This is a genomic window from Corallococcus sp. Z5C101001 (assembly GCF_007352635.1).
GTDB lineage: Bacteria > Myxococcota > Myxococcia > Myxococcales > Myxococcaceae > Corallococcus > Corallococcus silvisoli.
Map to the genome: position 1 here is coordinate 513,715 of NZ_VKLU01000001.1, position 53,119 is coordinate 566,833.

Here is a 53,119-nt window from a genome sequence, read left to right on the forward strand (position 1 = left end):
GGGCGATCGCCTGGCGGGACGAGCACCTGGGGAGCTCCGGGGACTTGTCTCCCGACGAGGCCCAGGCCCTGCGGGAGCGCTTCTACCTGTTGGGCGTGAAGCAGCGGAAGCGTCTGGTCAAAGCCACACAGCGGTGAATGCCGGCCCCCCGGGGGCCGTCCGGATGCGGTAGATGGACCCTGCGGGCACCTCGGGTGCCCGCTCCGGAGGCGCACGCCATGTTGCTGGAATCCCTGCTCTTCACGCTGCTCGCCGTGCCGCAGGCCCCCACCACCGCCGCCCCCACGCCGAAGCCCGCGGCCACCGCCGCCGCGCCGAAGCCCTCGGCCCCCTCGGATGCTGGCGTGGCCGCCGCGCCCGCCGCCGCGAAGCCGCCCGACACGGGCACGGCCTCCAGCGCCACGAAGCCCGCGCCGAAGATGACGCCCGAGGTGAAGGCGCTCGTGGACCGGATGCAGGCGTTCTACGAGAAGACGGGCGACTTCAAGGCGGGCTTCAAGCAGGACTACAAGTACAAGACCTTCCGCCGCACGCAGTCGTCGTCGGGCACGGTGACGTACAAGAAGCCGGGCCTGATGCGCTGGGAGTACACGAACCCGTCCACGCGCACGTTCGTGCTCGCGGGCAACAAGGTGTACGCGTACGACCCGGACGCGCAGACGCTCACGGTGGCCGCCGTGGACACCAGCCAGCTGTCCGCGTCGGTGACGTTCCTCTTCGGCCAGGGCAAGCTCGCGGACGAGTTCGCCATCTCCAAGGGGGACTGCAAGGACTGCAAGGGCACGCTGCTGGTGCTCGACCCCTTGAAGAACGAGCCGCGCTTCCGTCAGGTGCGCCTGGAGGTGGACCCGGCGACGGCGCAGGTGCTCAAGAGCACCGTGGTGGATCCCGACGGCAGCGAGAACACCATCGCCTTCCTGGACCTGAAGACGAACGTGGGCATCGCGGCGGACAGCTTCAAGCTGAACCCACCCGAGGGCACCCGCGTGGACGACTTCACCAAGAAGGCGCAGTAGGAGCCGCCACCTCCCATGCGTGGCGTGCTGCTGGCGGGATGCGTGCTCATGGGCGCCGGGTGTCACTCCTCCGCGCCCGCGGGCCCTTCACGTCCCACGAGCCTCGTGGGACAGACACTGCCGCTCCTGTCGTCGCCCGCGCTGCGGCTGACGGTGGCGGGGAGGCTCGGGGGCCGGGTCGTGCCGGTGGTGCTGGATGTCACTCGGCCGCTGTCCCTCGTCTCCACTCCATGCTTCGACGGCGCACCGCCCGCGCCCGCCGGCACGGCGCGAGTACCCGAGCCCTCCGGAGGCCACCGCTCCTGGCCCGAGGTCCCCGCCCCGTTGTTGACGGTGGGCCCTGTCGCGCCGCCGCTGCGCACGCTGTTGCTGTCGGGCGAGCAGGGCTGCTCGGTGACGCTGGGGCAGGACGTGCTGGCCCCATACGCCCTCACGGTGGATCCGCTGCGCCGCGAAGTGACGTTCACCGCCTCGCGTCCCCGTGAGGCCTACGACGCGGAGCTGCGCGCGACGGACGCGGTGCGCGAGTCCCATGTGGTGGAGCTCAGCCGGGAGCCGCAGGGGGACTGGCCGCTGCTGGCCGTGCAGGTGTCACAGGGCGAGGCGAGCCTCACGGGGCCCTTCGTGCTGGGCACGCGCGAGCCCTTCTCCCGGCTGGCGGTGGAGCCCGCGCTGGGGCAGGGACTGCAGCCGTTGGAGACCGCCGCGGGCCTGCCGCCGCGAACCTTCGCCGTGGACGCGGTGGAGGTGGCGGACGGCCTGGGCGTGCGGCCGCTGGTGATGGAGGCGGCGGGACGCTGGCCGTCACAGAGCAGCCTGGGCCGGCTGGGCCCGGACGTGTGGGGCCGCTTCACCGCCACCGTGGACGCGCAGGGCGGGGCGTTGGTGCTGCGCAGGCCTCACGTGCGCATGCCCGAGGGCGGCGGACGGCAGGAGTGCGCGGGCGAGGGCGGAGCCTTCAGCGAAGAGGCCTGTTACGGCGTCTTCGTGCGCGCGGAGCCCGATGGCGCGGTGGCCCTCTCCGGCGCGGTGTACCGGGACCTGCCGGAAGGCGTGCGCCTGTACGTGGAGCCTCGGGGCGCGGAGGGCCAGCGCCTGGAGACGGGCTGTCAGGTGGGCCTGAGCTTCCCCACCGCCACGCGCGGCGCCAACACGCAGCATCGGTTGCCGTGGGGGTCGTTGGCGAAGAGCCTGCCCGCCTGCCACGCCGCGCTCCAGGGCGCCCGGAGCTACGCGGTGTCGCTGGTGGAGGAGGGGCGCCAGCCCGAGTGCCCCACCACCTGCGCCTTCGTCACGGAGACCGCGTCGCGGCGCACCGTGTGCGAGTGCCAGCCGACGCCGCTGGGCGAGGGCGTGGCGGTCCCGACCCAGGGGACAGGCCCGCGGCCTCCGCCAGTGGAAGAGCGCGAGCTGGAGCCCGAGGATCCGAAGTAGCGCTGTCCACCTCCTCCGCTGGGCAGGGGCGCTTCACGGTCCGGGCCGGACCCAAGCCTGTCGCTGCTGGGACAAGGGGCGCTCCACGGTCCGTGGCGCGGAAGCGCGGCATCGCCCCGCCGTGACGAACTGGTGGCTCTGGCGCGACTGCGGGCGCTCCACGGTCCGTGGCGCGGAAGCGCGGCGTCGCCCCGCAATGACTCGGGCCCGCGGTCGCCCTCGTCGAGGAGGGCGGGCCGGGGCCCGTGAGGCTGAAGCGCGCTGTCGCCGGGAGGGCTACTCCGGCCGCGGCTCCGGCGGACGCACCAGCGCCTTCATCGGCACGGGCGCGGGCGGGGCCTCGCGCGGAGTGTGCGCCCGCTGCTTCGGATCCGGACGCTCCACCACGCGGGCGATGAGGTCGTAGTCGTGCGCCTCCGTCACCTCCACGGTGACGAACTCGCCCGGGTATGCCAGGCCGTCGTTGATGTAGACCAGCCCGTCGATCTCCGGCGCCTGGCCCTCGTGGCGGCCCACCAGCAGGTGCTCGGACTCCTCGCTGGGGCCCTCCACCAGGACGGTGAGCTTCTGGCCCACGAGCTTCTTGTTCTGCTCGCGGTTGATGCGCTTCTGGATGGCCATCACCTCGCGCCAGCGGCGCTCGATGGTCTTCGCCGGGACCTTGTTCGGCAGGTCGAACGCGGAGGTGCCTTCCTCGTCGGAGTACTGGAAGACGCCCAGGCGCTGGAAGCGCTGCTCCTTCACGAACTCCTTCAGCAGCTCGAAGTCCTCCTCCGTCTCCCCCGGCAGGCCGACGATGAGCGAGGTGCGCATCACCAGGTTCGGCACGCGCTCACGCAGCTTGGTGAGCAGCTCCTTGAGGAACTTGGAGTTGCGGCCGCGCTTCATGGACAGGAGCAGCTTGTCGCTGGCGTGCTGCACCGGCATGTCCAGGTAGTTGGCGATCTTCGGCTCGGACGCGATGACGTCGATGAGCTCGTCCGGGAACACGCGCGGGTAGGCGTAGTGCAGGCGGATCCACTTCACGTCCACCTTCACCAGCTCCTTGAGCAGCTCGTGGAGCTTGGGCTTGCCGGGCAGGTCATGCCCGTACGCCGTCAGGTCCTGCGCGACGAGGTTCAGCTCCTGCACGCCGCTGTCCGCCAGCTTGCGCGCCTCCGCCATGATGTCTTCCACCGTGCGCGAGCGCTGGCCGCCGCGCAGCGTGGGGATGATGCAGAACGCACAGGCGTTGTCGCAGCCCTCGGAGATCTTGAGGTACGCCGTGTACTTCGGCATCGAGTTGATGCGCGGCGTCTCCGCGTTGTGGATGTAGTCCGGATCCGGGATGACCTGACGAGGCGAGGCCTCCGCGGCCAGCAGGTCGCCAATCTGGGCGTACGCGCTGGTGCCCAGGAAGTGGTCCACCTCCGGCATCTCCTGCGCCAGGTCGTGGCCGTAGCGCTGGGACAGGCAGCCGGTGACGACGAGCGTCTTGCACGCGCCCGTCTTCTTCAGCTCCGCCATCTCCAGGATGGAGTCCACCGACTCCTGCTTCGCCGGGCCGATGAAGGCACACGTGTTGACGACGATGACCTGGGCTTCGGTGGGGTCCTGCACGAGCGAGTAGCCGCGGGTGCGAAGCGTGCCCAGCATCACCTCGGAGTCCACCCGGTTCTTCGGGCAGCCGAGGGTCATCATGTACAGGCTCTTGGTGTCTTCCACTCGCGTCTACCGCTTTCCCAGTTGCGTCCGCTCGAAGTGGTCCGCACTCCAAACGAAGTTGATGATGGCGCCGTTCGAGTAACCGATGTCCAGCGCCCCCTGTTCATCCAGTTCAACGGACGTGGCGCGCCCCAGCGCACAGGTGGCGGCCGGCCAATCAAGCACCCGCTGTGCCGTCTTGCCCGACACCACGTAGAGCCCCATCCGGAGCTCGTCGTCGGAGTCGCATTGACCCTCGACGGCATAGGGATTCTTCCCGGTGAGCACGGTCACGACCGGTCGCCCGTCCGGCAGGCTCAACGTCTCCGGCAGGTTCACGCCCATCTTCGACGCGTCCACGGCGTTGGGCGCCACCAGCGCGCGCAGCGAGGCGGGCGTGAGCGGCGCGTCGCCCTGGGCCCACTCGGGGTAGCTCAGCACGCCCCACCCGAGCCAGCCCGTGGGCGCGGCCTCCAGGGTGGTGACGTTCGCGGGGGGCTTGAGCTTGAGGTTCTTGCGCGCCTCGTCCGGCAGGCGCAGCGCCTCTCCCTCCGGGGGCGTGCCGCCCTTGCAGTTGGACACCGGCACCGCCTTGGCGCCCACCTGGTCCTGGTCCTCGTAGGTGATGCACAGGTCCATGACGAGCGGATCCACCGCGGGGAAGCGCGGCAGGGCGCGCACCGGGATCAGCGCCACCACCGACAGCGTGTCGCCCTGGCGGTGCACCGCGGCGTTCACCAGCGACTGCGCGAACTGGGGCGTGCCGCTGTCGGCCCCGGAGGTGCGCTGGCCGTCGAAGGCGAAGCGGTAGGTGTAGCCAGGGGAGGTGGGACCCGCATCCGGGAAGTGGAGGGTGAGGGTGATGAGGTCGCCCGCCAGCAGCTGGTTGTCCGTGGCCTCCACGCCCACGAAGAGCGTGTCCTTGCGCCAGCCCACCCGGGCGGAGAAGTTCGCGGTGGCGCCCTCGACGGACAGCGGCTTGATGATCAGCGGCGAACCGAAGTCCTTGAGCCCCTTCTCCGGTTGCGGTGCCTTCTTGAGCACGGGCACCGGCTTGCTGGGCCTGGGCGCCGGGTCCTGCGCGAGCGCGGGAGGGGCGAACAGCAGACAGAGGGGCAGGAGGGCCAGACGGGCAGCGTGCATGGCGGAGGGTGTCTCTAGTCGCGGAAGTTGGTGAACTGCATGTCCAGGCTCAGCCGGTCCTGCTCCTTGCGGAACAGCGCCATGGCGGCCTGCAGGTCGTCGCGGTTCTTGCCCGTGACTCGGAGCTGATCCGCCTGGATGGAGCCCTGCACCTTGAGCTTGGACTCCTTGAGGATCTTGATGAGCTCCTTCGACTTCTCCACCGGGATGCCCTGCTGGAGCTTGATGGGCTGCTTCACGTTGTGGAGGCCCGTCTTCTCGATGTCGCCGAACTCCAGGGTGCGCAGGCTGATGTTGCGCTTGGCCAGCCTCGCCAGGAGCACCTCCTTGGCGGCCTGGACCTTGTCCTCGCTGTTGGCCTTCACGGTCAGCGAGGTGTGGTCCGGGGCGATGACGATGTCGGCGTTGACGCCCTGGAAGTCATACCGCGTGCTGAGCTCCTTCTTGGTCTGATTGACCGCGTTGTCGAGCTCAGCCAGATCGATTTTGGAGACGACGTCGAAGGAGGGCATGGGGGGGACCTTTTCGCGCCCTTACCATACCTACACCCGGACGACCAAGGGCACCACCAGGGGCCGCCGGGAGGTGTGTTGTTTGAAGGCCCGCTTCACCGCCCGGACCAGCTCCTCGCGCGCCAGGGCGTCGTCCCCGCGCAGCTGGGGGTTGAGCTCCTCGAAGAAGGCCCGCGCATCCTGGGCCACCCGGGACAGCACGCCCTGCTCGTCCGGGTTCAGCCCCTGCCCGGACAGCTGGGGCCCCGCCACCAGGGCCTGGGTGTCCCGCCGCAGCACCACCGCCGCGGCCACCACGCCCGTCTCCGCCAGGCGGTTGCGCTCCGCCAGCGTCTCCGGCGTCACCACCCCATCCCCGGAGCGCTCACGCAGGATGCGTCCGGAGGTCACGCTGCCGGTGAAGCGACCCTGACCGTCCTCGAAGGCCACCACGTCGCCGTCGTGCGCCAGGAGCAGCCCTTCCGGGGCCATGCCCGCCTCGCGCGCGGTGGTCAGGTGTCGGTGCAGGTGCCGGACTTCCCCATGCACGGGCATGAAGTTCTTGGGGCGCACGATGTCCAGAACGCGGCGTTGCTGGGGCCGGCTGGCGTGTCCGGAGACGTGCACGCCGGGCTCCACCTGGGCGTAGACGATGCGCGCGCCGCGCCAGTGGAGCTGATCCAGGAGCGCGCCGACGGAGCGCTCGTTGCCGGGGATGGGACGGGCGCTGACGATGACCGTGTCGCCGGGCTCCAGGCGCACGGGCCCGTCACCCTGGGCCAGCTGGGTGAGGCCCGCGCGGGGTTCGCCCTGGGCGCCCGTGGTGAGCACCGCCACGCGGTGGGGCGCGAGCTTCGGCACGGAGTCCAGGTGCACGAAGAGCGAGTCGGGCACGTCCAGGTAGCCCATCTCCCGCGCCAGCTCCACGTTGCGCACCATGCTGCGGCCCTGGAGCGCGACCAGCCGGCCGGTGCGCTCGCACAGGTCCAGCAGGTGCCGCACGCGGTGGAGGTTGGAGGAGAACTGCGCCACCACGATGCGGCCCTTCGTCTCGTGGAACAGGCGCTCGAAGGTGGTCTGCACCACGCGCTCGCTGCCGGTCTCCTCCGTGTGCTCGGAGTTGGTGGAGTCCGACAGCAGGCACAGCACGCCCTCGTCGCCCGCCTCGCCCCAGCGCTCCAGGTCCGTCTTCAGGCCGTCGATGGGGTCGGGGTCCAGCTTGAAGTCGCCGGTGTGGATGATGGTGCCTTCGGGGGTGCGGACGATGAAGCCCACCGCGTCCGGCACGGTGTGCGTCACGCGCGTGGCCTCCACCTGGAAGGCGCTGCCCACGGGGAAGGGCGTGCGCGGCTCGATTTCGCGCAGGTCCGCCTCCACGCCCAGCTCCTCCAGGCGCTGGCGCGCGAGGGCCAGCGTGAAGCGCGTGCCGTAGATGGGAACCGACACGTCGCCGAGCAGGTAGGGGAGCGCACCGATGTGGTCCTCGTGCCCGTGAGTCAGCAGCACGCCCTTGAGCTGCGCGGCGTTGCGTTTCAGGTGCGTGAAGTCCGGGACGATGATGTCCACGCCGGGCATTCCCGACGAGGGGAACATCAGGCCGGCGTCGATGAGCAGCATCTCCCCTCGACAGGCGAGCACCATGGCGTTGAGGCCGATTTCGCCGAGGCCGCCCAGAGGTATGACGTGGAGCATGTGGCCTGGAGTCTAAGGGCCCTGCCCGTCCCGTGCGTGGGAATCCGCACCCCGGCGCTTCGAACTCCAGCGCCCGCCTGCTTGACGGATTCAAACTAAAGGCTTAGTTGTATTTGAACTAAGGCCTTAGTTCGAAGCCGTGGAGGTCCGCCCCGTGTCCAGGTCGCCGTCCGCAGAGGAGTCCAAGCCGCTCACGCCGGTGGAGCTGGAGCTGATGCAGTGGGTGTGGAGGTTGGGGGAGGTGAGCGTGGCGGACGTGCTCGCGGCGCTGCCGCCGGAGCGCAAGCTGGCCTACACGTCGGTGTCCACGGTGCTGCGCATCCTGGAGCAGAAGGGCGTGGTGCACAGCCGCAAGGAGGGGCGGGGGCACCTGTATTCGGCGCGGCTGTCGCGCGAGGCGTACGAGGCCCAGAGCGTGCGCCACCTGGTGGCGACGGTGTTCGACGGGACGCCTTCGTCGCTCGTGGCGAGGCTGGTGGAGGCGGTGCCGCTGTCCGCGGAGGAGGTGGAGCAGATCCGCAAGCTGCTGGGCCGCAAGGGGGGCCGGGGATGAGCGCCCTGTTCCAGGACGTGCTGGCCGCGTACGTCATCTCGGCGGTGTTGGTGGCGGTGGGCTTCGGGCTGCTGCGTGCCGCGCTGGCACTGGGAGTGGAGCGGAGCCTGAGCGCCCGGCAGACGCTTCGCGTGGGCCGGGTGACGCTGGGGCTGGCGGTGGTGCTGCCGTGGGCCGGGCTCGTGGCGCGGGAGTTCCTTCCGGCGGGGCCCCTCTTCACCTTCGAGCGCTCGCTGGTGCGCTACGCCGCGCCGCTGGCGCCCGCCGTGGCTCGGCCGCTGGGGGGCCCCGTGCAGGGGGCTTCTTCGGTGGAGGGGGGGCTGCGCACGGGGATGCCCTGGGTGACGGTGGGGCTGGGCGTGGGGGCGCTGGCGTTCCTGGCGTGGGAGCTGCGCCGGTACGCGAGGCTGCGGCGGAAGTTGGAGGCGCTGCCGGTGCTTCGTCGCGTGGGCCGCGTCCGCGTGGTGTTGGGGGACGTGGCGGGCGGCGCGTTCTCGGTCTGGTTCCCCGGGGGCGGCGCGTGGGCGGTGGTGCCCTCCGACGTGCTGGAGGACGCGGAGGCGCTGCGGCTGACGGTGCGGCATGAGCTGCAACACCACCGGCAGCGCGACACGGTGCTCGCGTACGCGCGGCTCGGCTTCGATAGCGCGTTCTTCTGGCATCCCTTCGCGCGGTCGTTCTCGCGGTGGCTGGCGGAGTACCAGGAGCTCGCCTGTGACGAGGCGCTCGTCATGTCGAAACACGTGCCCACGGAGGCGTACGCGCGCTGCCTGCTCCAGGCCTCGCTGCGGATCCCCGCGGCCTTCTCTCTTCCCGCCGGAGTCACCGGCATGTCCCACCCCACAGTCAGGAGGATCCGCATGTTGTTCGAACCCCGCCCTCGCAGTTCCGTGCGCACGCTGGGCCTGTCTCTCTCGTTGGCGTTGGTGCTCGCGCCCCTGGCGCTGTGGGCGCAGGGCGCGGTGCGTGGGCGCGCGGTGTCGCTCGCGGAGGCCCGTGCGCTCGCGGAGGCAGGGCCGCGAGAGGGGGACCTGCCCGTGGTGGTGGATGCCGCGGTGGTGGAGCAGCTCAACCGGTTCATCACGACGCCGAAGGGGCGCGACTTCATGCGCAAGGCGCTGGCGAACCTCGCGGCGCACCGCGAGGCGATGGTGGGCACGCTGCGCTCGCGCTCGCTTCCGGAGGGGCTGCTCGCCGTGGCGATGGTGGAGTCCGCGGTGAGCAACCTGCCGGAGACGTCGCGCGAGCCCTCGATGGCCCCGGGGCCCCGGGGCGCGGGCGTGTGGATGTTCATTCCGGAGACGGCGCGACGCTTCGGGCTGAAGGTGGAGGCGGGGCGCGACGAGCGGCTGGACGTGGCGCGTGAGACGGAGGCCGCCGCGGCGCTCTTCCAGGCGTTGTACTCGCGCTATGGCGATTGGCGGCTCGCGCTCGCGGCGTACAACCAGGGGGAGGCCGTGGTGGACCGCGCCGTCACGGAGACCGGCGTGCGTGACGTGAGCGAGCTGACGCGCACCGGCAAGCTGAACAGCTACACCGCCACCGTGCAGGCGGGGGTGTTGTTGCTGCGCAATCCGCATCTGCTCGACTGAGCGTCGCTCGCGCGGGGAGGGTGCGCTCCTCCCTCGCACCGCGGTCTGTTGGATCTGCTTCAGGCGCCCTGGGGAATGTCGCCGGGGCGCCGGGGTTCGGATGTACGCCACCCTGCTTTCGCGCGAGGATGGCGGCGGTCAGCACAAGGGTGGGGAAACGCCATGAAGATCGTCGCGCTCGTTCGTCCGGCGGGAGAAGTGCCGGAAGCAGCCCAGGTGCTCGCGGCCGCGGCCGGCATGGCTCCAGCGGAGGCCCGCATGCGGCTGGCACCGGAGCCTCCCGCCCTGCTCGCGCGGCTGGCTCCCGAGGCGGCGGATGTCCTGGTCCAGACGCTCCGGGACGCGGGGCTCGCGGCGCTCGCCATCGACGAGGCGGGCGTCGTGGAGCGCGTGACGGCTCGGACCGCGACGTTCGGCCCCACGGAGGGGACGTTCACCCCTCGCGCGGGCGCTCCGCTCACCCTGGCCTGGGAGGATGTGACGGTCATCCTCCGGGGCGCGTCGTCCCTGCGCACGCAGAGCGAGCACACGGAGAAGTCGACCCAGGTGGCGCTGGGCACGGCCCTCATCACCGGCGGCCTGAAGATGACGAAGACCACGGAGAAGAGCGTGCGCGGCTCCCAGGAGGAGACGTCGCAGGTGCTCTTCCTCTTCGACCGCGAGGGCCGGGGCGCGGTGCTGCCAGAGGTGGGGCTCGACTTCTCCTGCCTGGGCCCCGCGATGCAGCCTTCGCGCACGGCGAACATGGTCGCCCTGTCGCGCCTGGTGCGCGAGCGCGCGCCCTCCGCCTTCTACGACGAACGGCTGCTGCGGCTGGGACGCCGGCCGCTGCCCTTCGTGCTGGGCGGGGCGGTGCAGGTGGTCAGCGGCACCACGTCCCATTCCCGCATCAACACCGCGCAGGGCCTGGATGTGCTCGCGGAGGCCATGCGTCTGGGCGTGGTGCAGGGCTTGCTGCCCTGACGCCTCAGACGAGCGGCGTGGAGCCGTCCGGCGGCGGCCGTGAAATCCAGGCGGCGATGAACACGTCCAGCTCCCCGCGCATCACGTCCTTCACTCGCGGGGTGCCGGCGCCGGTGCGCGGATCCTCCACGCGGGCGCCCCGGCCCAGGAAGTAGCGGCGGGCCTCGTCGGTGCTGGCGCCCTGGCCGGCGACGACGCGCGCGGCGATGCCCTTGAGCTCGTCCAACTCCCCGGCGCCGATGAGCGTCAGCACGCGCCCCGTCGCCTCGTCCTTCGCGGTGACCTCGTTGCGCACGCGCTGGAGGTACTCGCCCTCGCGGCTCTTCACCGGCCGGCCCTCCAGCACCAACAGCGCCCGCTCCACCTCTTCCAGCGGCCCGCCCCGGTGCACGCGCACGTACGCGCGCTGGCGCTTCTCGTCCTCCAGGCGGCGGTGCAGGCCCGCCTCACCCGCGAGGAACCCATAGGCCCCTGGCCCGGCGATGCGCACCACCACGCGCGCGGGCGTTTCCGCCTCCGCCACGGCGATGGCCTCGTAGCCCCGGCGCTGCGCCCAGCCCAGGTACATGGTGGCCAGCTCCTGCACCCACGCGGCCTGCTGCTCGGAGGCATCGCTGGCGCAGATGTCCACCAGCGCCTCGTTGTCCAGCGGCGTGGCCCCCGCGGCCCGGAGCGCCTCCGCCATCTGCACCTCGCGCGCGACCTCCTCCACCTGCTTCGCCGCGGAGCCCAGCTGCACCTCGTTCTTCGCCTCGCGCACCAGCCGCCGCCCGAAGAGGCACGCGGCCTCCAGGCGATCCAGCTCGCCCAACTGCGCCTCCACCGTGCGGAAGGCGCGGATGACGTCCGCCGCGCGCAGTGGATCGTCCCAGAGGTTGGGCGCCTGGGTCTCCGCGAGCAGCGCGGCGCGGCGCTCCTCCAGCTCCGGCCGTCCCGCGGAGACGGCGAGCGCGCGGGCGCGGCCCACCAGCCGGTCCATCTCGATGAGCAGCGACTTGCGGTCCAGCCGGCGCTTCACCGCCGCGGCCTTGGGCGTGGGCAGCAGCAGCTGCGCCGTCACCTCGCGGGGCGGGGGAACGGGCTCCGCCACCGCGACCACCCGGCCTCCGGGACGGGACTCCACGCGCACGGGCGTCCCCGGGGGCAGGGGCCTGCGGGCGATCTCCACCGCGAGCGCCGCGGTGAGCGTCTTCTCGATTTCGCGCTGCAGGTAGCGCGCGCCGAACTGCGGCGAGTAGCCGCGCTCCACCAGCCGGTCCACCACCTCCGGCGTGACCTCCACGTCCAGGGCCCGGGCGCGGATGCCCTCGCGCTCCAGCACGCGGCCCACCTCGCGCTGGGCGATCTTCCGGATGTCCACGCGCGACAGCGGGCGGAAGTGGCAGATGGCGTCGAAGCGGTTGAGGAACTCCGGACGGAAGGCCTCCGCGATGCGCCGGTCCACCTCCGACACCTGCTCGTCGGCGCGCTTGTGCGCGGCGAAGCCCAGGCCCGCCTCGCGGTACACCTCCGAGCCCACGTTGGACGTGGCCACGATGAGCGTGTTGTTGCAGGACACCGCTTCGCCCGCGCCGTTGACGAAGGTGCCCTCGTCGAAGAGCTGGAGGAAGCGGTCGTGCACGCTGCGGGCGGCCTTCTCGAACTCGTCCAGCAGCAGCACGGTGAACACCTTGCCGTCGAGCAGCGCGGACAGCTCTCCCCGGCGCGTCTCCAGCGCGGGGGCCCACGACGCGCCGAAGGGGACGCTCTCGTCGCCGTCGTTGGGGTAGTCCGCCATGTTGAGGCGCACCAGCCTGTCCGCGGAGCCGAAGAGGTACTCCGCGAGCAGCTTCGCCAGCTGCGTCTTGCCCACGCCGGTGGGGCCGGCGAAGAGGAACACCCCCAGCGGGCGGCGCGGGTCGTTGAGCCCCGCCTTGAGCAGCGCCACCGAGCGCAGCACCGCGGCCACCGCGTCCGTCTGGCCGAGCAGCCGCTCCCCGAAGAAGCGCTCCGTCTCCTCCAGGTCCAGCGGCATCGCGTCGTCCACGACGAAGCGGGGCAGGCGCGTGGCGGCGCAGAAGCGCGTGAGCACGTCCTCCGGCCCCACGTGGTCGCGCGCCACGCCCGCGGCCTCCGCCGCCGTCTCCTTGAGCAGCTCAATCGCCTTGCGTGGCATGTGCTGCGCCAGGAGGAACTTCGCGGACAGCCGGAGCGCCAGGTCGCACGCGGCCGGGTCGATGGGCAGCCGCAGCTCGCGCTCCAGCTCCTCCGCCACGCGGCCGACGATCCAGCGGGCCTTGTCCAGCGGGGGCTCGTGGAGGGGCAGCAGGTGGAGCCGCTCCGCCAGGGCCTCGTCGGCGCGCAGCAGCTCCTGCACGCGCTTGGGCTCCGTCTCGAAGATGAAGCGGAGGCCGCCGGTGCGCAGCGCGCGCACGGCCACCGGCGCCAGGGGGCCGCCCAGGGCCACCGGCAGGTCCCGGATGTAGACGATGGGGCAGGGGTGGCGGCCCAGGTGGATGAGCAGCTCCTCGAAGCTCTCCGCCGCCTGACGCTGGGTGCTGCGCGCCAGGATGTTGGCGACGGACACCTCCACGAGTCGCGCATGGGCCAGGTCGCCGTCCACGCGGCCCTCCGCGATGCGGCGGGCCACCTCCTGGACGAGCGCGCTCTTGCCCACGCCGGGCTCGCCCGCGAGGAGCGGGTGCTTGCCGCCCCGAGCCAGCAGGCCCAGCACCTCCGTCACGGCGGTGTCCACGCCGTGGGCGGCGGGGAGCTTCCCCTCGCGCGCCATCGCGGTGAGGTCGCGGTCGATGAGCCGCTCCTGATCTTCGTTCTTCCTCGTCGCCATGGTGTGGTCCGGAACGCCCCCTCGACGTGCGGCACTCTAACCGTTGCGGCGCGGAAGCGAAGTCCCGGCCCATCTGGCCCGGGACTACGCCTCCAGCTCCGTGTGCCAATACGCCACGTCCCTCAGGAACTTGCGCCAGGACAGCGGCATGCCCTTCTCCACGAGGAAGGACAGGGCCACGGCTTCCGGCAGCCGCTTCGGCTTCGAGGGCACGGTGCGCAGCGTCATGCGCGCCTGGGCCGGGGTGCGGTTCCCCTTGCGCTGATTGCAGGGCACGCAGGCGATGACGATGTTCTCCCAGCTGGTGCGGCCACCCTGGGCGCGCGGCAGCACGTGGTCATACGTGGCTTCCGGACGGGTGACCTTGTGGCCGCAGTACTGGCAGCGGCAGTGGTCGCGCTGGTAGACGTTCTCCCGGCTGAAGCGGATGCCGCGCGGGCCCTTCCACAGGGCGCGCACGAAGCGGATGACGGACGGCATGCGCAGCTCGACCGTCACCGAACGGATGACGCGATCCTCGTACTCCTCCACGACCTCCACCTTGCCCTGGAACAGCAGCATGACGGCGCGTTGCCACGGGATGCGTGCGACGGGTTCATAGGACTGGCTCAGCACCAGCGTTTCCATGACACGGGGCCTTTCGGGCGGGACAGGCCGTCAGGGAGTCGAACCCCGCGCATCTGGATTTGGAGTCCAGACCACACCCGGTGCACGGCCTCTGAGTGGAAGTGGGGACGCTGGGAGTCGAACCCAGCGGGCTTTCAAGGGCTCTGGCTCTACAGGCCAGTGCGTCTCCGTAACGCTCTACGTCCCCGGAAGGTGCGCGGGAGCCCGGACGCGAAAGAGGCCGGGTTCCCTTGGGGGGAAGCCCGGCCTCCAGGTGCCGTGCGCCGTCAGGGACGGAGCGCGGAGCCTTCAGGAGCCGGGCGAGGCGATGCGATAGGACGCGAAGTCCCGCCAGCGGCACGGGGAAGGAGCGGTGACCGGGCCGGGACGCGAGGACGCTTCGATGCCGTGACCGGAAGGATTCGGGTGCTTGAGGTTCATCGGGGCCTGCTTCGTCGCCGTGCGCATGGGGACCGCTCCTTTCGCTCCCGAGGGACGCGGGCGGAAATTCAGTCCTGACAAGCAGGCGTCGCGGTCGTTAGGAATCCGCGCATGAAAGCCATCCGCTATCACCAGGTGGGAGGGCCGGAGGTCCTCCAATGGGAAGACACGCCGGAGCCCGTGCCGGGGCCGGGAGAGGTCCTGTTGCGCGTCCATGCCGCGGGCGTGAACTTCGCGGACACCGAGCGCCGCCGGGGCCTGTACGACGCCCAGGTTCCCCTGCCGCGCATCCTGGGCAGCGAGGCCGCGGGCGTGGTGCGCGCGGTGGGTCCGGGCGTGGATCCGTCCTGGGTGGGACGCCGGGTGGTGGCCTTGACGAAGGGCGCCTACGCGGAGGCCGCGCTCGCGCCGGCGGGCGAGCTGCTGGCGCTCCCACCGGAGGTGTCATTCGCGGAGGCCGCCGCGCTGCTGGTGCAGGGGCTGACGGCGTACCACGTGGTGCACACGGTGGGGCGAGTGGAGGCGGGGCAGACGGTGCTCATCCACGCGGCGGCCGGAGGCGTGGGAGTGCTGGCGGTGCAACTGGCGAAGGCCGCGGGCGCGCGGGTCATCGGGACGGTGTCGGGCGAGGCGAAGGCGAAGCTCGCGCGGGAGGTGGGGGCGGACGACGTCATCCGCTACGACCAGGAGGACGTCGCGGCGCGGGTCCAGGCGCTGACCCAGGGACGCGGGGTGGAGCGGGTGCTGGATTCGGTGGGCGCGAGCACGTGGCAGGCCAGCGTGGACGCGCTGGCGCCCTTCGGTCACCTGGTGAGCTATGGCAACGCCAGTGGCCCGCCGCCGCTCGTCGAGGTGGAGTCCCTCTACGCGAAGTCGCTCACCGTGAGCGCGTACTGGCTGCGCACCCCTGTATCCCCGGAGGTTCAGCGCCGGGCGCGCGAGGCGCTGCTGGCGGAGGTCGTGGCGAAGCGACTGCGCATCGTCGTGGGCCTGACGCTGCCGCTGTCCCAGGCTGGCGAGGCCCACCGCCAGTTGGAGGGGCGGAGCACGGTGGGCAAGGTCGTGCTGGTCTCGGAGGACTGAGCCTTTCAGCGCGGCGCCGCCGTGCCCACCACGGGCGGCGCCTGGACGCTCCCGCGTCCGATGCGCAGCACCACTCCCGCCGCCGCGAGGCAGATGACGCCCGCGACCACCCAGGCGGGGGTGTACGTCTCCAGCGAGGTGCGGATGACGCCCGCGCCCAGGGCCCCCAGGCCCGCGCCCACCTGGTGCGCGGCCACCACCCAGCCGAAGGCGATGGGCCCGTCCTCCGCGCCCACCGTCTGCGTCGTCAGCCGCACCGTCGGCGGCACCGTGGCGATCCAATCCAGGCCGTAGAACACCGCGAACAGCGGCAGCCCGAAGACGGACAGCTCGAAGGCGCTCGGCAGATAGAGCAGCGCCAGCCCCCGCAGGCCGTAGTACCAGAAGAGCAGCCAGCGGTTGTCGAAGCGGTCCGACATCCATCCGCTCGCCGTGGTGCCCACCAGGTCGAAGATGCCCATCAGCGCGAGCAGCCCCGCGGCCCGCACCTCCGGGATGCCGTGGTCCATGCACGCGGGAATCAGGTGCGTGCCCACCAGCCCGTTCGTCGTCGCGCCGCAGATGAAGAAGCTTCCTGCGAGCAGCCAGAAGTCGCGCTTGCCTGACGCTCGCTTCAGCGCCCCCAGCGCGTTGGCGAGCGGGTTGACGCTGGAGCCCTTCGCCTCCTCCGCGTCCGGTGCGGCCCCGTAGGGCGCAAGCCCCACGTCCGACGGACGGTCGCGCACCAGCCACGCGACCAGCGGGATGACACAGGCCACCACGCCCGCGACGGTGAAGGACACGACGCGCCAGCCGTGGTGCTCCACCAGCATCGCGAGCAGCGGCAGGAAGACGAGCTGCCCCGTCGCGGTGCTCGCGGTGAGCAGGCCCATCACCAGCCCGCGCCTCGCCACGAACCAGCGCTGGACCACGGTGGCGCCCAGTACCATCGCCGTCGTTCCCGTGCCCAACCCCACCAGCACGCCCCAGAAGAGGATCAACTGCCAGGGCGCGTGGATGAAGTTCGTCAGCGCGACGCCCAGGGTGATGATGCAGAGCGAGACCAGCGTCGTGCGCCGGATGCCGAACTTCTGCATCAGCGCGGCGGCGAACGGCCCCACGAGTCCGTAGAGCACCAGGTTCACCGACACGGCCGAGGAGACGAGCGCCCGGCTCCAGCCGAACTCCCGCTCCAGCGGGACGATGAAGACGCTCGGTGTCGCGCGCACGCCCGCCGCGCAGAGGAGCACCGCGAAGATGGTCGCGGCCACCACCCAGGCATAATGAACGCGGTGGGTCCTCATGACGGTGTCTCCTCGATGCGGGCACGCCGTGCCCCACGTATACTTTCCGCCGGTGTGTCGACGTGACGCGCCCGCTTCCTGGAACCGCGATGTCCCAAGACGACCCCCTGCGCACCCTCTGCAACTGTCTGGCGCTGCGGCAGGCGAGCCGCCATGTCACCCAGTTCTATGACCAGGTGCTCGCGCCCAGCGGCATCCGGACGACGCAGTACTCCATCCTCCACCGTGCCCAGACCCAGGGGCCGCTGACGGTGAACGCGCTGGCGGACCAGCTCGTGATGGACCCCTCCACGCTCACCCACAACCTCCGGCCCCTCTTGAAGGACGGGCTCGTGGTGCTGGAGGTGGGCCGCACCGACCGGCGCCAGCGGGCCATCGCCATCACCCCGGAAGGGCAGGGCGTCTACCGCAAGGCCCGGCCCCTCTGGCTGCGCGCCCAGGCCGACTTCGAGCGCGCCGTGGGCAACACCCAGGCGACCGCGCTGAGGGACCTGCTGGCCACCGTCGCCCGGACCGGGCTGGGCCAGGGCGAGGCCGAAGCCGAAGCCCCTCTGGCCCCCAAGGCCGCGTCCCGCCGCCGTCGCTGAGCGCATCCGCACGGCTTCATTCCCCCTCGAGGAACGCGAGGAACGCGGCGACCTGCTCCGCCCACAGCTCCGGGTGCGCCTGGGTGAAGTGGCCGAAGGAGCGCGCATCGCCTGCCTGGACGACGAAGCGGCCGTGCTTCACCCGGGGCATCAGCGCCTCCAGCGTGCGCAGCGAGACGGGGTTGAACTCGTCGTCGGAGAAGTTGAGCGCGAACACGCGGGCCTGGATGGCCCCGAGCCCCGCCTCCGGGTCGTAGTCCCGGGAAGACTCCAGCGAGTACAGGATGTCATTCGCATCCATGCCTTCGGCCTGCGCCATGGCGGACGCGATGAAGGCGTCCGCCGCCGGCGCGTCCGGGAGCGTCGCCTGGAGGTGCGGCACCCCATCCAGCATCATCCGGACGACCGGGAACGCCTCCCGCCAGCCTCGGGGCGGCGCGGTGTAGTCACCGTTCCTCCACTCCGGGTCTTCGCGAATCTGGCGCGACACGAAGCGGCGCCACAGCAGGTTGCGTCCCGCGATGCGCGTCGGCAACGAGACGATGGGCATCACGCCCTCCACCGCCTCTGGATACAGCTCGCTCCAGAGCCACGCGTTCATGCCTCCCATGGACAGGCCCACGATGGCGTGCAGGCGCGAAATGCCCAGCGTCCCGGTGACGAGCTGGTGCTGGAGCGCCACCATGTCCCCGTAGCCGTAGGCCGGGAACTTCATGCGCGCGCCGTCGCTCGGCTTGCTGGAACGACCGTGGCCCACGCTGTCCGGGAAGATGAGGAAGTACTTCGTCGCGTCCAGCGGGCGCCCCGGCGCGAACAGCGCGTCCTGGAAGGGCTTGCCGCGCAACACCTCGCCGCTTGCCCCCGTCCAGTGCAGCATCAGCACCGCGTTCGTCACCGCGCCGGACGCGTCCCTGCGCGGTGTGCCCAGCGTCGCGTAGTGGATGCGCACCTCCGGAAGCACCATCCCGTCCTGGAAGCGGTGGCCGGTGAAGATCGCATCCGCTTCATGCACCTCCGGGAACGGCGACCACGGGACGTCCGCGGCGGGGGGACGCGCGGCGGCGCACCCCACGATCAGGACGCTCAGGCCCAGCAGGAGGGACAGACAGGAGGACGGCCAGCGCGCGGAACCCATCACGTCGGCATGAATAGCTGTATATGCAGCTACTGTAAAGCCGCCCCCGGTCAGGGACTGGGGGGCTTGGGGGGCGCGCGGCGCGGCCGGACAAACCTGACATAAGGCTGTCACTGGCCGGGGGGATAAGGGGTGCGTTCCCTCAACGCGGCACCGGAGAAGACGCCATGACCCAGAACGACACCCAGCAGAAGAACCCTGCCCAGCGTGGCTTGCAGACCTACGCGGGCGGCTGCCTGTGCGGCGCCGTGCGTTACGAGGCCACCGTGGACCTGGCGCGCGTGACGCGCTGCAACTGCACCATCTGCATGAAGTACGGCTACGGCGGCGGCACGGGGATGAAGCCGGACGCCTTCCGGCTCCTGAAGGGCCAGGAGGCCATCAAGAAGTACGGGCGCGACGGCAGCCCCAACACCCGCAGCTTCTGCAGGAACTGCGGCGTCGTGTGCTTTGGCGACGGCGACGTGCCGGAGCTGGGCGGGAAGTTCGTCTCCATCTACGTCAACACGCTGGATGACGTGGATCCGTCGCTGCTCACCTTCGGGTACTGGGACGGCCGGCACGACAACTGGGCGGCGGGGCTGCGCTCCACGCCGTGGCCCTTCCAGCCCACCGTCTCCTGACGGCACCCCAGGAGGGGCGGGGGCCCTTCAGCGCCCCCTGCCCGTCACTCCCCATGACTACACAGTCCCCGCGGCGGCCCGGCCCGCGGCGCGGCCGGAGAAGATGCAGCCGCCGAGGAACGTCCCTTCCAGCGCGCGGTAACCGTGGACGCCACCGCCTCCGAAGCCCGCCACCTCGCCTGCCGCATAGAGCCCTGGGATGGTCTGCCCCTGGGCGTTGAAGACGCGGCCCTGGAGGTCGGTCTCGAAGCCGCCCAGCGTCTTGCGCGTGAGGATGTTCAGCTTCACGCCGATGAGCGGTCCCGCCTTGGGGTCCAGGATGCGGTGCAGCTTCGCGGTGCGCACCAGCTTGTCACCCCGGTAGCCGCGCGCCTGCCGGATGGCGGCCAATTGCAGGTCCTTGCTGAAGGGGTTGTCCAACTGCATGTCGCGGGCCTTCACCTCGCGCTCCACCGTGGCGAAGTCCAGCAGCGGCGTCTCTGTCTTCGCGTTCATGCCGGCGACCAGCTCACGCAGGTCGTGGGAGACGACGAAGTCCTCGCCCTTCTCCTTGAAGGCCTCCACCGGCCCCATGGCCTTCTTGCCCACGGCGCGGTTGAGCACGCCCAGCCAGTCCTTGCCCGTGAGGTCCGGGTTCTGCTCCGAACCGGAGAGCGCGAACTCCTTCTTGATGATCCACTGGTTGAGGATGAACCACGTGTGCTCGTGGCCCGTCTTCAGGATGTGCTCCAGCGTGCCCAGCGTGTCGAAGCCGGGGAAGAGCGGCGGCGGCAGGCGCTTGCCCGTGGCGTCCAGCCACAGCGAGCTGGGGCCCGGCAGGATGCGGATGCCGTGCCGGGGCCAGATGGGGTTCCAGTTCCGCAGGCCCTCCGTGTAGTGCCACATGCGGTCGCGGTTGATGAGGTTGCCGCCCGCGGCCTCCGTGATGGCGATCATCCGCCCGTCCACGTGGTCGGGGACGCCTTGAATCATGAACTTCGGCGCGGGGCCCATCCGCGTCGGCCAGGCCTTGCGCACGAGCTCATGGTTGCCGCCGATGCCGCCGGACGTGACGATGACCGCGCCCGCGCGCAGCTCGAAGTCCCCCACCGTGACGCGTGAGCTGCTGGCCCCTCGTGGGACGTCCGTGGGCTCCAGCCGCATGCCGCGCACGCCCACCACCGCGCCCCCTTGCGTGAGCAACTCGTCCACGCGGTGCCGGAAGTGGAAGGTGAGCTTGCCCTGGGCCTGTGCCGCCTTCGCGCGGCGCACGAAGGGCTCCAGCACGCCGGGCCCGGTGCCCCAGGTGACGTGGAAGCGGGGGACGGAGTTGCCGTGCCCCACCGCGCCGTAGCCACCGCGCTCCGCCCAGCCCACCACGGGGAACCAGCGCATGCCCTGCTGGGCCAGCCAGGGGCGCATCTCCCCCGCGGCGAAGCCGACGAACGCCTCCGCCCACTTGCGCGGCCAGCGGTCCTCCTCGCGGTCGAAGCCCGCGGTGCCCATCCAGTCCTCCAGCGCCAGGGCGTGGGAGTCCTTGATGCCCATGCGCCGCTGCTCGGGCGAGTCCACGAGGAACAGGCCACCGAACGACCAGAACGCCTGCCCGCCCAGGTTCTGTTCCGCCTCCTGGTCCACCACGGCGACGCGCTTGCCGGCATCCGCGAGCTCGGTCGCGGCGACGAGGCCCGCGAGCCCCCCACCCACGACGATGACGTCCACTTCCTGTCCCATCCCGTGCCTCCAGGTAGCGCTGAGCGCGCGAATGATAGCCGTTCGCGTGGATTGCGCAGGGCCCTTCACATGCGCACCTCAGAAGCGGGGAGGTGAATCAGCCATGTCACGCAAGATGATGGATTGCCGGGACACGCCCAGCGAATCGAACTGCACGCTCACCATCGCCGGTGAGGAGGACGAGGTGGTGCGCGCCGCGACGCAACACGCGGTGTCCGTCCACGGCCACCAGGACACCCCCGAGCTGCGGGAGATGATCCGCACCTCGCTCAAGGACGACGTGGAGACCCCGGGGCTGCCCCCTCGGAGCCCCAGCATGGAGCCGCGACCGGGCATTCATTGAAGGAAGCGCATTCCGGAGCACCCAGGGGACGGAGCGGGGGCGGGTCCGTCAGGGGCCCCTGCCTTGGGCCCGGGGGCCGGCCGGGCGCCGCGGCCCTCCGGAGGGTAGAGTCCGCCGCATGGACTCGGGTGTGAAGGGCAACGCCGGACCGCTGGGACATGACGCCGCTGCCTACGCGCAGCGTCAGGAGGGCCTGTCGCCGGAGCCGCTGCGGGACGCGGCCTGGAGCGTGGCGGGGCAGCGTGCCTTTGGCGTCGTGCTCGACGTGGGCTCGGGCAGTGGAGGGTGGATCCGCCGGTTGCAGCGCAACCCGGCCGTCGAGCGCATCCTCAGCACGGACATCCACGACGCGGGGGCCAGCCGCCTGCCGGGCGTGGAGTTCGAGCAGCGCGACGTGTCCCGCGACGCACTGCCCTGGGGTGACGCGTCGGTGGACTGGGTGTTCGCCATCGAGGTGCTGGAGCACCTGGCCAACCCGCGCCACTTCGTGAAGGAGGCCTTTCGCGTGCTCAAGCCCGGAGGACACCTCTTCTTCACCACGCCGAACAACGACAGCCTGACGGCGCGCCTGTCCTTCCTGGTGCGGGGCTACTTCCCCGCGTTCTGTGAGCAGGACTACCGGGACTCCGGCCACATCACCCCCATCACTGAATTGGACGCGCGGCGCATGGCCGTCGAAGCGGGCTTCCAGTCCATCACGTTCGACTACCCGCTGCCCGGGCGCATCCCGCGCAGCAGCGTGTACTGGCAGCGATTGCTGCCCGGCCTGCGCGGCCGGTGGTGGAGCGACGGGCTGTTCGCGCTGCTGACCCGGCCGGGCGGAAGGCGATAACGGGACTGGTCGCCTGTTCAGTCCTTGTGGTAGCCCTGCGGCGCGTGCCCGCGGTGCCGCGGGCCGAAATGCATGGGAGCGCGGATGCAACAGCGTTGCGCGTGGGTGGGCAGTGATCCGCTGTACCAGACCTACCACGACGAGGAGTGGGGCGTTCCGGTGAGGGACAGCCGCGCGCTCTGGGAGATGTTGATGCTGGAGGGCTTCCAGGCGGGGCTCGCGTGGATCGTCATCCTGCGCAAGCGCGAGGCCTTCCGGAAGGCGTTCAAGGGCTTCGACCCGAAGGTCGTGGCGCGCTTCACGGAGAAGGACGTCACGCGCCTGATGGGGGACGCTGGCATCGTCCGTGCGCGCGCGAAGATCGAAGCGACCATCGGCAACGCCCGCGCCTACTTGAAGATGCAGGACGAGGGCGAGGACTTCTCCACGTTCGTGTGGAACCTCGCGGGCGGAAAGCCCCTCCGCAACGCGTGGAAGGGCCGGGGGGATGTGCCGGCGAAGACGGAGCTGTCGGAGGCGTACTCCAAGGCCTTCAAGCAGCGCGGCTTCAAGTTCGTGGGGCCGGTCATCGTCTACGCGTGGATGCAGGCGACGGGCATCGTGGATGACCACACGGTGGACTGCTTCCGGCACGGCGTGCGGCACCGCTGAGCCGTGTCCGGAGGCGGCTCGGGGGCTTGGGCGGTGCCGTTGTGCTCGTCCAGGGGCCGAGCTGAATGCCTAGGCCGCTCCCGCACTGGAAGCGCGGCGGTTGCGGCGGCGGGACATCCAGTAGCCGCCGAGCCCCAGGACCAGGACGGCCACCAGTCCGAGGGGCACGGCGACGAAGAGCCTCTTCTGGCTCAGCGACTGGAGGCGGGCCTCGAGGGACTGCACCTGGTTGGAGTCGCCGATGGCGCGGGCCTGTCGCGCCTGCTCGCGGGCACCGTCCTCGTCGCCCAGGTCCAGGAGGATGGCGCCGAGCAGGGCGTGGCCGTCCCCGTCGTCGGGCCGCAGCTCGGTGACGCGCGCCGCGTGCGTCCGGGCGGCCGCGAGGTCTCGCTTCCTGTAGGCGAACAGCGCGAGCGCCTTATGCGCCTCGAGGTCGTTGGGATCCTTCCGGAGCTGCTCGGACATCGCGCTCTGGGCCTCGTCGAACGCGGCCATCTGTCGCTGCAAGGAGTCCCGCCAGTTCTGGGCCTCGATGCGGTCGTTCCCGTCGAGGCCCAGCTCGAGCGCGCGCTCCATGGCGCGGTGGGCCTCCTCGTATTCGCCATGCTGCACGAGCATGCGCCCCAGCAGGAAGTGTGTCTGGGGATTCTCCGGGGCCTCCTTGAGCAGTCGTTGGATGTGCTGCCGCGCCTCGATGGGATTGCCGCCCGTGGGGTCCAACGCGGCGTCGGCCTGTTGGCGCACGGCCTCGAGCTCGGCGCTGTACCGCGGGGGCTGTTTCAGCTCAGGAGCCTGGAAGGCGAAGAAGAGGGCAAGAACCAGCGCGTGCATGATGGGGTCCTCGAATGGCGCGACCCGGTTTTAACACAGCGCGCCTCGGGCTCGAGGCCGTCCGCGTGGATGCAGGCGACGGGCATCATGGATGACCCCACGGGGGCCTGTTTCCGTCGTGGACGGGGAGGGCTCGCATGGGGAAGCATCCGGCCTCCATGTCCCAATACACAACCCAGATCGCCAAGGCCCCGAAGGGCCACACCATCCCCCCGCTGCTCCGCGATGTCGGCGCGTTCGTGGGCACCCAGGACCATGGCACCCTGGGCTGGTTCGACGTGTTTGGCTTCGATGCGATTCCCAGCGAGTACTCGCCCGAGAACGCGAAGCGGCTTCAGGCCGCGGGCTTCTCCTTCCTGAAGCTCCCGGATGGGTCCCTGCTGGCGCTGCTGAAGAACGCGGTCGTGCTGCTGGGCTCCGAAGGGGAGACGCGCACCGTCGCGGACTCGCTGGAGGCGTTCCTCGTCGCCTGGTCGGAGGGCAGCACGGGCATCTACGACCTGGATGACGACGACGCGTCCTCGGGCCGCGAGGCGCTCGCCGCGTGGATCCAGGCCCGGGGCCTTCGGGTCCCCAAGGCGCCGCGCTTCGACTTCTCGGCGTGGCTCGACGGCGAGGCGCCGACCCCGGAGGTGGCGCCCGTCGCGGGCCTGGGGACGCCCACCGACGACGTGAAGGCGATGGGGCCGGCGCTGCGCCGGCTGGTGTCGCTGCTGGGACAGCGCGCGGATTCGCCGGAGGTCGTCAGGTACGCGGAGGAGGTCCTGGGCAAGCCGGCGCCCCGGTCCACGACGCCGCAGACGGACTCCATCAACCTGGAGGCGCCGAAGGCGGGCGTGGAGCTGAACTTCACGCATGAGGTCCTCCACGAGGCCTTCCCGCCCATTCCGAAGACGGCCCGCACCTTCGTGCCGTACCTGTCGCTGGCGTGGGTGCGGCCCCAGTTCCCGGAGCCCGTGCTGGGGCTCGACGCGACGGACCTGACGGAGGAGGCCATCACGAAGAAGCTCGGGCCACCGACCGAGCTGCGTCCCAGCTCCATGCTCACGGATGCGCTGACGGTGCCGCACTGGGTGCGGCCGCTGGACAGCACGGGGACGACGGAGCTGGTGGTCTCCCTGCGCAAGGTGCGCACCATCACCTTGCAGGTGCATGAAGCGCGGGCGCTGGACCCCTTCTCCAGCGTGGGCACCGCGCTGTTCGTGGGCTGGGCGGCCACGCGGGGCCTGCTGGAGCCGTCGCGCTTCGCCGCGCATGCGGAACAGCTGGCGGCCGTGCGGCGGCGCGAGGCGCGAGGCTCGGAGTTGATGAAGGCCGCGCTGCCCCGTGGCTTGTGGGACGCGCACCTGCGCGACCTGCCGGGCCTGCGCCTCCGGGCCTACCGCTGGTTCCACAACATGAACGGTCTGTGGATCGACGCGGACCTCTTGAAGGTCTTCGGAAAGGACGCGGGAGGCGCCCCGAAGCTGGAGGCGGATACCTGGGCCGCGGTGGACGCGGCCTCTCCGGTGTTCGAGAAGCACTTCGCGCAGTGGCTGGACTGAAGCAACCCACGACCCTGGAGACATGCGATGCGGATCCACGTGACGAGCGTGATGGTGGATGAGCAGGCCAAGGCCCTGAAGTTCTACACGGAGGTCCTGGGCTTCGTGATGAAGGTGGACGTCCCCGTGGGGGAGTACCGGTGGCTGACCGTCGTCGCGCCGGACGCGACGGAGGGCACCCAGCTCCTCCTGGAGCCCATGGGCTTCGCGCCCGCGCGCGTCTACCAGAAGGCGCTGTTCGACGCGGGCATCCCCGCGGCGTCGTTCGGCGTCGAGGACTGCCAGGCGGAATATGAGCGCATGCTGAAGCTCGGGGTGGTGTTCCGGGGCAAGCCCACGGCCATGGGACCCATCACCGCCGTCGTGTTCGAGGACACCTGCGGCAACCTCATCCAGATGGCGCAGGTCTGAGGCCGCATCGGTCAGTTGTCGTATGTCACCCCTTGTCCGTCAGGGTTTACTGTGAGTCCTGATTGAACATGCTTCATCGAGGGGGACATATGACGATGCGGATTCAAACCAGGGTCCCGCCGCAGGAGCCTCGCAAGGCGCTCACGGCGGGCGGTCAGCCTTCGGGCACGGCGCAGGGGAGCGCGGCGAGGGGAACGCCGCCGCGCGCACCGGAGGCGGCGGCGCGCCGGGCGGGGTTCTCCGAGCAGAGCGCCTTCATCTCCAAGCAGCCGGACGTGACGTCCACGTTCAAGCGCGAGTTCGGGGCGCTGGCGGCGGACAAGCAGGGGTTCCACGAGACGATGAAGACGGTCTACGGCGAGGGCTATGACTCCGCCAAGGCCGAGCAGTTCCGGCAGCAGGCCCTGAAGGGAGACTTCGGCTGGCTGCCGCCGGTGCGGACGGTGCCCGCCGAGACGCTGAACGGGGCCAACGGCGCCTACGACGCGGAGTCCGGCACGGTGCTCATCAACGCGTCCCTGGACCCGGCGCTGGCGGCCTCCACCTACGTGGAGGAGGCGGGCCACCACCTGGACACGAAGCTCAACACCGAGGACGCCGCGGGCGACGAGGGCGAGCTGTTCCGGCGCATCCTGTCCGGGGAGAAGCTGTCGCCGAAGCAGATCGCGGACATCCGCGCGGAGAATGACAAGGGCATCATCCACATCGACGGCAAGGACAAGGAGGTCGAGTTCTGGAATCCCTTCAAGGCCCTGGGGGACGCGGCCAAGGCCGTGGGCAACGCCGTCACCACGGCGGCCAAGGCCGTGGGCGGTGCCGTGACGACCGCGGCGAAGGCGGTGGGCGGGGCTGTCACCACGGCGGCCAAGGCCGTGGGCGGTGCCGTGACGACCGCGGCGAAGGCGGTGGGTGGCGCGGTGACGACCGCGGCGAACTGGGTGGGGTCCGCGGCGAAGACGGTCTGGAGCGGCGTGAAGACGGTGGCTACGCGCGTGGGCGACGGCGTGCGCAGCCTGCTGTCCGGCGCGGTCAGCACCGTCGTGGGCGCGTTCCGCAACATCGGGGAAGGGGTGGGCACCTTCCTCGGCGGCATCGGCAAGCTGTTCCAGGGCAAGTTCGGCGAGGGCTTCAAGCAGATGGGCCTGGGCCTGCTGAAGACCGTCGTGCAGACCCCCGTGGACGCCATCTTGATGATGGCCGGCCGCGGCGTCAGCGCCATCCAGACGCTGATTGGCCTGGAGCCGCCGGCACGCAAGCTGAGCGACAGTGAGATCGCCACGCTGAAGAGCGTGTACGGGGACTCCATCGACTACTCGCAGATGCGCATCAAGGAGGGCAGCTCCGGGCTGTTCAGCACCACCGGCCGCGCGTTCACCCATGGCAACACCATCTACATCCCGCCGGACAACCTGCCCCTGACGCCGGACCTGCTGGTGCACGAGTCGGCGCACGTCTGGCAGCACCAGAACGGCGGCACGGACTACATGAGCGAGGCGCTGGTCGCCCAGTACCTCGGGGACGGCTACGACTTCGAGAAGGGCCTGGACGCGGGCAAGGCCTGGAGCGAGCTGAACCCGGAGCAACAGGCGGAGTTCCTTCAGCAGGCCCAGCTCGCCGGCTACTTCGCCAACCCGGCCGCCGGCTTCCACTACAATGGCAAGGACTACACGGCGCAGATCAACGCCGCCATCGCGCAGGTCCGCGCCGGACAAGGAGCCCCCTAGCCCATGAGGTCGCCGCGCTTCGTTCCGCCGGGTTGGCTCTGGGGCCTCCTGCTGCTCGTCCTCACCGCGTGCCGTCCGGTCCTCCAGGTGTCCCTCGCGGACGGCGCGCAGAAACTGCCCGCTCCCCGGTTCCAGGTGGAGGATCCGGAGCACGCGGACCGCCCCCGCTACAACACCGTCCAGGTGCTGGACCGGGCGGGGGCGGTCTACTGGCAGCTGCGGGCCGAACCGTTCGGCGACCTGGCCAGCGTGGGGGCCCTGACGTACGGCGAGGCGCCGAGCGGCTTCGCCGTGGTCGAGGAGCCCCGGGCGCTCCAGGCCGGGGGACGCTACGCGCTGTTCGTGGTGGGCAAGAACCGGGGAACGCTCCACTTCGACGTGGACGCGGACGGGCGCGTCACCGAGGCCTCTCCGTAGCGCCGCCGCTCCCCGATGTTGCTACCTTCGAGGGCATGTCTTCGGAGCGCGACAGGGGCCGTGTCCGCACGGCGGAGGAGTGGATTCCCCGGCTGTCCTCCCGCGATGGCGGAGCGCGGGAGGAAGCGCTGTCCGCGCTCGAGGAGGCGCTGGCGTCCGCGGACGCGGCGTCGCGTGAGCGGACGGCCCGGGCCCTGTTGGAGGAGCTGGGGCGGCCGGGAACGAAGCTGGCCGAGCCCTTGCTGTTCCTGCTGCAGCGCGGCTGGTGGCCTCCCCAGGCGGGCCTCACCACGCTCGCCGTCCAGAGCGTGCTGACCGCGCTGACGCGGATGGAGGCCGAGACGCCGGAGCTGGAGAACGCTGCGGCGGTGCTCTCGCTGGTGTGCCGGGTGGATGCGTCCCAGCTCGCCGTGCTGGGCGGGATGTTCCAGCACCCCAGCGCCCCGGTCCGCAGCGCGATGGCGCGCGTCGTGGGGCGGGTGGGGCGGGCCGCTCTGCCCCTGCTGCCTGGGTTGCTGACCCTGCTGGAGGACGAGGAGCCGGTGGCCCTCTCCGCGCTGGAGTCCCTGGCGGCGCTCGCGCCCCTGGCTCCTGAGAGGACCGCGCCCCGGCTGCTGGAGCAGGTGCGCAAGACGGAGGGGGCTCGCCTCTACCTGTCCCTGGTGTCGCTGCGCGGCTTGTTGGAGGCGATGGAAGGCGAGGCGCGGCCCGCGCCGGTGCTGGAGGGGTTGGAGCCAGCGCTGCTGCGCACGCTGAGCGCGCCGGAGCCGCCCATCCGCCAGGAGGCGGCGTCGCTGCTGGGGCTGACGGGGCCCCTGTCGCCGGTGGCGGTCGCGGCGCTGCGCGAGCACCTCCGGGATGAGAGCGCCTTCGTGGCGGCCCGTGCGGCCGTGGCGCTGGTGCGCTCGGGAGCACCGTCGGCGGAGGCCCTCTTCCTGCTGAGGGGGCAGCTGGGGCCGGCCGCGTCGCGCGAGCTCCAGGAGGCCGCGGTGGCCGCGCTGGAGGAGGCGGATCCGTCCCAGCTGGGCCGGGCGAAGGGGATGCTGGAGACGGTGGTCCGCGACGCTTCGGGGCCGACGCGCGAGGCCCTGTTCGAGGTGCTGGGTCAGATTCCCTGACCCTGGGGCCGCACCGGGGCGGCAGGAGGACCCGCGACCCCGGCGCGCGCCGGGGTCAGCACTCCAGGTTGTTGCCGGGGCTCACGCCGAGCAGGGCGCAGAAGTTCTTGTACGCGTCGACGCGGCTCTTCACCTGCGTGGGGTTGCGGCCGTTGCACTCCAGCGAGCCGTTGATGGTGCGGATGGTCTCACCGAAGCCCGCGCCGTTCACGATGGCGTTGTGGGCCGTCATGGAGCCGGCGCCCGTCTGCGTGGTCCAGAACCAGAACCCCGTGCGCCACGCGGCGTTCGCGTCCTGCGCGAGCAGGTCCGGGTTCGCCTGGAGCGGCAGGCCCAGCGCGTTGCCCGCCGCGCAGTAGTTGCCGTTCCACGACAGCTGCATGGGACCGCGCCCGTAGTACCGCTTGCCCGGCGCGCAGCCGCAGCCCGGCGGACCCCACGACGTGTCGCAATAGTCCGCCTTGTTGATCTCCTCGATGTACACGAGCCCGCCCGTCTCATGCGACACGTTGGCCAGGAACGCGGCCACCTCGCGCTTGCGCGTGTCGGTGTCCCCCGTGGTCGCGAGCCCCGGGAAGCCCGCGGCGGCGGCGATCAGCGCGTCGTAGGTATAGAAGCCGTTGCGGCTGGGGAACATGGCGTTGAACGTGTCGCGGGTGAGGATGCCCGCGAAGCCCGAGCCACCGCCTCCTCCGCCACCGCCGGAGACCAGGTCGAACGTCCAGCGCTGGTTGTCTCGGTCCTGGTAGGGGTACTGGACCAGCAGCGTGCCGTTGTCCGGGGAGCCCCACGACAGGTCCACCGCCATGTCCGTGTGACGGGGGTGGAAGCTGAACTGCGTGCCGCCCCGGTTCACGAACCGGAACTGCTGGTTGTTGCCGCCGACGTAGCTCCACTGATGGACGAGGGCGTTCTCCGCGGTGCTGACCTCCTTGATGTCCAGCCCCTTGCCGCTGTTGACGTTGATGATCTTGAAGTACCCGCCCGACGTGGGCGAGATGTGGAACTTCTGGGCATTGGTGCCATTGCAGTCCCACTGCTGCACCGTGGCGCCGTCCGCCGTGCTGGATGAGGCCACGTCGATGCACTTGTTCGTCCGCGCGGAGCGGATGACGTAGTCCCCCTCCGTGATGGTCGACACGATGGCGGGGCTCTCCACCCGCCCGGTCGCCTCCGGTGGCTCTCCACCCATCTCCGGTCCCGAACAGCCCCCCACCGCACCCACCATCCCCAGCAACGACAGACAGCGGAACATCAGCGTGTTGGTCATGACGCGCTCTCCCGTGAATCGAGGCGCCAGGACCATAAGACAGAACGCAGCAAAACGAGCAATCAAAGATTAGTCTGTTAAGTGGTCGCGGTGGAGATGCGCTGGCTCCCTTTGGGGTTGCCTGGCTCGCGGAGGACCTGCTGGGTTCAGTCCCGTTCGCTGCCTTGACGGTGTCGCATGGACTGGCCCAGGATTCTGCGTGCAGCGCCGTGGGAATAATCCCATGAGGGGGAAACATGTCTGGCTTTTTCGACGAAGAGGATTCGCCGTCCAACGGGGCTCAGGTGGAAGGCGCGCAGCCGCGCATCCACAGGCCCGGCGCCCGGCCAGAGCCGCAGATCAAGGCCGTGATGCCGCCGGATGATGGAGGGGGATTCTTCGGGGGGAACCAGTCCGGGCGTCCTCCGGAGGAGGACCCCTTCGGCGCGTCTGGCTCCGAGGAGCCTTCCGAGGATGAAGAGGCCCCGCTGGGCGGCATCGAGGCGGTGGGGGACGCGCGGCAGCCGCACCAGCAGCAGCGGGACAAGACCTACGACGTCATTGGCAAGATTGGGCGGAACGTGGGCTACGCGGCGCCTGTCGCGGACTTCGTGTACCCGGGGGCGGGAAAGGTCGTGGCCGGGGTCGGGACGGCCATCAAGGGGGCCGCGACGGTGGGGCGTGGGTTGGGGAACGTCATCGACGATGCCTACGACCGCGACGACGCCAACCGCCACGAGCAGACGCAGAAGGACATCGCGCGGATGAAGGACCAGGCGGCGCGGGACAAGGTGAACCAGACCACGCCCCGGGGTCACAACAAGCTCACCGAGGACTGAGCGCCATGCCCATCCGCGCCCATCCCACCCAGCCGGGCTCGAAGACGCTCCTGTGCGTCAACTGCCCGGACACCCTGCTCAACATGCCCCTCAGCCGCTTCCACCTGAAGCCGGATGCGGGCTTCGGGAAACCGGAGGTCCTCACCCTGTTCGCCGCGGTGTGTGACTCGTGTGGCTATACGGAGCTGTACAGGGAAGGACTGCTGTTCGAGTCCGGCAGCAGCGAGAAGGGGGAGAAATGAAGTCCAAGGTCCAGCTGGCACCCAAGGAAGACATCCAGTTGCAGTCGCTGGTGTCGACGCGCAGGGCCGACGACACGCTCTACGGCACCTATCTGGCGACGATGACCAGCCGGCGCATCTTCGCCGAGGACGCCGACGGCACCCTCCTCTTCAACTACTACCTCAAGGACATCGACCGCGCGGAGGTGCGGGAGAGCTTCTGGAAGGGCGACGGCATCCGGCTGCTCCTCCATGATGGCAACGACTTCGTCTTCAAGCTGATGAAGGACGCCATCCACGAGGACGCGGCGGCGGCGCGCCGGTGGGTCAACACCATCAACCAGGTGTTGATCATCTGGCGCAACCAGCCCACGCCTCGGGAGACCTGACCCGGGCTCCGCTCCAGGCGCGGCTCATAGGCGCGTCAGGAAGCGCTCCGTGAAGAGGTACGCGTCGCCCGGCCAGCGGGCGGACACGTAGCGGCCGTCCTCCACCACGAAGGCGGGCGCGTGGTCCGTCGCGGTGCCCCGCTTCGACAGGACGCGGGGGCCGCGCTGGAAGTGGCCCGGGTCCGCGAGCGCGGCGACGACCTCCTCCTCCACGTAGGCGGGGTAGGTGCGGTAGTAGCGCCCCAGCTTCCAGGCCGTCAGCAGGTACGCGGAGCGCTCCATGTACCTGGGCAGGCAGGTGGTGCGCGCGCCATGGAGCACGCTCTGGCCCGTGGCGGGGTCCTTGGCCCGCGCGAGCACCAGCACGCCGTGGCAGATGGCCGCGACGGGCCGCTGGAGCGCCCAGAACGCGGCCACCTTCGCCTGGAGCGCCGCGCTGCCCAGGTACTGCCGCATGCCCGGCGCGTGGCCTCCGGGCAGCAGGAGCGCGTCGAAGTCCGACGGCGTCACCGCGTCCCAGGCGAGGGGCTTCTGGAAGCCCTCCGTCCGGGTGAGGTCGCCATAGAAGCGCCGGGGCTCTGGAGCCGCGCCCAGCTTCCCGAAGAGCACCCCGGTGAGCAGCAGGGGATCCGCGGCGGGCATGTGGCCCCGCTCCGTGGCGAACACCACCTCGTGGCCCGCGTCGGTGAGCATGCGCCAGGGCACGGCCACCTCGGTGACGTCGAAGTCATGGTCGGGCAGCGGGACGAGGACGCGGCGGGCGGAGGCCATGCGGCCAGTCTTCCCCGCCCCCGGAGCCGTGACAAGCCGCGCGGCCGGACCTCAGGAGGCTCGCTCCACCTCCATCCGGTAGCCCACGCCGCGCACCGTCTGGATGGAGAAGCGGGACGCGGGGGTCCACTTGAGCTTGCGCTTCAGGCTGGAGACGAAGTTGTCCACCGTGTGGGGATCCACCACCACGTCCGTGCCCCACACGGCATCCAGGATCTGGTCGCGCGGGAGGGCCCGCTCGCGCTCACGGATGAAGAAGGCCAGCAGGTCGAACTCCTTGCGCGTCAGCTCCACCTCCGCGCCCTCCGGCGACTCCACCCGCCGCCGGTCCAGGTCCACGCTGTAGCCCGCGAAGCGCAGGTGCTTCGCCTGCGCCACGCCCCCGCGCTTCAGGTGCGCGCCCACGCGCGCCAGCAGCTCGCGCAGCCGGTAGGGCTTGCCCAGGTAGTCCTGCGCGCCGGACTCGAAGCCGCGCACCACGTCCTCCTCCAGCGTGCGCGCGGTGAGCATCAGCACCGGGATGCCCAGGCCCTCCTCGCGCAGCGCGCGGCAGAGCGCGTACCCGTCGCCATCCGGCAGCATCACGTCCAGGAGGATGAGCTGGAAGTCGCGGCGGGTCAGCTGCTCGCGCGCCTCCTTCACCGTGGCGGCCTCCTGCACCGAGTAGCCACCCTGGTGCTCCAGGTTGTCGCGCAGCGCGAGCCGCAGGTTTGGATCGTCCTCCACGACGAGGACCGCGGGGGCGGAAGGGTTCATGCGGGGTTTCGCTCTCCGGGTGGGTATTCAGGAAGGGTCAGCTCGAACGTGGTGCCTTCGGGGCTGGAGTCCGCCACGCGCAGCGCTCCCCCATGCAGCCGGGCGATCCTCCGGCACAGCGCGAGCCCCAGCCCGCTGCCAGGGACCTCGCGGCCTCCCTGGCCGGACAGCCGGTGGAACTCTCCGAAGACGCGCTCCCACTCCGCCCTCGGGATGCCGGTGCCGTTGTCCGTGAAGCGCACGCGCCCTCGCGGCAGCGTCGCCACGTGCAGGCGCACGGGGCTCCGCTCGTTGTACGCGCACGCGTTGCGGGCCAGGTTCGCCAGCAGCAGCCGCAAGAGCTGCGCGTCCGCGTTCAGCTCGCGCGTGTCCACGTCCGCCGTCAGCTCCACGGGCATCGGGGCGCTGGCCTCCAGGTCGCGGCGCAGGCCCGACACCAGCTCGTCCAGCCGCACGGGCGCGAGCTTCGGCACCCAGCGACCCTTGTCGATGCGGTTGAAGGACAGCAGGTTCTCCACCAGGAAGCCCAGGGCGTCCGCCTCGCGGATGATGCGCGCGGGGTAGTCCTTCGCGTCCGCGCCCTCCGCCACCCGCCACTCCAGCGTCTCCGCGAGCAGGCGGATGGAGGCCAGCGGCGTGCGCAGCTCGTGCGACACCGTGGCCACGAAGTCGCTCTTCAGCTCCAGGAAGCGGTACTTGCGGTGCTGCGCCACGAAGGCCAGCGCCGCGATGGTGAGGGCCAGCGCCGCGCACAGGGTCAGCATCAGCGACTTGAGCCGGTAGCGGCTCTCCAGCGCGGCTTCCCCCCGGGCCCAGGTGGACGACTCCACCACCACCGGCAGCGACGTGAGCGCCATCACCGGCGCGTCGCCCAGCAGGGTCACGCGTCCGTCCGCTTCCAGGAGGCCGCGCTCGCGCATCTCCCGGGTGAGGCCCTCCATGAGCCCGGGGAGGTCCAGGGTCATCCCGCGGGTGTCGCCCTCCGCGACCGGCTCCAGGTACCAGCCGGAGCGCACCAGCACCGGCTCCGGGAGGTCGCCGGGCAGCGGCAGCGCGGAGGCGGCCAGCTCCCGCGAGCGCGCTTCGAAGTCCGCCACCGGCGCGCCCACGCGGGTGGAGAGCTCCGTCACCCGGCCTCGCAGGAAGTCGAAGTCCTCGCGCGTGAGGCGCGAGCGCTTGAGCAGCAGCAGCCGCTGCAAGCCCTCCATCCGTCCAGCGCCATGTCCTTCCAGGAGGCCGTCGCGCACCAGGGCCCGCATCAGGTCGGGCACCGCGTCGCCTCGCGCCGCCACGTCCTCCAGCACCACCAGCAGCGAGGGCAGGTCGCGCGTGGACGCGAGCAGGAAGCGGGCGCGGTGGTCGAGCAGGGCCCTCAGCGCCAGCAGGGTGGCCCGGCGGTCCTTCGTGGCCAGCGCCCGCTCCACCAGGGCCATCCGCTCCAGCCGCTCCCGCCACGGTCCCTCGTCCTCCTCCGCGGTCTCCGTGCCGGCGCGCAGCCGGACGTAGCGCTCCTTCGCGGGGGCATCCCCCGCCGTGTCGAAGAGGGCGAGCCGGGGCAGCAGCTGCTCCTCCTTCTCGCGCAGGTAGAGGCCCGGGGCCGCCATCAGCGGGTCCGCCTTCGCCGCCTGAAGGATGGCGCGCGCGCCCTCCAGCCCCTCGTGCAGGGCCTGCCCCAGCGACGCGCGGGCGTACTGCTCCAGGGCCTCGCGCCGGGCTTGGAGGGTGGCCCGCGCGTCCTCGCGCTCGGCGGTGAAGATGCGGTGGAGATAGCCCAGGCCGACCCCAAGTCCGGCGAGGCCGAGCACGAGTGCGGCGAGGGTGGGCAGCAGCCTGCGCATCATCCGGAGGGGCCTTACTTGAGGTTCGGGACGCGGTCGGCGTCCATGGTGCGCACGGGCGAGATGGACTCGAAGCGGTCCTCACGGCGGTCCAGCGTCCGGGCCTGGCGGATGAGCTCGCCCAGCTCCGCCACGTCCTGCCGGGCCTTCAGCGGCGGGCCCAGCTCCTCCCACAGCGACACGAGCGCGTCGTAGGTGAGGGGCCGCGCCCAGTAGGAGCCGCGCAGCTTCTCCGCGAAGGCCGCCGCGACATAGGACAAGCGGGTGGGGGGCGCGGCCTGCGCATAGGCCGGGCGCAGGAGGGATGCGAGCAGCGCCTTCTCGATGAGCTTGGAGCCGCCGCCCTCGGGGGCCTTGTAGCGGATGCGCAGCGTGCCGAGGGACGGCTGGGCGGGGTCGCGCAGCTTCACTTCGTAGAGGGCGGTGACGGCATGGCCGGCGCCCACCTCGCCCGCGTCCACGCGGTCGTCGTTGAACTGCTGCCGGGTGAGCATCCGGTTCTCGTAGCCGATGAGGCGGTAGCGGGACACGGCCTTGCGGTCGAACTCCACCTGGAGCTTCACGTCCTTGGCCACCACCTGGAGCGTGCCGGTGAGGTTCTGCACGAAGATGCGGCGGGCCTCCTCCAGCCTGTCCACATAGGCGTAGTTGCCTTCACCCACCTGGGCCAGCCGCTCCATCAGCACGTCGTTGTAGTTGCCCATGCCGAAGCCCACCGCGGACAGGGTGATGCCCGCCGCCGCGCGCTCCTTCACGCGCTCCCAGATGCCGTCCGCCTGCGTGATGCCGTTGTTGGCCACGCCGTCCGAGCAGAGGATGACGCGGTTGATGCCTCCCTCCAGCAGGTGTTTCGCCGCCAGCGCGTAGCCCAGCTCCAGGCCGGCCTGCGCGTGGGTGGAGCCCTCCGGCTGGAGCGTGTCGATGGCGGTGAGGATGAGCGCCTTCTGAGTGGCGCTGGTGGGCGGCAGCACCTGGCGTGCCTCGCTGCCGTACACCACGAGCGACACCCGGTCCCGCTCATCCAGCGCATCCACCAGCAGCCGCAGGGAGCGCTTCACCAAGCCCAGCCGGCTCTCCAGGTCCATGGAGCTGGACACGTCGATGACGAAGACCAGGTGGCTGGGTTTGCGCTGGGCACGGCTCACGTTCCGGGCCTTCACGCCGATTTGCACCACCTGGAAGCCCTTGCGCGCGGGGGAGGGGAAGCCCTCCACGTTCACGCTGAGGGGCGCGTCCTTCGCGCTGGTGTAGCCGTAGTCGAAGGTGTTGACGAACTCCTCCACGCGCACGGCCTGCTCGTCCGGGAGCGCCCCCCGCTCCAGGTAGGCGCGCGTCAGCGAATACGAGGCGGTGTCCGTGTCCACGGAGAAGGTGGAGAAGCGCTCCTCCTCGGTGTCCACCGTGGGGTTCACCCCGTAGCCCTTGAAGTACATGTCGAAGGAGGGCGGGCCCTTCGGGGCCACGGTGCGCTCCGACGCGAGCTCGGGCGGCGGGGTCTCGGGGGAGCGGTACGTCGTCTGCGGCGTGCCGTCCGCGATGAAGATGTGCATGTACGGCAGGGCCCAGGACGGTGCACGTTGCCGGTCGCTGTTGCTGCTCGCGGCGCCCCCGGCCAGGGATTCGGAGCTGTTGCTCCGGCTGCTCACGGCGTAAGGGGCGCCGGGTGGGGCTGTGCTGGGATTGACTCCGAATCCGGGGTCACGCGTGCTCAGGCCGTCCAAGACGTAGCCGGACTCGACCTTCTCCTCGGCGGGCCGCGCCGCCGCGATGCGCTTGATGAGCTCCTGGTCGACGTTCGCGTTCATGTTCGAGGCGCCCACGTCGATGGTGGGCGCGGACGCCGAGGCCTCCATCCCTTTCGAGACGCCAACCGGGAGCAGCCCCACGTTCACCCAGACGGTGTGGTTCATGACCAGCGAGACCTCCGAGCGCGTGTGCGGCTTGTAGCCCTCCTTCTCGAAGCGCAGGATGAAGGCCCCCATGGGGAGTCCGGGGACGTGGTAGTAGCCCAGCGAGTCCGTGACCGCTGTCTGCTCCTCCGTCAGGGCTGTCGAGGTCACGGTGATGACCACGCTGGCGAGGGGCCTCTTGGTGGTGGCGTCGATGACCGTGCCGGTGATGACGCTGTTCCCAAGGGTGACGGTGTCGGGCCCGGCCAGCGCGGGCATGGCGAACAGCAGCAGGAGCAGGGACAGGGAACATCGCAGGACGCGCTTCGTCATGGGCCACCTCTGAGGCATCAGGGTGGGGACATCATCCGGATGCGCCCCGCATCGAAGCGCATGGGAGCCTTGTCTCCTCATCATGATTTCATCATGACGGGAAACCGTGCCGGTCGAGGACGGCTTCGTTAGAAAGGGCGCCCATGACGGCACTCGAGAGGCTCTTTCCCGCAGAAGAGCAGATTCCCCCCGGTGTGCGACTCCCCGCGTATCTGGAGCAGCGCGAGTACCTGGTGGGGGGAGAACTGCGCACCTGGGCGGGTGAACTCAACCCCGTGCTGAGCCCCGTGTTCGTCCGGACTCCGGAGGGGCTCCAGCAGAAGGTGATGGGGGCGACCCCGCTGCTCACCTCGCGCGAATCCCTGGACGCCCTGGCGGCGGCGGTGAAGGCCTACGACTCGGGCGGGGGCGTGTGGCCCACCCTGAAGGTCGCCGAGCGCATCGAGCACGTGGAGCGCTTCCTCACCGCGATGCGCGCCCAGCGCACGGCGGTGGTGAACCTGCTGATGTGGGAGATTGGCAAGACGCAGCCGGACTCGGAGAAGGAGTTCGACCGCACCGTCGACCTCATCGTGGAGACCGTCCGCGCGCTGAAGGAGTTGGATCGCACCTCGTCCCGGTTCGTCCAGGACCAGGGCATCATGGCGCAGATCCGCCGGGCGCCCGTGGGCGTGGCCCTGTGCATGGGTCCGTACAACTACCCGCTCAACGAGACCTTCAGCACGCTCTTCCCCGCGCTGCTGATGGGCAACACGGTGGTGTTCAAGCCGGCGAAGTTCGGCGTGCTGCTGGTGAGCCCCCTCCTGGAGGCGTTCCGCGACTGCTTCCCACCGGGCGTCATCAACATCATCTACGGCCGCGGCCGGGAGACGGTGGGCGCGCTGATGGAGAGCGGCCAGGTGGACCTGTTCGCCTTCATCGGCACCAACAAGGGCGCCAGCGAGCTGAAGCGGATGCACCCCCGGCCACACCGCCTGAAGTCGGTGCTGGGGCTGGACGCGAAGAACCCGGCCATCATCCTGGAGGACGCGGACCTGGAGAACGCCGTGAAGGAGTGCATCACCGGCACGCTGTCCTTCAACGGCCAGCGGTGCACGGCGCTCAAGCTGCTGGTGGTGCACCGCAACATCGTGGACGCGTTCCTCGCGAAGTTCACCGCCGCGGTGGACGCGCTCAAGCCCGGCATGCCGTGGGACCCGGGCGTCGCCATCACGCCGCTGCCGGAGCCGGGCAAGGCGGCGTACCTCCAGGGGCTGGTGGACGACGCGCTGGCGAAGGGGGCCCGCGTGGTGAACCAGACGGGCGGTCAGGCGGCCCGGTCGTTCTATTCACCCACCGTGGTGTACCCGGTGACGGACGGCATGCGGCTGGCGCACGAGGAGCAGTTCGGGCCGGTGATTCCGGTGCGGGTGTTCGACGACGACGCGGAGGCCGTCCGGCTGGTGGTGGAGTCGCAGTTCGGCCAGCAGCTGAGCCTGTTCGGGAACGACCCGGCGCGCATCGGCCGGTTCATCGACGCGTTCTCCAACCAGGTGGGCCGCATCAACCTGAACTGCCAGTGCCAGCGTGGCCCGGACACGTTCCCGTTCAACGGCCGCAAGGACTCCGCGGAGGGCACCCTGTCGGTCGCGGACGCGCTTCGGGTGTTCTCCATCCGCACGCTGGTGGCGACGAAGACGACGCCGGCCAACACGTCCCTGGTCCAATCCATCCTGACCCGGCGTGAGTCCGATTTCCTCACCACGGACTTCCTCTTCTAGTCCGGCCTCGGCCCTTGGTGCTAAGCCCTGGGCCATCCCATGGCGCGCACCACGACCCTTGAGTTGCACAAGGAAGAGATGAAGTTCTCCGCGGGGCACTTCACCATCTTCTCCGCCACGCACCGCGAGAACCTGCATGGGCACAACTTCTCCGTCTACGTCGCCCTGACGGGGGAGGTGTCCGACGACGGTCTGCTCTCGGACTACGGTCCGCTCAAGCAGGCGGTGATCGCCCGCTGCAAGGCCTGGAACGAGACCTTCTTCCTGCCTGGCCGCTCCCCGCACCTGCGGCTGGAGCGCGACGCGAAGGGCGATTACGTGGCGCACTTCAACGGCGAGCAGCTGCGCTTCCTCGCCCGCGACGTGACGGTGTTGCCCGTGGCCAACGTGTCGCTGGAGGAGCTGGCGCGCGTCTTCGGCGAGGCGCTGGTGGGGGATGGCGGCGGGATGGCGCGCGACCATGTGACGCACCTGCTGGTGAAGTGCGCTTCAGGGCCCGGACAGTGGGCCTCCTGGGAGTGGACGCGGGATGTCTGACCAGCTCCTCATCACCGGCGCCAGCCGGGGCATCGGACGGGCCGCGGCGGAGCGCTTCCGCAAGGAGGGCTGGCGCGTGGTGAACGTGTCGCGTGGCCCGTGCACCGTGCCGGACGTCGTCAACGTGCGGGTGGACCTCTCCGTGCCGGGCTGGGAGGGCGCGGTCGAAGCGGCGCTGCGCGAAGGCCCCTCCGGCGGCCGCCTGTGCCTGGTGCACAACGCCGCCCTCTACGAGCACGACGACGCGCTGAGCATGGACGCGGACCACCTGCGCCGCGTGCTGGAGGTCAACGTCGTCGCCCCGCTGGTGCTCAACCGCCTGGCGCGGCCCCGGCTGACGGACGGCTCGTCCATCCTCTACGTGGGCTCCACGCTGGCGGAGAAGGGCGTGAAGGGCGTGGCGTCCTACGTGACGACCAAGCACGCGCTCGTCGGCATGATGCGCGCCACCTGCCAGGACCTGGCGGGGACGCGCGTGCACACCGCCTGCGTCTGTCCGGGCTTCACCGACACGGAGATGCTCCGCGAGCACATCGGCGGGGATACGGCCGTCCGCGCAAGCGTGGCGGGGATGACGACGTTCGGCCGGCTCATCGAACCCGCCGAGATCGCGGACGTCCTCTACACCTGCGCCACCACCCCCGTCCTGAATGGCGCGGTCCTCCACGCCAATCTGGGACAGGTGGAGCGCTGAGGGCGCGTCAGTCCTCCGCGGCGTAGACGGTGCACGACGACGTGCAGGTCTCCGCCACGCGGACGCGCGCCACCTGGGCGCCGGGGACCTTCACGCGCTCGAAGAGCCACGCGGCCAGCAGCTCGCTGGTGGGGTTCTCCAGGCCGGGCACGTCGTTGAGCAGCCGGTGGTCCAGCTGGGCGTGGAACGGCTGCCACGCGGCGTTGAGCTCCGCGAAGTCGACGATCCACCCGAACTGGGGATGCACCGGGCCACGGAGGGTGAGCTCGATGCGATAGCTGTGGCCGTGCACCCGCGAGCACTTGTGCCCTTCAGGAACGTGGGGCAGGCGGTGGGCGGCCTCGAAGGTGAACTCCTTCGAGATTTCAGTGACGAGGGTGGGCTTCTTCACGGGAACGGCCTCCATACCGGCGGCCTTGTACCCGCGATGGCCCCCCTCGTCCACGGGTCGCGTCAGCGGGGGGGCTGGCGAGCGGGCTCCCGCACTCGCGGTCCGCGCTCAGGCCCCCAGCGCGGGGCCCAGTCGCTCCAGCACCCCGGGCCAGCCCTTCTTCATTCCTTCGAAGGCCTGCCGGCCCATGGGCGAGTCCAGGTTGAAGCCCTCGTGCGTGAGGGTGAGCCGCGTCCCGCTGCCCTCCGGCGTGAGCCGCCAGGTGATGAGCGTGTCCAGCGTGCCCGCCGCGAAGCGGTAGCGGAGCAGCCGCTCCGGCTCCACCTCCAGCACCTCGCACGGCTGCTGGCCCCATGCGCCCATGTCGAGCGTGAAGCGGTGGCCCACGATGGGGCGCACGTCGCCCGCGGCCCACCACTTCGCGTGGAGCACCGGGTCCGTCAGGGCCCTCCACACCGCGGCGGGCGGATGGGCATACACTTGGTCCAACTGGATGATTGCGGGGGAACTCATTCGCGTGACTCCTCGTCGAGCACGTCCTCGAGCGCGGCAAGCCGCTGCTTCCAGTAGTGCGTGAAGGCCTGGAGCCAGTCGCCCACCTCCGACAGCGGACGTGGATCCAGGTGATAGTAGCGCTCGCGTCCCCGGGGCTCCTCGCGGACCAGCCGCGCCTTGCGGAGCACCTGGAGGTGTTCGGAGACGGCGGGACGCCCCAGCGCGAAGCCGCTCGCCAGGTCGTTCACCGCGCGGGGCCCCTTGCGCAGCTGCATCAGGATCTCCCGGCGCACCGGATTGGAGAGCGCTGAAAACACATCCGGGTCGTTCATGGCTCGAATCAATACGTCGGAAATGTCCGACGCGTCAAGCGCGGGCTGGATGTGCTGTGATGGGCCACATGTCGACGGAGCCCCGTTTCACCTATCAGCGGCTCACCCACGCGGACCTGCCGATGCTGGCGGAGTGGCTCGCGCGGCCCCATGTCGCGGAGTGGTGGGGCGCACCGCCCACGCTGGACGAGCTGCGGCAGGACCTGGAGGTGGACATCGCGGCGGACGTGAGCTGGCAGTACATCGCGCTGCTCGACGGCCGGCCGGTGGGGTTCATCCAGGCCTATGACGTCATGCGCGCGGACCCGGACTGGTGGCGCGAGGAGACGGACCCCGGGGCGCGCGGCATCGACCAGTTCCTCGCGCACGCGGAGCAGCTGGGGCAGGGCCTGGGCACCCGGCTGGTGGGCCAGTTCGTCGCGAAGCTGTTCGAAGACCCGGCGGTGACGAAGGTGCAGACCGACCCGTCGCCCGACAATGCCCGGGCCATCCGCGCCTACGAGAAGGCCGGGTTCCGGCCGGTCGCGCGGGTCGTCACGCCAGATGGGCCCGCGCTGTTGATGGTCGTCCGCCGCGACGCGTGGCGTGGGCCGTAGCGTCTACCGTGCGGCGGCGCGCCGCGGCTGCTCGGCCAGGGCGCGCTGCTCGCGGCGGATGGGCAGCCGGAGCAGCTGGGCGTAGCGCGCGAGCCGGTCCTCGAAGCGGCGCGCGTCGCGGCCCCAGTGCACGACGATGTTCCGCTCGGGGTTCTCCCGGTGCGCCATCGCGATGCAGTACTCGTCCTGGGCGCCAATCCAGTCCGGATGGTGGCGGCGCTCGCAGTCCAGTCGGGTGTAGCTCGCCAGGGGCTCATCCCAGGTGAAGGCGCTCAGGGCCCCGGCGCCGCGCAAGGACACCTGGGCGTTGGTCACCACCACCTCCAGCCGCGTCCGCAGGCAGCGCACGAGGTGCGTCACGGATACGAAAAGACCCAGGGTGACGCTCAGCGGGAGCAGCCAGTCCTCCCGCAGGTCCGCGACGCCCATCCGCTGGTCCAGCGCATAGCCGACAGGCAGCACGACGAACACCACGAACCCGAGCAGCGGCCACACCACCCGGCCGAGCAGCGGGCGCGTGGTGAACCGCAGTGGGAGGTCGCCTCCCATGTCGATCTTCCGTGGAACCGGTGAGAGCACTTCGAAGAAGGACATGGGCTGGGCGTCCCGGGGCCGACGATGTGTGTCTTTGCGCCAAGCTCAGCACGGGCGCTGATGCGCTGTCCAGGTCTTGCCGGGTAGTCCTGGAGTCATCGCCGGCGGCCCCTCGCGTCCGCTGGCTCCGGTGCCTCAGCGGGAGTGCTGCTTGAAGAAGTCCCACATGAGGGTGGTGCCGTCGGGCCCGGCGGGGTCCGCGAACGGGAAGGCGTTGTCACCGCCGGGCCACGCGTGACCCATCCCCTGGATTTCGTATTGCTGGACCAGGAGCACGCCGCCGGAGACGTAGTCGCGCACGGTGTACTTGCGGCCTCCTGGCGAGGTGCCGGACGTCACGCGCGCGGGCGAGTTCGACACGCTGTTGTTGTCCGCGCCGTCGTCGCCGTAGTCGTTCGTCTGGAGGAACTGGCGCACGGTCTGCTGGCCGTTGATGGGATTGACGACGTCGTCCTCGGTGCCGTGGACCACGAGCACGGGCACCTTGCGGCGCGGCTTCCCCGAGCAGGCCCAGGCGTCATGGCCCCGGTCGTCCGGCGAATAGATGCTGCCGAAGGTCATCGCGTAGAGGCTGCCCGACGCCGTGGTGGCCGCCTTGTACATGGCGCCCGCGCCCACCATGCCGGCGGTGAACACATCCGAATAGCAGGCCATCAGGATGCTGGTCATCACCGCGCCCGCGGAGACGCCCCCCACGTAGACGCGGCGCGAGTCCACCGCGTAATGGCCCTTCACCCAGTCCACCATGCCCACCACCAGCGATGGCTCGCCAATGCCTCGCTCCTGGTTGGAGGAGAACATGAAGTTCCAGCACTGGGTCGCGTTCGCGTAGAGCGCCTGGTTGGGATACAGCACCAGGAAGCGCTCCGCGTCCGCCTTCGCGTTCAGCCGCGTGAGGCCGGCGAATTGATCCGGATTCTGAAGACAGCCATGCAGCCCGACCACGAGCGGTAGCGCTTCCCCGGGTTGGTAGCCGGTGGGAACCCAGAGCTGGAAGCCTCGGGTGCCCCAGATGTTGGAATAGCTGCCGTATACCCACGCGCCCGCCCGCGCCGGGGCAGCTCCCAGGACCGCGAACAGCGCGCACAACCCCACCGCCGCACGTGAGAGGGTACGGACCTTCCGGAGCACCGACATGTGTCTGCCTCCTGCTTCAGCGAGGACGCGCCATGCGCCCAGGCGACTCGACCTCCCGGAGGAACCCCTCCACCGCGTCGACCACCTGTCCGGGTTGATCCACGGGCGCCGCATGCCCGGAATCCGTCAGCACGCGCAGCCAGGCGTCCGGGAGCAGGGCGGTGTAGGCCTGCTTCGCGGACAGCGGCGTGTAGTCCCGTTCGGAGTGCAGCACGAGCACGGGACAGGCCACGTCCTTCAGCCTGTCGAGGACGCTCCAACCGGCCAGCCCCCGCGTCGCGCGCAGGTAGACATCCGGCGCGTTGGCGCCCAGTGACTCCACCGCCCGGCGCCGCAGCGCCTCCTGCTCCGGCTTGGGGAACAGCCTGGGGGCGATCCGCTTCGCCAGCGCCCGGGGCCCCAGCAGCCGCAACACTCCCAGCCGCGCCGCGAACTCGAGCTTCCGGCGCAGGGTGCGCGCCACCATGTCCGGCCCGCTGTTGATGACGGTCAGGCTGCGCACCAGGTCCGGCCGGTCCACCGCCAGCTGGAAGCCCATCATCCCGCCCATGGACAGCCCGACGACGTGCACCCCGGACAGCCCCAGCCCGTCACACAGCGCGGCGATGTCGCGGGCGAAGAGCGCCACGCCATAGGCCCCCGCGGGCTTGTCACTGCGGCCGTGCCCTCGCGCGTCCGGGACCACGACGCGGTGGTGCGCGGACAGCCGGGGCGCCACGGCCTCCCAGTCGCTGCCCGACGAGCCCAGCCCGTGGAGCAGGAGGATGGGTGGACCCTCGCCGGACGCCTCGAAGTGCAGCGTGACGCCGTCTGGCAGGGTGGACGTGGGCATCGTGGAGTGAACGACTGTTCAGAAGAGGAGTGGACTACGCTGGCGCTCCAGCAGGTCCAACCGTATCTGAACGACCGTTCGTTTTTCAAGGTGTGCTCCCCATGGCGTCTTCTCCTCCCTCCCGGCTGCGCGCGCGCAAGGCGGTCCTTCCCGCCTCGGCGGCGGCTGACGGCACCCGCCGGCGCATCCTGGAAACCGCGCTCCAGCTCTTCGCGAGCCGGGGCTTCCACGACGCCTCCATTCGCGACCTGGCGAAGGAGCTGGAGCTGCGGCCGAGCGCGCTCTACGCGCACTTCCCCTCCAAGGAGCACGTGCTGGCGGAGCTGGTGCGCCTGGGCCATGAGGCGCACCACGAAGGGCTCCGCACGGCGCTGCTGGGCGCGGGGGCCGCCCCTGTCGAGCAGCTGCGGGCCCTGGTCCGGGCCCACACGCTGCTTCACGCGAACCATCCCCAGCTCGCGGTGGTGGTGAATGACGAAATCCACGCGCTGCCGCCGGAGCTGGCGGCGCCCTCCCTGGCGTTGCGGGAGCAGTCCGCGGCCCTGCTCCTCGCGGTCATCGAGCGGGGCCGGACGCAGGGCGTGTTCTCGGTGCCGCACGCGGGCGTCGTCGCCAAGGCGATCTCCGCCATGGGGCTGCGTCTGCCGTACTGGTTCGAGGCCACGCCCGCGCTCGACGCCGAAGCGCTGGCGGACCTGCACGCGGAGCTGGCGTCGCGGATGCTGGGCGTGAAGGGGAAGCGCTGAGCCCAGCGGTGCTCCGCCCGCGAGGCGGGTGCACCCCCGCTACTTCCAGGAGCAGCCTTTGATCTTCTTGCAGTAGGCCTCGTTGGTGGCCGTCTCGCACTTGATGGCGACGCCGCCGCACATGTTGGCTCCGAACATGTAGGCACATCCGGGCTGGCTGCTGCAGTAGGTCTGGGAGAAGACGGCGCAGAAGGTGGCCTTGCCCGTACAGTGGCCGGAGCCCTGCTTCGCCGTCCCGTCCTTCGAGCCTTCTGTTTCGGGAGTGGCGGCGGTGCCGCCGTCCCTGTCCGCGACGCCCGCGTCCGCCTTCGCCGCGGACGCGGCCTTCGCCGCCGCCTTCTTCGCCGCGGCGTTGGTGTTCCCCGCGAGCGCGGGAGCCCCCAGCAGGGCCGTTGCCACCGCGAGTGCCATGAAGAGACCGACGCGCTGTCCGTGATGCACCATGTTCCTCACCTCTCCTGGGGGGCGTCCACACCCACCGCCATCTTCCGGCGCGGCAGTCTATCGTGCGGACCGCGAGTCCGGGCCCCGGGCTCACCGAAGGGGAGAAGAGGCGCATGGGAAACGCATCCGGAAGGCAGAAGCAGAAGCCGCTCATCCTCGACTCGGTCGCGGGCTCCGCCCCGGGCCTCTTCAAGGCGACGTTCACCACCCATCCGGACCGCGAAGGGGCCACGCTGACGGAGTCCTCCAAGCCCAATGCCTATCACCTGCCCTGGAAGAACGGCGACTACACGGAGGGCGAGGTCGACCTCACGAACGAGGAGGTCGAGTACTTCTTCACCTCGGACCTGAGCGGGTGCAGCCTCTGGTACAAGTTCACCGGGGGCCGGATCAAGATCCGGCACGAGGCCCGGACCGACAAGGGCTCCCAGGACGTGCACCGCCTCGCCGGGTTCAAGTGCGTCGTCGACAGCAGCCTGAACAAGGACGACGTGCAGCTCGCGGTGGATGCGGACACGATGATCCGGAGCGCGCAGTTCTACGTCGTCTACGCCCTGTTCGAGCACGAATCCAAGTCGGTCGACTTCCGCGTCCAGCTCGTCCAGCAGAAGAAGAACCTGCTCACGCGGGTGGAGGTCTACGAGCTCGTCAAGGTCGGGTCGGTGGTGGTCGAGTTCCCGGAAGGATAGCCGCCCCTCCCCAGGGCTCAGCGCCGCGACGCGCCCGCGGCCAGTCCTGACGCGAGGCTGCCCAGGGTGGCGATGGCGGCTTCGATGCGCGGCGTCCAGGGCTGTCCGCAGCTCAGGCGGATGAAGTTCCGGTACGAGTCCGGCCGCGCGGAGAAGATGGAGCCCGGCGCGATGCTGATTCCGGCCTCCAGCGCCCGCGCGTTGAGGACATGCGCATCCACCGTGGGCGGCAGCTGCACCCAGAGCAGCATTCCCCCCGACGGCAGGGCCACGCGCGTGCCTTCCGGGAAGTGCTCGGCGACGGCGCCGGCCGCGTGCTCCACCTGCGAAGCCAGGTTGCGGCGCAGGGCGCGCAGGTGTCTGTCATAGCCCCCGTTCTCCAGGAAGGACGCGACCGCCTCCTGGGGTAGCAGGGGGGACGCCACGGTGTGCGTGAACTTGAGCAGCTCCACGCGCTCCCGGAAGCGGCCGGGCGCCACGTAGCCCACGCGGTAGCCGGGCGCGATGGTCTTCGAGAATGAACCACACAGCATCACCTGCCCCCGGGTGTCGAAGGCCTTGCAGGGCCGGGGGCGCTCGGGGCCGAAGTGCAGGTCGCCGTAGATGTCATCCTCGATGAGCGGGATGTCGTGCGCCGTCACCAGCTCCACCAGCCGCCGCCGGCGCTCCTCCGGCATGCAGCTGCCAATCGGGTTGCTGAAGCTGGGAACCACCAACACCGCGGCCACGCGGCGCCGCTCCAGCGCGGCCTCCAGTGCGTCCAGCTCCAGGCCATGGCGCGGGTGGCTGGGGATCTCCAGGGCCTTGAGCCCCAGCGACTCGATGGCGAGCAGCGTGCCGTAGTAGGTGGGCGACTCGATGGCGATGGTGTCGCCGGTCCGGGCCGCGGCGACGAGGCACAGGTGCACCGCCTCGGCCGCCCCTGACGTGGAGATGAAGTCGTCGGCGCCCAGCGCGCAGCCCCACTCCAGCGCGCGCTTCGCCAGCTGCTTGCGAAGCCGGAGGGAGCCGGGGGGGACGTCGTACATCACGCCCTCCATCTGCCGGTCCCTCGCGAGCTGCCCCATCTCCCGGGCCAGACGCCGCGTGGGCAGCAGCTCGGGGGCCGGCCAGGCGCTGCCCAACTGCACGATGCGTGGCTCTCGCGAGGACCGGTACAGCTGTGTCACCAGATCGCTGACGGTGACGGGCGTCGCGGAGGCCGGCGGGCGGGACACCGGGGGCTCGGCGAGCCGGAGGCGTTCCCGTTCCCGTTCGCGGACGTAGTGGCCGGATTGGGGCCGCGCCTCGATGAGTCCCTGCGATTCCAGGTGAAGGTAGGCTTGGAGCACGGTGGAGACGCTGACCCGCTCCCGGGCACTCAACCGCCGCACGGACGGCAGCCGCTCGCCAGGGCGCAGCGTGCCGGCGGCGATGGCGGCCCTCAAGCGCTCCGCGACGCTTTCATAGAGCTTCAAGGAATGGGCGCCTGCGGCCATGGGGACCCCCGTGATGTTTCATCCGATAGCGCGTGGGACATCCACTTCCCAGGTACAGCCTGACGTCGCGGTGACCAGCACAGTCACTCCTCCCTGAACTGTACTGGTCACAATAGTGATTTCCTACATCTGTTCTGGTTTCGCTCCGGAGCGCATGTTGGGTCCATCAGAGGAGGCTTTCGATGGTGGACCGTTTCACATGGCTCTTTCCGCGCTGGGTACGAGCGTGGCTGGGGGGCGCAGCGGCGGCGGAGGAGATGCCAGCCGTGTGCCTTTCCTCGGGCGGGCTGTGGGGCATGCGCCTGCGCGGCCCCTCGCGGGTGTTCACCTGCGGGGAAGGCGAGGTCTGGCTCACGATTGAAGGCGATGCGCGGGACCATGTGCTGCGCGCCGGAGATTCACTGAGGCTGCCCGCGGGGCACGTGGTGGTGCAGGCCTTGCGTGCCGCGCGCTTCCGCGTGGATTCATGCGCACGCGAGCCCCTTCCGCTCGGGGATGCGTTCACGTCACCACGTCCGACGAAGGAGGGCCCAGGTCGCGCTTGAAGGTGACGCGGACCTCGCGCGGCGCCTCCTCGCGGTAGGTGAAGTCCACGAACAACCGCCCCCCGTTCGCGGGCGCGGTCCAATCGCCGCACCAGCTCTGCAGCTCGTCTGACGCGTCGAAGCTCCACAGGTCATGACCGAGCTGTCGCAGGTCTTCGATGATCGCGGAGGCCTCCGGTTCAGGTTGAACCGCCGCGCGGAGTCGAGCCTGGAGGAGCGTCTCGAGTTCCTGCGTCAACGCATCCACCGCCGCCGCGCTGCTGAAGGCCGTGGCATTGAACCTGGGGTCGAGCACGGCCACCTCTCCCACGAGCTTGTCATGCTTCAAGACGACAAGCCCGCGGGACCTCGTGCCGCGCGCGGCAGGTCCGCGCGCGTCATCGAAGCTCCCCGGCAACAGCACACATCCACGCCGCCGCGACGTCCGGAGCGTCGCATGGCATTGCCAGGGAAGAGAGGGCTTGGGGGCTCCTCAGTAGCCGCCGTGGATGGCGATGGTGCGCCCGTTCAGCGGCTGCACGGGGCGGTTGTTGGGGTTGAGGTGTGGCAGTCGCTGGAACGCGGCGATCTGCGAGTCGGACATCTCAATGGGGTGCGTCATCACGAACCACTGGAGTCCTTCGCTGCACGGCGGCGTGGTGAGCGAGCCCGCGTACTGGAAGAACGCCTTGTTGCGCGGCAGCAGCGCGCTCGCGTTGATGAGCGCGCCCGTGGGAGCGCTCTGCTCACCTTCGTGCTTGGGCAGGTGCAGGAAGGCATTGAACAGCGCCGCGTTCACCGAGCCCTCCTTGATGAGCACGCCCACGACCACCGCGGCGTTGCCGCTGGCGTCCTTGTGCACCAGGTGCAGCTCCAGCGGGTACTGCACGCCGTCTTCCGTGTGCTCGCTGGGGGTGTGGAAGTGGAACTGTGCGAGCTTGTACTCGGTGTTGCCCAGCCGGAGCGTGCTGCCGGCGTCGTAGGTGAACTCCACCGTGTGGCCCGTGTTGGTCATGCGCACGTGGCTGGTGAAGTAGTTGAAGCTGGGAGCATTCAGGTGGGGGTGGTCAGCGGTCGCCGTCGACAATGCGACGGGCGACTGGGTCGTACCCGCTGAGCAGCGCGCGTTCCCGGGGAGCTCGGCCCAATGGTCGGGGCTCAGGCTCTGCGAGTAGCCGAAGTGGGTCTCCTCGCTGTTCGTGGTGACGGCGGCCACCCCGCGTGAATCATCCGCGGAGGCGCCCGAGGCGAGGAACAAGGAGGACAGCAGCGCGCTCCGCAGAGCGCGCACGGAGACAGTGCGAGAGACAGTCATGGATGGAGGGACCTTGGGCACATGCTGGGGTGTGCACGGGCCGGGCGGTACGGGCTTCGGGCCGGTGTCGCCCCGCTCGGGAGGGCGCTCGCCGTGCCGCGAGCCGGCGGCGGTGGGCACCCTCGGAGTGCCTTTTGCCCTGAAATACGTCCCAAAGATACTTTTTCGGTTATTCCAGATATGGCGGAACGATGTCTCACCAGCACCCTGAAGACAGTACATGCGTCATTCCTGGTGGGGGAGTGGGGGTGTGACAAATTTGAAACATTTGATTCTGGCCTCGCGGAGTACCTCGGCGCCCCCCGCCATACAGCTTTGGAGGACAAGGCTCGATTGAAAAGACAAACCAAACACGGTGGTTGTCGGCGAAATACAAAGAAACGAACGCGCCGAACGTGAAGTGGCGCGCTCCGCGTGGGGTTGTCCCTGGGCGCAGGTGACGCAACGTCCCAGGTTGCCGCCGCCAGACGCGAACCGGAATTCACCGGCCGGCTGGTGGAGCATGGTCAATGAAAGCATTCAAGAACACCCTCGCCGTCCTCGCAGTCGCCTCGTCACTCGCCGCCGTCTCGTCCGCTCACGCCGCCACCGCGACGGCCAACCTCACGGTGACGGCCACGGTGGGTTCCAGCTGCAGCATCAACTCCGGCGCGCTCAACTTCGGTAACTACGACCCCATCATCCTCAACGCGTCCACGGGCGTGGATCTGCTGGGCTCTGGCACGCTGAGCGTGCAGTGCACGCTGCTCGGGACGGCGGTCGTCACGCTGGGGCAGGGGGCGCACTCGGCCGCGGGGTCGACGGACGCGGCGCCGTTGCGGCGGATGCTGAACACGTCGTCGACGAACTACCTCAACTACTCGCTGTTCCAGGACGTGACGCGCCTCATCGTCTGGGGCAACACGGCCGGCACGGGCCTGCCGTACGTGGGCACCGGTCTGAGCACCCCGGTCATCGTCTACGGCACCGTGCCCAAGGGGCAGAACGTCCCCTCCGGCACCTACAACGACACGGTCGTCGCCACCATCACCTTCTGATTCGGGACGGCGAACATGCGCACAAATCTTCTCTCCTGGGCTGACGGCCTGAAGTCAATGGCTGTCCTGGTATGGGCTTTCGCTGGCATCTCGAGCGCTGCATCGCTCGAGGTGAATCCGGTCCGCGTTGAACTGGGGACGGGTGCCCGCGGGGTGGTGGTCACGGTGAAGAACCAGAGCACCGAGCCGACACGGTTCCAGGCCTCGGCGCATACCTGGGTCCAGGATGAAGAAGGGCGCATGACGCTCGCTCCAACGCAGGAGGTGTTCTTCTTTCCTGCGATGTTGTCGTTGGAGCCAGGAGAATCCCGCCTCATCCGGGTGGGAGTCTCCTCGGCTCCGCAGGACAAGGAGCGCTCCTTCCGGCTCGTCGTGGAGGAACTGCCTCCCCTGGAGCCCGCGGTTTCGGCCATGGGCCTCCGGATCCTCACGCGCGTCTCGATTCCGGTGTTTGTCGCGCCCAAGCGGAAGGAGATTTTGGGCCGCGTCGAAAAAATCGAGCTGCGCGAATCAAAGTTTCGCTTCCAGGTGGCCAACGCCGGCACCGTGAACTTCTTCATCCGCCAGACGCGCGTGCGCGGGCTCGACGCCCAGGGCAAGCGGTTGGTGGAACGGGAGCAGCCCGGCTGGTACGTGCTGGCCGGCGACAAGCAGGTGTTCACGCTGGATGTCCCCGCGGACATGTGCGGGCAGGTCCGTTCCGTGGAGGTGGAGGCGGAGACGGACAGGGGAGTCATCCACCAGAGCGCGCCCGTCACCGCATCCGTTCCCTGCGAGGCAGCACCCCAGCCATGAGCCCCTTCCCCCCGTCAGGGATGCGCGGGACCTGGCACCTGACGCTCGCGATGTCCCTCCTCCTGCTGGGCGCGACTCCCGCTCCCGCGCAGGAACCGGCCGTCGGGGTGGCGAGGACGCCCCAGCAGCTCAGCCCCATCGTCGTGGAATTCACCTTGAACGGCGTCGCCCGCGGGGACGTCTTTCCCGTGCTGCGGGATGGCGACGTGCTGGTGCCTGTCTCCGCGCTCGAGTCCTTCGGGGTCGACGTGGCGCGGCTCGGCGCGCGGCGGGAGGTGCTGGGTGCGGAGACCTATGTCTCATTGCAATCCCTGCCGCCTCCGGCCACGTTCCTGCTCGACGAGCGCGGTGCCAGCCTGCGCTGTGACTTTCCTCCCTCCGCCTTCAACCAGACCCGCATCGACCTGGGGGTGTTCGCGCCCCCCGGCTACAAGGTGAGTGGCAGCCCGAGCGCGTTCTTCAACTACGCGGCCCGGGCCCGAAACACGTTCCTCACGTTCTATGGCGAGGCCGGCGCCTCGCTGGGGCGGGGCGTGTTGACCACCCAGGCGCGGTGGAACCCCGGCGAGGCGCCGCTCCGGGGGCTCACCCAGCTCACCGTGGACTTCCCTGAAGCCATGGTGCGCACCGTCGCCGGCGAGGCGACGGGGTATGGCGGCGTGCTCGGCGGCGGCGCGGTGGTGGCGGGCCTGCACGTGATGCGCTCGTTCGAGCTGAACCCCTACTTCGTGCGCAACCCGATGCAGGACATCGCGGGGGAGGTCACCACGCCGTCCACGTTGGAGGTCTACGTCAACAACCAGCTGGTGCGCCGCACGGAGCTTCCGCCCGGTCCGTATCGGCTGGAGAACCTCACCGTGCCCCGGGGCGAGGGCACCACGCGCTACCTGGTGCGAGACGCCTTTGGCCGCGTGAGCGAGGTGAATACGTCGTACTCGCTCAGCGGCCAATCGCTCTCACCGGGCGTGGCCGACTACCGCCTGTCCGCGGGCGTGGAGCGCGAGTCGCTGAGCACCCGGAGCTTCGACTTTGGACGGGGGCTGCTGCTGGGGACGTTCCGGATGGGCGCGACGCCGTGGCTGACGCCGGGCGTGCGGCTGGAGCTGGCGACGAACATGCTCAGCACGGGCGCTGTCCAGTTGTTCCAGCTCCCCTTGGGCGAGCTGGAGCTGTCCCAGGCCATCAGCCGGGGCGAGGGCCGCACCGGCGCGGCGGCGGGCCTCGTCTATGCCCTCCAGGGGCAGCGGGTCGGCGGCTCCGTCTTCTCCCGGACGATGAGCGCCCACTACCTCAACACCAGCCTCCAGCGGGATGACGACCACCCGATGGTGGAGACGGGGGGCGGCCTCTTCCTCGCGTTGGGCAGCCGGGCCAGCGTGAGTGGCCAGGCGGCGGTGACGCGCTGGCGGGAGCGCGGTTGGACCGTATGGGCGGGGGCCACCACCGCCGCGCAGGTGACGGACCGGGTGTCGGTCTCCCTGTCCGCCAGCCGCAGCCAGGAGGCGCGCGGGCTGGCGTCGTTGGAGGGCATGCTCTTCCTGAACGCCATCCTGGACGCGCGCACCACGGGGTCGGTGGGGCATGTGAGGGGCACCGGTGGCGGCGACACGGCCCTGGACATCTCCCGCGGCGTGCCATTGGAGGGGGGCCTGGGCTTCCAGGCTCAGGCCCAGCTGGGCCGGTTCGACTACGCGCGGGGACG

The 53,119-nt window shown here is 70.4% G+C and carries 56 protein-coding genes and 2 tRNA genes (2 of these 58 running past the window's edge); 30 read left to right on the forward strand and 28 right to left on the reverse strand.

The genetic code is table 11. The features are described from left to right. From FOF48_RS02115 to FOF48_RS02125, 3 genes are all read left to right on the forward strand, one after another. A protein-coding gene (locus tag FOF48_RS02115; RefSeq protein ID WP_143898211.1) for an RNA methyltransferase crosses the window boundary here: on the forward strand, positions 1-137 show its 3' end. It extends 544 nt beyond the left edge of the window; the window shows 137 of its 681 coding nt (coding positions 545-681); the start codon falls outside the window, past its left edge; its stop codon occupies positions 135-137. A gap of 81 nt (positions 138-218) precedes the next feature. After that, positions 219-1,016, forward strand: a complete 798-nt coding sequence (locus tag FOF48_RS02120; RefSeq protein WP_143898213.1) for an outer membrane lipoprotein carrier protein LolA — start codon at positions 219-221, stop codon at positions 1,014-1,016. Between the two features lie 15 nt (positions 1,017-1,031). Further along, positions 1,032-2,450 carry a hypothetical protein gene (locus tag FOF48_RS02125; protein WP_143898215.1) on the forward strand — a complete coding sequence of 473 codons (1,419 nt, stop codon included), beginning with the start codon at positions 1,032-1,034 and terminating at the stop codon, positions 2,448-2,450. Positions 2,451-2,726: 276 nt separating this feature from the next. Here the strand turns inward: FOF48_RS02125 and rimO are convergent, their stop codons facing one another. From rimO to FOF48_RS02145, 4 genes are read right to left on the reverse strand one after another with little or no spacing between them, the layout of a single operon-like run. Continuing rightward, positions 2,727-4,127 (reverse strand): 30S ribosomal protein S12 methylthiotransferase RimO, encoded by a 1,401-nt coding sequence (gene rimO / locus FOF48_RS02130; RefSeq protein WP_235685390.1) that lies wholly within the window; start codon positions 4,125-4,127, stop codon positions 2,727-2,729. Between the two features lie 33 nt (positions 4,128-4,160). Then, positions 4,161-5,276: a hypothetical protein gene (locus tag FOF48_RS02135; protein WP_143898220.1), complete on the reverse strand. Its 1,116-nt coding sequence runs from the start codon at positions 5,274-5,276 to the stop codon at positions 4,161-4,163. A gap of 14 nt (positions 5,277-5,290) precedes the next feature. Continuing rightward, positions 5,291-5,788, reverse strand: a complete 498-nt coding sequence (locus FOF48_RS02140; RefSeq protein WP_143898222.1) for a YajQ family cyclic di-GMP-binding protein — start codon at positions 5,786-5,788, stop codon at positions 5,291-5,293. 30 nt (positions 5,789-5,818) lie between these two features. Then, on the reverse strand, positions 5,819-7,459 hold the full coding sequence (locus FOF48_RS02145) for a ribonuclease J (protein WP_143898224.1): 1,641 nt from the start codon (positions 7,457-7,459) through the stop codon (positions 5,819-5,821). A 154-nt stretch (positions 7,460-7,613) separates the two neighbouring features. On the opposite strand from FOF48_RS02145, the gene FOF48_RS02150 reads away from it, so the two are divergent. From FOF48_RS02150 to FOF48_RS02160, 3 genes are all read left to right on the forward strand, one after another. Then, complete coding sequence (locus tag FOF48_RS02150) at positions 7,614-8,012, forward strand: BlaI/MecI/CopY family transcriptional regulator (RefSeq protein WP_143898226.1); 399 nt, start codon at positions 7,614-7,616, stop codon at positions 8,010-8,012. Then, positions 8,009-9,604, forward strand: coding sequence for a M56 and MltD domain-containing protein (locus FOF48_RS02155; RefSeq protein WP_143898228.1), 1,596 nt, complete (start codon positions 8,009-8,011; stop codon positions 9,602-9,604). Before FOF48_RS02150 ends, FOF48_RS02155 begins: the two co-directional genes overlap by 4 nt. A 162-nt stretch (positions 9,605-9,766) precedes the next feature. After that, positions 9,767-10,567 (forward strand): hypothetical protein, encoded by an 801-nt coding sequence (locus FOF48_RS02160; protein ID WP_143898230.1) that lies wholly within the window; start codon positions 9,767-9,769, stop codon positions 10,565-10,567. 4 nt (positions 10,568-10,571) lie between these two features. On the opposite strand, the gene FOF48_RS02165 is transcribed toward FOF48_RS02160, so the two are convergent. The 5 genes from FOF48_RS02165 to FOF48_RS36270 all read right to left on the reverse strand — a co-directional run bounded on the left by FOF48_RS02165 (position 10,572) and on the right by FOF48_RS36270 (position 14,468). Beyond that, positions 10,572-13,394, reverse strand: a complete 2,823-nt coding sequence (locus tag FOF48_RS02165) for an AAA family ATPase (RefSeq protein WP_143898233.1) — start codon at positions 13,392-13,394, stop codon at positions 10,572-10,574. 84 nt (positions 13,395-13,478) lie between these two features. Next, a complete protein-coding gene (locus tag FOF48_RS02170) occupies positions 13,479-14,021 on the reverse strand; it encodes an HNH endonuclease (RefSeq protein WP_143898235.1) in 543 nt (180 codons plus the stop codon). Between the two features lie 23 nt (positions 14,022-14,044). Then, positions 14,045-14,112 (reverse strand) — tRNA-Trp (locus FOF48_RS36265). Positions 14,113-14,123: 11 nt separating this feature from the next. Then, positions 14,124-14,208, reverse strand: a tRNA-Tyr gene (locus FOF48_RS02175). 101 nt (positions 14,209-14,309) lie between these two features. Further along, positions 14,310-14,468: a hypothetical protein gene (locus FOF48_RS36270; protein ID WP_161663756.1), complete on the reverse strand. Its 159-nt coding sequence runs from the start codon at positions 14,466-14,468 to the stop codon at positions 14,310-14,312. A gap of 84 nt (positions 14,469-14,552) precedes the next feature. Between FOF48_RS36270 and FOF48_RS02180 the strand changes: the two genes are divergently transcribed. Further along, positions 14,553-15,524: a quinone oxidoreductase gene (locus tag FOF48_RS02180; RefSeq protein ID WP_143898236.1), complete on the forward strand. Its 972-nt coding sequence runs from the start codon at positions 14,553-14,555 to the stop codon at positions 15,522-15,524. Positions 15,525-15,529: 5 nt separating this feature from the next. On the opposite strand, the gene FOF48_RS02185 is transcribed toward FOF48_RS02180, so the two are convergent. Then, complete coding sequence (locus FOF48_RS02185; RefSeq protein WP_143898238.1) at positions 15,530-16,807, reverse strand: MFS transporter; 1,278 nt, start codon at positions 16,805-16,807, stop codon at positions 15,530-15,532. A gap of 89 nt (positions 16,808-16,896) precedes the next feature. On the opposite strand from FOF48_RS02185, the gene FOF48_RS02190 reads away from it, so the two are divergent. Further along, positions 16,897-17,394 (forward strand): MarR family winged helix-turn-helix transcriptional regulator, encoded by a 498-nt coding sequence (locus FOF48_RS02190; RefSeq protein WP_143898240.1) that lies wholly within the window; start codon positions 16,897-16,899, stop codon positions 17,392-17,394. Positions 17,395-17,410: 16 nt separating this feature from the next. Here FOF48_RS02190 and FOF48_RS02195 read toward each other — a convergent pair whose 3' ends face one another. Then, a complete protein-coding gene (locus tag FOF48_RS02195; protein ID WP_143899082.1) occupies positions 17,411-18,529 on the reverse strand; it encodes an alpha/beta fold hydrolase in 1,119 nt (372 codons plus the stop codon). Between the two features lie 167 nt (positions 18,530-18,696). Between FOF48_RS02195 and FOF48_RS02200 the strand changes: the two genes are divergently transcribed. Beyond that, positions 18,697-19,152 (forward strand): GFA family protein, encoded by a 456-nt coding sequence (locus FOF48_RS02200; RefSeq protein ID WP_143898242.1) that lies wholly within the window; start codon positions 18,697-18,699, stop codon positions 19,150-19,152. Positions 19,153-19,209: 57 nt separating this feature from the next. Here FOF48_RS02200 and FOF48_RS02205 read toward each other — a convergent pair whose 3' ends face one another. Beyond that, positions 19,210-20,865 carry an FAD-binding dehydrogenase gene (locus FOF48_RS02205; protein WP_143898244.1) on the reverse strand — a complete coding sequence of 552 codons (1,656 nt, stop codon included), beginning with the start codon at positions 20,863-20,865 and terminating at the stop codon, positions 19,210-19,212. Positions 20,866-20,968: 103 nt separating this feature from the next. Here FOF48_RS02205 and FOF48_RS02210 point away from each other — a divergent pair, with 103 nt between their 5' ends. The 3 genes from FOF48_RS02210 (at position 20,969) to FOF48_RS02220 (ending at position 22,691) form a co-directional block, all read left to right on the forward strand. Continuing rightward, a complete protein-coding gene (locus tag FOF48_RS02210; RefSeq protein WP_143898246.1) occupies positions 20,969-21,208 on the forward strand; it encodes a DUF1059 domain-containing protein in 240 nt (79 codons plus the stop codon). 118 nt (positions 21,209-21,326) lie between these two features. Beyond that, the gene (locus FOF48_RS02215; RefSeq protein WP_143898248.1) at positions 21,327-22,040 is read left to right on the forward strand and encodes a bifunctional 2-polyprenyl-6-hydroxyphenol methylase/3-demethylubiquinol 3-O-methyltransferase UbiG; all 714 of its coding nucleotides are present in this window, start codon (positions 21,327-21,329) and stop codon (positions 22,038-22,040) included. A gap of 84 nt (positions 22,041-22,124) precedes the next feature. Beyond that, the gene (locus FOF48_RS02220; RefSeq protein ID WP_143898250.1) at positions 22,125-22,691 is read left to right on the forward strand and encodes a DNA-3-methyladenine glycosylase I; all 567 of its coding nucleotides are present in this window, start codon (positions 22,125-22,127) and stop codon (positions 22,689-22,691) included. A 69-nt stretch (positions 22,692-22,760) separates the two neighbouring features. Here the strand turns inward: FOF48_RS02220 and FOF48_RS02225 are convergent, their stop codons facing one another. Then, on the reverse strand, positions 22,761-23,522 hold the full coding sequence (locus tag FOF48_RS02225; RefSeq protein WP_143898252.1) for a tetratricopeptide repeat protein: 762 nt from the start codon (positions 23,520-23,522) through the stop codon (positions 22,761-22,763). Between the two features lie 158 nt (positions 23,523-23,680). Between FOF48_RS02225 and FOF48_RS02230 the strand changes: the two genes are divergently transcribed. From FOF48_RS02230 to FOF48_RS02255, 5 genes are all read left to right on the forward strand, one after another. Beyond that, on the forward strand, positions 23,681-25,066 hold the full coding sequence (locus tag FOF48_RS02230; RefSeq protein ID WP_143898254.1) for a hypothetical protein: 1,386 nt from the start codon (positions 23,681-23,683) through the stop codon (positions 25,064-25,066). 27 nt (positions 25,067-25,093) lie between these two features. Continuing rightward, entirely contained in the window at positions 25,094-25,477 is a 384-nt protein-coding gene (locus tag FOF48_RS02235) for a VOC family protein (protein WP_143898256.1), read from the forward strand. A gap of 95 nt (positions 25,478-25,572) precedes the next feature. Then, positions 25,573-27,201, forward strand: a complete 1,629-nt coding sequence (locus FOF48_RS02240) for a hypothetical protein (protein WP_143898258.1) — start codon at positions 25,573-25,575, stop codon at positions 27,199-27,201. A gap of 3 nt (positions 27,202-27,204) precedes the next feature. Then, positions 27,205-27,618 (forward strand): hypothetical protein, encoded by a 414-nt coding sequence (locus FOF48_RS02245; protein WP_143898260.1) that lies wholly within the window; start codon positions 27,205-27,207, stop codon positions 27,616-27,618. Positions 27,619-27,653: 35 nt separating this feature from the next. After that, positions 27,654-28,736 (forward strand): hypothetical protein, encoded by a 1,083-nt coding sequence (locus FOF48_RS02255; RefSeq protein WP_186001730.1) that lies wholly within the window; start codon positions 27,654-27,656, stop codon positions 28,734-28,736. Positions 28,737-28,791: 55 nt separating this feature from the next. Here the strand turns inward: FOF48_RS02255 and FOF48_RS02260 are convergent, their stop codons facing one another. Next, positions 28,792-30,006 (reverse strand): RICIN domain-containing protein, encoded by a 1,215-nt coding sequence (locus FOF48_RS02260; protein WP_143898266.1) that lies wholly within the window; start codon positions 30,004-30,006, stop codon positions 28,792-28,794. A gap of 236 nt (positions 30,007-30,242) precedes the next feature. On the opposite strand from FOF48_RS02260, the gene FOF48_RS02265 reads away from it, so the two are divergent. Genes FOF48_RS02265 through FOF48_RS02275 form a run of 3 tightly spaced genes read left to right on the forward strand, consistent with a single transcriptional unit; the run spans position 30,243 to position 31,434 of the window. Beyond that, entirely contained in the window at positions 30,243-30,824 is a 582-nt protein-coding gene (locus FOF48_RS02265) for a hypothetical protein (RefSeq protein WP_143898268.1), read from the forward strand. A 5-nt stretch (positions 30,825-30,829) separates the two neighbouring features. Beyond that, positions 30,830-31,066: a hypothetical protein gene (locus FOF48_RS02270; protein WP_143898270.1), complete on the forward strand. Its 237-nt coding sequence runs from the start codon at positions 30,830-30,832 to the stop codon at positions 31,064-31,066. Next, a complete protein-coding gene (locus tag FOF48_RS02275) occupies positions 31,063-31,434 on the forward strand; it encodes a hypothetical protein (protein ID WP_143898272.1) in 372 nt (123 codons plus the stop codon). Before FOF48_RS02270 ends, FOF48_RS02275 begins: the two co-directional genes overlap by 4 nt. A gap of 24 nt (positions 31,435-31,458) precedes the next feature. Here the strand turns inward: FOF48_RS02275 and FOF48_RS02280 are convergent, their stop codons facing one another. Genes FOF48_RS02280 through FOF48_RS02295 form a run of 4 tightly spaced genes read right to left on the reverse strand, consistent with a single transcriptional unit; the run spans position 31,459 to position 37,021 of the window. Then, positions 31,459-32,205, reverse strand: coding sequence for a type 1 glutamine amidotransferase domain-containing protein (locus FOF48_RS02280; protein ID WP_143898274.1), 747 nt, complete (start codon positions 32,203-32,205; stop codon positions 31,459-31,461). Positions 32,206-32,256: 51 nt separating this feature from the next. Further along, a complete protein-coding gene (locus FOF48_RS02285; RefSeq protein ID WP_143898276.1) occupies positions 32,257-32,961 on the reverse strand; it encodes a response regulator transcription factor in 705 nt (234 codons plus the stop codon). Then, a complete protein-coding gene (locus FOF48_RS02290) occupies positions 32,958-34,802 on the reverse strand; it encodes a HAMP domain-containing sensor histidine kinase (RefSeq protein ID WP_143898278.1) in 1,845 nt (614 codons plus the stop codon). Before FOF48_RS02290 ends, FOF48_RS02285 begins: the two co-directional genes overlap by 4 nt. Positions 34,803-34,813: 11 nt before the next feature. Continuing rightward, entirely contained in the window at positions 34,814-37,021 is a 2,208-nt protein-coding gene (locus FOF48_RS02295; RefSeq protein WP_143898279.1) for a von Willebrand factor type A domain-containing protein, read from the reverse strand. A gap of 143 nt (positions 37,022-37,164) precedes the next feature. Here FOF48_RS02295 and FOF48_RS02300 point away from each other — a divergent pair, with 143 nt between their 5' ends. The 3 genes from FOF48_RS02300 to FOF48_RS02310 are packed head-to-tail and all read left to right on the forward strand — an operon-like array spanning position 37,165 to position 40,012. After that, positions 37,165-38,781 (forward strand): NADP-dependent glyceraldehyde-3-phosphate dehydrogenase, encoded by a 1,617-nt coding sequence (locus FOF48_RS02300; RefSeq protein WP_143898281.1) that lies wholly within the window; start codon positions 37,165-37,167, stop codon positions 38,779-38,781. 39 nt (positions 38,782-38,820) lie between these two features. Then, positions 38,821-39,318: a 6-carboxytetrahydropterin synthase gene (locus FOF48_RS02305; protein ID WP_143898283.1), complete on the forward strand. Its 498-nt coding sequence runs from the start codon at positions 38,821-38,823 to the stop codon at positions 39,316-39,318. Continuing rightward, entirely contained in the window at positions 39,311-40,012 is a 702-nt protein-coding gene (locus FOF48_RS02310) for an SDR family NAD(P)-dependent oxidoreductase (RefSeq protein ID WP_143898285.1), read from the forward strand. The genes FOF48_RS02305 and FOF48_RS02310 overlap by 8 nt, the downstream gene beginning before the upstream one ends. Positions 40,013-40,019: 7 nt before the next feature. On the opposite strand, the gene queD is transcribed toward FOF48_RS02310, so the two are convergent. From queD to FOF48_RS02325, 3 genes are all read right to left on the reverse strand, one after another. Continuing rightward, entirely contained in the window at positions 40,020-40,418 is a 399-nt protein-coding gene (queD, locus tag FOF48_RS02315; RefSeq protein ID WP_143898287.1) for a 6-carboxytetrahydropterin synthase QueD, read from the reverse strand. Positions 40,419-40,511: 93 nt separating this feature from the next. Continuing rightward, a complete protein-coding gene (locus FOF48_RS02320; RefSeq protein ID WP_143898289.1) occupies positions 40,512-40,916 on the reverse strand; it encodes an SRPBCC domain-containing protein in 405 nt (134 codons plus the stop codon). Further along, positions 40,913-41,230: a helix-turn-helix transcriptional regulator gene (locus FOF48_RS02325; protein ID WP_143898291.1), complete on the reverse strand. Its 318-nt coding sequence runs from the start codon at positions 41,228-41,230 to the stop codon at positions 40,913-40,915. The genes FOF48_RS02320 and FOF48_RS02325 overlap by 4 nt, the downstream gene beginning before the upstream one ends. Positions 41,231-41,298: 68 nt before the next feature. Between FOF48_RS02325 and FOF48_RS02330 the strand changes: the two genes are divergently transcribed. After that, entirely contained in the window at positions 41,299-41,826 is a 528-nt protein-coding gene (locus FOF48_RS02330) for a GNAT family N-acetyltransferase (RefSeq protein WP_143898293.1), read from the forward strand. Positions 41,827-41,829: 3 nt separating this feature from the next. Here the strand turns inward: FOF48_RS02330 and FOF48_RS02335 are convergent, their stop codons facing one another. From FOF48_RS02335 to FOF48_RS02345, 3 genes are all read right to left on the reverse strand, one after another. Next, a complete protein-coding gene (locus tag FOF48_RS02335) occupies positions 41,830-42,420 on the reverse strand; it encodes a hypothetical protein (protein ID WP_143898295.1) in 591 nt (196 codons plus the stop codon). A gap of 135 nt (positions 42,421-42,555) precedes the next feature. Further along, positions 42,556-43,557, reverse strand: coding sequence for a PHB depolymerase family esterase (locus tag FOF48_RS02340; RefSeq protein ID WP_143898297.1), 1,002 nt, complete (start codon positions 43,555-43,557; stop codon positions 42,556-42,558). Between the two features lie 16 nt (positions 43,558-43,573). Continuing rightward, the gene (locus tag FOF48_RS02345; protein WP_143898299.1) at positions 43,574-44,389 is read right to left on the reverse strand and encodes an alpha/beta fold hydrolase; all 816 of its coding nucleotides are present in this window, start codon (positions 44,387-44,389) and stop codon (positions 43,574-43,576) included. A 101-nt stretch (positions 44,390-44,490) separates the two neighbouring features. On the opposite strand from FOF48_RS02345, the gene FOF48_RS02350 reads away from it, so the two are divergent. Next, positions 44,491-45,135, forward strand: a complete 645-nt coding sequence (locus tag FOF48_RS02350; RefSeq protein ID WP_143898301.1) for a TetR/AcrR family transcriptional regulator — start codon at positions 44,491-44,493, stop codon at positions 45,133-45,135. Positions 45,136-45,174: 39 nt separating this feature from the next. Here FOF48_RS02350 and FOF48_RS02355 read toward each other — a convergent pair whose 3' ends face one another. After that, positions 45,175-45,579: a hypothetical protein gene (locus tag FOF48_RS02355; RefSeq protein ID WP_143898303.1), complete on the reverse strand. Its 405-nt coding sequence runs from the start codon at positions 45,577-45,579 to the stop codon at positions 45,175-45,177. 113 nt (positions 45,580-45,692) lie between these two features. Here FOF48_RS02355 and FOF48_RS02360 point away from each other — a divergent pair, with 113 nt between their 5' ends. Continuing rightward, a complete protein-coding gene (locus FOF48_RS02360; protein WP_143898305.1) occupies positions 45,693-46,268 on the forward strand; it encodes a hypothetical protein in 576 nt (191 codons plus the stop codon). 17 nt (positions 46,269-46,285) lie between these two features. Here the strand turns inward: FOF48_RS02360 and FOF48_RS02365 are convergent, their stop codons facing one another. After that, positions 46,286-47,746 (reverse strand): PLP-dependent aminotransferase family protein, encoded by a 1,461-nt coding sequence (locus FOF48_RS02365; RefSeq protein ID WP_143898307.1) that lies wholly within the window; start codon positions 47,744-47,746, stop codon positions 46,286-46,288. 257 nt (positions 47,747-48,003) lie between these two features. Here FOF48_RS02365 and FOF48_RS02370 point away from each other — a divergent pair, with 257 nt between their 5' ends. Further along, entirely contained in the window at positions 48,004-48,291 is a 288-nt protein-coding gene (locus FOF48_RS02370; RefSeq protein WP_143899083.1) for a DUF2917 domain-containing protein, read from the forward strand. On the opposite strand, the gene FOF48_RS02375 is transcribed toward FOF48_RS02370, so the two are convergent. Further along, entirely contained in the window at positions 48,248-48,619 is a 372-nt protein-coding gene (locus FOF48_RS02375) for a hypothetical protein (protein WP_143898310.1), read from the reverse strand. The two genes, FOF48_RS02370 and FOF48_RS02375, sit on opposite strands and share 44 nt — an antisense overlap. 144 nt (positions 48,620-48,763) lie before the next feature. Beyond that, on the reverse strand, positions 48,764-49,585 hold the full coding sequence (locus FOF48_RS02380) for a carbonic anhydrase (RefSeq protein WP_143898312.1): 822 nt from the start codon (positions 49,583-49,585) through the stop codon (positions 48,764-48,766). Between the two features lie 509 nt (positions 49,586-50,094). Here FOF48_RS02380 and pru point away from each other — a divergent pair. The 3 genes in view from pru to FOF48_RS02395 are tightly spaced (at most 15 nt apart) and all read left to right on the forward strand, a layout consistent with a single transcriptional unit that may run on beyond the window. Then, positions 50,095-50,622, forward strand: a complete 528-nt coding sequence (gene pru / locus FOF48_RS02385) for a fruiting body spore coat protein U (RefSeq protein ID WP_143898314.1) — start codon at positions 50,095-50,097, stop codon at positions 50,620-50,622. Positions 50,623-50,637: 15 nt separating this feature from the next. Beyond that, on the forward strand, positions 50,638-51,417 hold the full coding sequence (locus FOF48_RS02390; RefSeq protein WP_143898316.1) for a molecular chaperone: 780 nt from the start codon (positions 50,638-50,640) through the stop codon (positions 51,415-51,417). Next, positions 51,414-53,119 carry the 5' portion of a fimbria/pilus outer membrane usher protein gene (locus FOF48_RS02395; RefSeq protein ID WP_143898318.1) on the forward strand. It continues 640 nt past the right edge of the window, so only the first 1,706 of its 2,346 coding nucleotides appear in the window; the start codon lies at positions 51,414-51,416; the stop codon falls past the right edge of the window. Before FOF48_RS02390 ends, FOF48_RS02395 begins: the two co-directional genes overlap by 4 nt.

What these genes read in the sequence shown, in the direction of transcription:
- FOF48_RS02200 (WP_143898242.1), top strand. Translation starts at nt 18,697, where the DNA reads ATGACCCAGAACGACACCCAGCAGAAGAACCCTGCCCAGCGTGGCTTG.
- FOF48_RS02125 (WP_143898215.1), top strand. Translation starts at nt 1,032, where the DNA reads ATGCGTGGCGTGCTGCTGGCGGGATGCGTGCTCATGGGCGCCGGGTGT.
- FOF48_RS02245 (WP_143898260.1), top strand. Translation starts at nt 27,205, where the DNA reads ATGAGGTCGCCGCGCTTCGTTCCGCCGGGTTGGCTCTGGGGCCTCCTG.
- FOF48_RS02190 (WP_143898240.1), top strand. Translation starts at nt 16,897, where the DNA reads ATGTCCCAAGACGACCCCCTGCGCACCCTCTGCAACTGTCTGGCGCTG.
- FOF48_RS36270 (WP_161663756.1), bottom strand. Translation starts at nt 14,468, where the DNA reads ATGCGCACGGCGACGAAGCAGGCCCCGATGAACCTCAAGCACCCGAAT.
- FOF48_RS02215 (WP_143898248.1), top strand. Translation starts at nt 21,327, where the DNA reads ATGGACTCGGGTGTGAAGGGCAACGCCGGACCGCTGGGACATGACGCC.
- FOF48_RS02265 (WP_143898268.1), top strand. Translation starts at nt 30,243, where the DNA reads ATGTCTGGCTTTTTCGACGAAGAGGATTCGCCGTCCAACGGGGCTCAG.
- FOF48_RS02370 (WP_143899083.1), top strand. Translation starts at nt 48,004, where the DNA reads ATGCCAGCCGTGTGCCTTTCCTCGGGCGGGCTGTGGGGCATGCGCCTG.
- FOF48_RS02295 (WP_143898279.1), bottom strand. Translation starts at nt 37,021, where the DNA reads ATGACGAAGCGCGTCCTGCGATGTTCCCTGTCCCTGCTCCTGCTGCTG.
- FOF48_RS02330 (WP_143898293.1), top strand. Translation starts at nt 41,299, where the DNA reads ATGTCGACGGAGCCCCGTTTCACCTATCAGCGGCTCACCCACGCGGAC.
- FOF48_RS02390 (WP_143898316.1), top strand. Translation starts at nt 50,638, where the DNA reads ATGCGCACAAATCTTCTCTCCTGGGCTGACGGCCTGAAGTCAATGGCT.
- FOF48_RS02275 (WP_143898272.1), top strand. Translation starts at nt 31,063, where the DNA reads ATGAAGTCCAAGGTCCAGCTGGCACCCAAGGAAGACATCCAGTTGCAG.
- FOF48_RS02160 (WP_143898230.1), top strand. Translation starts at nt 9,767, where the DNA reads ATGAAGATCGTCGCGCTCGTTCGTCCGGCGGGAGAAGTGCCGGAAGCA.
- FOF48_RS02180 (WP_143898236.1), top strand. Translation starts at nt 14,553, where the DNA reads ATGAAAGCCATCCGCTATCACCAGGTGGGAGGGCCGGAGGTCCTCCAA.
- FOF48_RS02170 (WP_143898235.1), bottom strand. Translation starts at nt 14,021, where the DNA reads ATGGAAACGCTGGTGCTGAGCCAGTCCTATGAACCCGTCGCACGCATC.
- FOF48_RS02120 (WP_143898213.1), top strand. Translation starts at nt 219, where the DNA reads ATGTTGCTGGAATCCCTGCTCTTCACGCTGCTCGCCGTGCCGCAGGCC.
- FOF48_RS02235 (WP_143898256.1), top strand. Translation starts at nt 25,094, where the DNA reads ATGCGGATCCACGTGACGAGCGTGATGGTGGATGAGCAGGCCAAGGCC.
- FOF48_RS02320 (WP_143898289.1), bottom strand. Translation starts at nt 40,916, where the DNA reads ATGAGTTCCCCCGCAATCATCCAGTTGGACCAAGTGTATGCCCATCCG.
- FOF48_RS02300 (WP_143898281.1), top strand. Translation starts at nt 37,165, where the DNA reads ATGACGGCACTCGAGAGGCTCTTTCCCGCAGAAGAGCAGATTCCCCCC.
- FOF48_RS02185 (WP_143898238.1), bottom strand. Translation starts at nt 16,807, where the DNA reads ATGAGGACCCACCGCGTTCATTATGCCTGGGTGGTGGCCGCGACCATC.
- rimO (WP_235685390.1), bottom strand. Translation starts at nt 4,127, where the DNA reads ATGACCCTCGGCTGCCCGAAGAACCGGGTGGACTCCGAGGTGATGCTG.
- FOF48_RS02335 (WP_143898295.1), bottom strand. Translation starts at nt 42,420, where the DNA reads ATGTCCTTCTTCGAAGTGCTCTCACCGGTTCCACGGAAGATCGACATG.
- FOF48_RS02145 (WP_143898224.1), bottom strand. Translation starts at nt 7,459, where the DNA reads ATGCTCCACGTCATACCTCTGGGCGGCCTCGGCGAAATCGGCCTCAAC.
- queD (WP_143898287.1), bottom strand. Translation starts at nt 40,418, where the DNA reads ATGGAGGCCGTTCCCGTGAAGAAGCCCACCCTCGTCACTGAAATCTCG.
- FOF48_RS02365 (WP_143898307.1), bottom strand. Translation starts at nt 47,746, where the DNA reads ATGGCCGCAGGCGCCCATTCCTTGAAGCTCTATGAAAGCGTCGCGGAG.
- FOF48_RS02135 (WP_143898220.1), bottom strand. Translation starts at nt 5,276, where the DNA reads ATGCACGCTGCCCGTCTGGCCCTCCTGCCCCTCTGTCTGCTGTTCGCC.
- FOF48_RS02380 (WP_143898312.1), bottom strand. Translation starts at nt 49,585, where the DNA reads ATGACTGTCTCTCGCACTGTCTCCGTGCGCGCTCTGCGGAGCGCGCTG.
- FOF48_RS02290 (WP_143898278.1), bottom strand. Translation starts at nt 34,802, where the DNA reads ATGATGCGCAGGCTGCTGCCCACCCTCGCCGCACTCGTGCTCGGCCTC.
- FOF48_RS02140 (WP_143898222.1), bottom strand. Translation starts at nt 5,788, where the DNA reads ATGCCCTCCTTCGACGTCGTCTCCAAAATCGATCTGGCTGAGCTCGAC.
- FOF48_RS02155 (WP_143898228.1), top strand. Translation starts at nt 8,009, where the DNA reads ATGAGCGCCCTGTTCCAGGACGTGCTGGCCGCGTACGTCATCTCGGCG.
- FOF48_RS02355 (WP_143898303.1), bottom strand. Translation starts at nt 45,579, where the DNA reads ATGGTGCATCACGGACAGCGCGTCGGTCTCTTCATGGCACTCGCGGTG.
- FOF48_RS02255 (WP_186001730.1), top strand. Translation starts at nt 27,654, where the DNA reads ATGTCTTCGGAGCGCGACAGGGGCCGTGTCCGCACGGCGGAGGAGTGG.
- FOF48_RS02310 (WP_143898285.1), top strand. Translation starts at nt 39,311, where the DNA reads ATGTCTGACCAGCTCCTCATCACCGGCGCCAGCCGGGGCATCGGACGG.
- FOF48_RS02165 (WP_143898233.1), bottom strand. Translation starts at nt 13,394, where the DNA reads ATGGCGACGAGGAAGAACGAAGATCAGGAGCGGCTCATCGACCGCGAC.
- FOF48_RS02225 (WP_143898252.1), bottom strand. Translation starts at nt 23,522, where the DNA reads ATGCACGCGCTGGTTCTTGCCCTCTTCTTCGCCTTCCAGGCTCCTGAG.
- FOF48_RS02285 (WP_143898276.1), bottom strand. Translation starts at nt 32,961, where the DNA reads ATGAACCCTTCCGCCCCCGCGGTCCTCGTCGTGGAGGACGATCCAAAC.
- FOF48_RS02345 (WP_143898299.1), bottom strand. Translation starts at nt 44,389, where the DNA reads ATGCCCACGTCCACCCTGCCAGACGGCGTCACGCTGCACTTCGAGGCG.
- FOF48_RS02340 (WP_143898297.1), bottom strand. Translation starts at nt 43,557, where the DNA reads ATGTCGGTGCTCCGGAAGGTCCGTACCCTCTCACGTGCGGCGGTGGGG.
- FOF48_RS02270 (WP_143898270.1), top strand. Translation starts at nt 30,830, where the DNA reads ATGCCCATCCGCGCCCATCCCACCCAGCCGGGCTCGAAGACGCTCCTG.
- pru (WP_143898314.1), top strand. Translation starts at nt 50,095, where the DNA reads ATGAAAGCATTCAAGAACACCCTCGCCGTCCTCGCAGTCGCCTCGTCA.
- FOF48_RS02210 (WP_143898246.1), top strand. Translation starts at nt 20,969, where the DNA reads ATGTCACGCAAGATGATGGATTGCCGGGACACGCCCAGCGAATCGAAC.
- FOF48_RS02205 (WP_143898244.1), bottom strand. Translation starts at nt 20,865, where the DNA reads ATGGGACAGGAAGTGGACGTCATCGTCGTGGGTGGGGGGCTCGCGGGC.
- FOF48_RS02220 (WP_143898250.1), top strand. Translation starts at nt 22,125, where the DNA reads ATGCAACAGCGTTGCGCGTGGGTGGGCAGTGATCCGCTGTACCAGACC.
- FOF48_RS02360 (WP_143898305.1), top strand. Translation starts at nt 45,693, where the DNA reads ATGGGAAACGCATCCGGAAGGCAGAAGCAGAAGCCGCTCATCCTCGAC.
- FOF48_RS02305 (WP_143898283.1), top strand. Translation starts at nt 38,821, where the DNA reads ATGGCGCGCACCACGACCCTTGAGTTGCACAAGGAAGAGATGAAGTTC.
- FOF48_RS02350 (WP_143898301.1), top strand. Translation starts at nt 44,491, where the DNA reads ATGGCGTCTTCTCCTCCCTCCCGGCTGCGCGCGCGCAAGGCGGTCCTT.
- FOF48_RS02325 (WP_143898291.1), bottom strand. Translation starts at nt 41,230, where the DNA reads ATGAACGACCCGGATGTGTTTTCAGCGCTCTCCAATCCGGTGCGCCGG.
- FOF48_RS02280 (WP_143898274.1), bottom strand. Translation starts at nt 32,205, where the DNA reads ATGGCCTCCGCCCGCCGCGTCCTCGTCCCGCTGCCCGACCATGACTTC.
- FOF48_RS02230 (WP_143898254.1), top strand. Translation starts at nt 23,681, where the DNA reads ATGTCCCAATACACAACCCAGATCGCCAAGGCCCCGAAGGGCCACACC.
- FOF48_RS02260 (WP_143898266.1), bottom strand. Translation starts at nt 30,006, where the DNA reads ATGACCAACACGCTGATGTTCCGCTGTCTGTCGTTGCTGGGGATGGTG.
- FOF48_RS02195 (WP_143899082.1), bottom strand. Translation starts at nt 18,529, where the DNA reads ATGGGTTCCGCGCGCTGGCCGTCCTCCTGTCTGTCCCTCCTGCTGGGC.
- FOF48_RS02240 (WP_143898258.1), top strand. Translation starts at nt 25,573, where the DNA reads ATGCGGATTCAAACCAGGGTCCCGCCGCAGGAGCCTCGCAAGGCGCTC.